At 58.3% G+C, this 43,862-nt stretch carries 42 protein-coding genes, 4 tRNA genes and 1 pseudogene; 21 read left to right on the top strand and 26 right to left on the bottom strand.

What is annotated here, in order from left to right; translation table 11 throughout:
* Nucleotides 1-167: 167 nt before the first annotated feature.
* The 6 genes from clpP to ACIOZM_RS24340 form a co-directional block, all read right to left on the bottom strand.
* Nucleotides 168-803, bottom strand: a complete 636-nt coding sequence (clpP, locus tag ACIOZM_RS24365; protein ID WP_017339698.1) for an ATP-dependent Clp endopeptidase proteolytic subunit ClpP — start codon at nucleotides 801-803, stop codon at nucleotides 168-170.
* Nucleotides 804-895: 92 nt separating this feature from the next.
* Nucleotides 896-2,206: a trigger factor gene (gene tig, locus ACIOZM_RS24360; protein ID WP_401218294.1), complete on the bottom strand. Its 1,311-nt coding sequence runs from the start codon at nucleotides 2,204-2,206 to the stop codon at nucleotides 896-898.
* 401 nt (nucleotides 2,207-2,607) lie between these two features.
* A tRNA-His gene (locus ACIOZM_RS24355) sits at nucleotides 2,608-2,683 on the bottom strand.
* Between the two features lie 76 nt (nucleotides 2,684-2,759).
* Nucleotides 2,760-2,844, bottom strand: a tRNA-Leu gene (locus tag ACIOZM_RS24350).
* Nucleotides 2,845-2,902: 58 nt separating this feature from the next.
* Nucleotides 2,903-2,978: transfer RNA gene (locus ACIOZM_RS24345), tRNA-His, on the bottom strand.
* A gap of 32 nt (nucleotides 2,979-3,010) precedes the next feature.
* Nucleotides 3,011-3,087 (bottom strand) — tRNA-Arg (locus ACIOZM_RS24340).
* Between the two features lie 275 nt (nucleotides 3,088-3,362).
* Here ACIOZM_RS24340 and folD point away from each other — a divergent pair.
* Nucleotides 3,363-4,217 (top strand): bifunctional methylenetetrahydrofolate dehydrogenase/methenyltetrahydrofolate cyclohydrolase FolD, encoded by an 855-nt coding sequence (gene folD / locus ACIOZM_RS24335; RefSeq protein ID WP_401218291.1) that lies wholly within the window; start codon nucleotides 3,363-3,365, stop codon nucleotides 4,215-4,217.
* Between the two features lie 228 nt (nucleotides 4,218-4,445).
* On the top strand, nucleotides 4,446-5,384 hold the full coding sequence (pbpG, locus tag ACIOZM_RS24330; protein ID WP_401218288.1) for a D-alanyl-D-alanine endopeptidase: 939 nt from the start codon (nucleotides 4,446-4,448) through the stop codon (nucleotides 5,382-5,384).
* Between the two features lie 79 nt (nucleotides 5,385-5,463).
* Here the strand turns inward: pbpG and ACIOZM_RS24325 are convergent, their stop codons facing one another.
* The 3 genes from ACIOZM_RS24325 to ACIOZM_RS24315 form a co-directional block, all read right to left on the bottom strand.
* Nucleotides 5,464-5,670 (bottom strand): hypothetical protein, encoded by a 207-nt coding sequence (locus ACIOZM_RS24325; protein WP_401218285.1) that lies wholly within the window; start codon nucleotides 5,668-5,670, stop codon nucleotides 5,464-5,466.
* A gap of 12 nt (nucleotides 5,671-5,682) precedes the next feature.
* Nucleotides 5,683-5,889 carry a DUF6021 family protein gene (locus tag ACIOZM_RS24320; protein WP_401218282.1) on the bottom strand — a complete coding sequence of 69 codons (207 nt, stop codon included), beginning with the start codon at nucleotides 5,887-5,889 and terminating at the stop codon, nucleotides 5,683-5,685.
* 90 nt (nucleotides 5,890-5,979) lie between these two features.
* The gene (locus ACIOZM_RS24315) at nucleotides 5,980-6,648 is read right to left on the bottom strand and encodes a peptidase C39 family protein (RefSeq protein WP_401218303.1); all 669 of its coding nucleotides are present in this window, start codon (nucleotides 6,646-6,648) and stop codon (nucleotides 5,980-5,982) included.
* Between the two features lie 235 nt (nucleotides 6,649-6,883).
* On the opposite strand from ACIOZM_RS24315, the gene ACIOZM_RS24310 reads away from it, so the two are divergent.
* Complete coding sequence (locus tag ACIOZM_RS24310; protein ID WP_401218279.1) at nucleotides 6,884-7,051, top strand: hypothetical protein; 168 nt, start codon at nucleotides 6,884-6,886, stop codon at nucleotides 7,049-7,051.
* Nucleotides 7,052-7,124: 73 nt separating this feature from the next.
* Here ACIOZM_RS24310 and ACIOZM_RS24305 read toward each other — a convergent pair whose 3' ends face one another.
* Nucleotides 7,125-7,868, bottom strand: coding sequence for a TerC family protein (locus ACIOZM_RS24305; protein WP_401218276.1), 744 nt, complete (start codon nucleotides 7,866-7,868; stop codon nucleotides 7,125-7,127).
* Nucleotides 7,869-7,896: 28 nt separating this feature from the next.
* Nucleotides 7,897-8,139: a hypothetical protein gene (locus tag ACIOZM_RS24300; protein ID WP_401218273.1), complete on the bottom strand. Its 243-nt coding sequence runs from the start codon at nucleotides 8,137-8,139 to the stop codon at nucleotides 7,897-7,899.
* Between the two features lie 134 nt (nucleotides 8,140-8,273).
* Between ACIOZM_RS24300 and nhaR the strand changes: the two genes are divergently transcribed.
* Nucleotides 8,274-9,173 carry a transcriptional activator NhaR gene (nhaR, locus tag ACIOZM_RS24295; RefSeq protein ID WP_401218270.1) on the top strand — a complete coding sequence of 300 codons (900 nt, stop codon included), beginning with the start codon at nucleotides 8,274-8,276 and terminating at the stop codon, nucleotides 9,171-9,173.
* Here the strand turns inward: nhaR and ACIOZM_RS24290 are convergent.
* Nucleotides 9,168-10,331, bottom strand: a complete 1,164-nt coding sequence (locus ACIOZM_RS24290; RefSeq protein WP_401218267.1) for an MFS transporter — start codon at nucleotides 10,329-10,331, stop codon at nucleotides 9,168-9,170. The two genes, nhaR and ACIOZM_RS24290, sit on opposite strands and share 6 nt — an antisense overlap.
* Nucleotides 10,332-10,668: 337 nt before the next feature.
* On the opposite strand from ACIOZM_RS24290, the gene sstT reads away from it, so the two are divergent.
* The gene (gene sstT / locus ACIOZM_RS24285) at nucleotides 10,669-11,901 is read left to right on the top strand and encodes a serine/threonine transporter SstT (RefSeq protein WP_401218264.1); all 1,233 of its coding nucleotides are present in this window, start codon (nucleotides 10,669-10,671) and stop codon (nucleotides 11,899-11,901) included.
* 145 nt (nucleotides 11,902-12,046) lie between these two features.
* Here sstT and ACIOZM_RS24280 read toward each other — a convergent pair whose 3' ends face one another.
* A complete protein-coding gene (locus ACIOZM_RS24280) occupies nucleotides 12,047-12,556 on the bottom strand; it encodes a DUF1993 family protein (RefSeq protein ID WP_401218262.1) in 510 nt (169 codons plus the stop codon).
* Nucleotides 12,557-12,681: 125 nt separating this feature from the next.
* Here ACIOZM_RS24280 and ACIOZM_RS24275 point away from each other — a divergent pair, with 125 nt between their 5' ends.
* Nucleotides 12,682-13,329 carry a YceH family protein gene (locus tag ACIOZM_RS24275; protein ID WP_401218259.1) on the top strand — a complete coding sequence of 216 codons (648 nt, stop codon included), beginning with the start codon at nucleotides 12,682-12,684 and terminating at the stop codon, nucleotides 13,327-13,329.
* Between the two features lie 139 nt (nucleotides 13,330-13,468).
* Here the strand turns inward: ACIOZM_RS24275 and ACIOZM_RS24270 are convergent, their stop codons facing one another.
* The gene (locus ACIOZM_RS24270; protein ID WP_401218257.1) at nucleotides 13,469-13,987 is read right to left on the bottom strand and encodes a cupin domain-containing protein; all 519 of its coding nucleotides are present in this window, start codon (nucleotides 13,985-13,987) and stop codon (nucleotides 13,469-13,471) included.
* Nucleotides 13,988-14,194: 207 nt separating this feature from the next.
* Nucleotides 14,195-15,013, bottom strand: coding sequence for a shikimate 5-dehydrogenase (locus ACIOZM_RS24265; protein WP_401218254.1), 819 nt, complete (start codon nucleotides 15,011-15,013; stop codon nucleotides 14,195-14,197).
* A gap of 247 nt (nucleotides 15,014-15,260) precedes the next feature.
* Here ACIOZM_RS24265 and ACIOZM_RS24260 point away from each other — a divergent pair, with 247 nt between their 5' ends.
* The 3 genes from ACIOZM_RS24260 to ACIOZM_RS24250 all read left to right on the top strand — a co-directional run bounded on the left by ACIOZM_RS24260 (nucleotide 15,261) and on the right by ACIOZM_RS24250 (nucleotide 16,337).
* Complete coding sequence (locus ACIOZM_RS24260) at nucleotides 15,261-15,605, top strand: hypothetical protein (protein WP_401218251.1); 345 nt, start codon at nucleotides 15,261-15,263, stop codon at nucleotides 15,603-15,605.
* A 251-nt stretch (nucleotides 15,606-15,856) separates the two neighbouring features.
* Nucleotides 15,857-16,051, top strand: coding sequence for a hypothetical protein (locus ACIOZM_RS24255; protein WP_129391949.1), 195 nt, complete (start codon nucleotides 15,857-15,859; stop codon nucleotides 16,049-16,051).
* A 103-nt stretch (nucleotides 16,052-16,154) separates the two neighbouring features.
* Complete coding sequence (locus ACIOZM_RS24250) at nucleotides 16,155-16,337, top strand: hypothetical protein (protein WP_401218248.1); 183 nt, start codon at nucleotides 16,155-16,157, stop codon at nucleotides 16,335-16,337.
* Here the strand turns inward: ACIOZM_RS24250 and ACIOZM_RS24245 are convergent.
* Together ACIOZM_RS24245 and ACIOZM_RS24240 are read right to left on the bottom strand one after the other, a co-directional pair.
* Nucleotides 16,334-17,395 carry an AI-2E family transporter gene (locus ACIOZM_RS24245; protein WP_401218245.1) on the bottom strand — a complete coding sequence of 354 codons (1,062 nt, stop codon included), beginning with the start codon at nucleotides 17,393-17,395 and terminating at the stop codon, nucleotides 16,334-16,336. The two genes, ACIOZM_RS24250 and ACIOZM_RS24245, sit on opposite strands and share 4 nt — an antisense overlap.
* 101 nt (nucleotides 17,396-17,496) lie before the next feature.
* Entirely contained in the window at nucleotides 17,497-18,186 is a 690-nt protein-coding gene (locus tag ACIOZM_RS24240) for a cysteine hydrolase family protein (protein WP_401218242.1), read from the bottom strand.
* 194 nt (nucleotides 18,187-18,380) lie between these two features.
* Here ACIOZM_RS24240 and yegQ point away from each other — a divergent pair, with 194 nt between their 5' ends.
* Entirely contained in the window at nucleotides 18,381-19,718 is a 1,338-nt protein-coding gene (gene yegQ / locus ACIOZM_RS24235) for a tRNA 5-hydroxyuridine modification protein YegQ (RefSeq protein ID WP_401218240.1), read from the top strand.
* Between the two features lie 100 nt (nucleotides 19,719-19,818).
* Here the strand turns inward: yegQ and ACIOZM_RS24230 are convergent, their stop codons facing one another.
* Nucleotides 19,819-20,682 (bottom strand): LysR family transcriptional regulator, encoded by an 864-nt coding sequence (locus ACIOZM_RS24230; RefSeq protein WP_401218300.1) that lies wholly within the window; start codon nucleotides 20,680-20,682, stop codon nucleotides 19,819-19,821.
* A 98-nt stretch (nucleotides 20,683-20,780) separates the two neighbouring features.
* Between ACIOZM_RS24230 and ACIOZM_RS24225 the strand changes: the two are divergent.
* Nucleotides 20,781-21,682, top strand: a pseudogene (locus ACIOZM_RS24225) (DMT family transporter).
* Between the two features lie 199 nt (nucleotides 21,683-21,881).
* Here the strand turns inward: ACIOZM_RS24225 and ACIOZM_RS24220 are convergent.
* A complete protein-coding gene (locus tag ACIOZM_RS24220; protein ID WP_401218237.1) occupies nucleotides 21,882-22,115 on the bottom strand; it encodes a hypothetical protein in 234 nt (77 codons plus the stop codon).
* A 92-nt stretch (nucleotides 22,116-22,207) separates the two neighbouring features.
* A complete protein-coding gene (locus ACIOZM_RS24215; protein WP_401218235.1) occupies nucleotides 22,208-22,921 on the bottom strand; it encodes a FadR/GntR family transcriptional regulator in 714 nt (237 codons plus the stop codon).
* 358 nt (nucleotides 22,922-23,279) lie between these two features.
* On the opposite strand from ACIOZM_RS24215, the gene ACIOZM_RS24210 reads away from it, so the two are divergent.
* Both ACIOZM_RS24210 and gudD read left to right on the top strand, forming a co-directional pair.
* On the top strand, nucleotides 23,280-24,626 hold the full coding sequence (locus ACIOZM_RS24210) for an MFS transporter (RefSeq protein ID WP_401218232.1): 1,347 nt from the start codon (nucleotides 23,280-23,282) through the stop codon (nucleotides 24,624-24,626).
* Between the two features lie 24 nt (nucleotides 24,627-24,650).
* Nucleotides 24,651-25,994 (top strand): glucarate dehydratase, encoded by a 1,344-nt coding sequence (gene gudD / locus ACIOZM_RS24205; protein WP_401218230.1) that lies wholly within the window; start codon nucleotides 24,651-24,653, stop codon nucleotides 25,992-25,994.
* A gap of 28 nt (nucleotides 25,995-26,022) precedes the next feature.
* Here the strand turns inward: gudD and ACIOZM_RS24200 are convergent, their stop codons facing one another.
* Nucleotides 26,023-26,895: a LysR family transcriptional regulator gene (locus ACIOZM_RS24200; protein WP_401218227.1), complete on the bottom strand. Its 873-nt coding sequence runs from the start codon at nucleotides 26,893-26,895 to the stop codon at nucleotides 26,023-26,025.
* 161 nt (nucleotides 26,896-27,056) lie between these two features.
* On the opposite strand from ACIOZM_RS24200, the gene ampC reads away from it, so the two are divergent.
* On the top strand, nucleotides 27,057-28,223 hold the full coding sequence (ampC, locus tag ACIOZM_RS24195) for a class C beta-lactamase (RefSeq protein ID WP_401218224.1): 1,167 nt from the start codon (nucleotides 27,057-27,059) through the stop codon (nucleotides 28,221-28,223).
* 77 nt (nucleotides 28,224-28,300) lie between these two features.
* On the opposite strand, the gene ACIOZM_RS24190 is transcribed toward ampC, so the two are convergent.
* The gene (locus tag ACIOZM_RS24190; RefSeq protein ID WP_401218297.1) at nucleotides 28,301-28,570 is read right to left on the bottom strand and encodes a hypothetical protein; all 270 of its coding nucleotides are present in this window, start codon (nucleotides 28,568-28,570) and stop codon (nucleotides 28,301-28,303) included.
* A 559-nt stretch (nucleotides 28,571-29,129) separates the two neighbouring features.
* On the opposite strand from ACIOZM_RS24190, the gene ACIOZM_RS24185 reads away from it, so the two are divergent.
* From ACIOZM_RS24185 to ACIOZM_RS24165, 5 genes are all read left to right on the top strand, one after another.
* Complete coding sequence (locus ACIOZM_RS24185; RefSeq protein WP_401218222.1) at nucleotides 29,130-30,491, top strand: AAA family ATPase; 1,362 nt, start codon at nucleotides 29,130-29,132, stop codon at nucleotides 30,489-30,491.
* A complete protein-coding gene (locus tag ACIOZM_RS24180) occupies nucleotides 30,484-31,104 on the top strand; it encodes a retron system putative HNH endonuclease (RefSeq protein ID WP_401218219.1) in 621 nt (206 codons plus the stop codon). The genes ACIOZM_RS24185 and ACIOZM_RS24180 overlap by 8 nt, the downstream gene beginning before the upstream one ends.
* 176 nt (nucleotides 31,105-31,280) lie before the next feature.
* Nucleotides 31,281-31,904, top strand: a complete 624-nt coding sequence (locus ACIOZM_RS24175; RefSeq protein ID WP_401218216.1) for a response regulator — start codon at nucleotides 31,281-31,283, stop codon at nucleotides 31,902-31,904.
* 3 nt (nucleotides 31,905-31,907) lie between these two features.
* On the top strand, nucleotides 31,908-35,498 hold the full coding sequence (locus ACIOZM_RS24170; RefSeq protein WP_401218213.1) for a transporter substrate-binding domain-containing protein: 3,591 nt from the start codon (nucleotides 31,908-31,910) through the stop codon (nucleotides 35,496-35,498).
* A 133-nt stretch (nucleotides 35,499-35,631) separates the two neighbouring features.
* Complete coding sequence (locus ACIOZM_RS24165) at nucleotides 35,632-37,722, top strand: autotransporter outer membrane beta-barrel domain-containing protein (protein ID WP_401218210.1); 2,091 nt, start codon at nucleotides 35,632-35,634, stop codon at nucleotides 37,720-37,722.
* A 109-nt stretch (nucleotides 37,723-37,831) separates the two neighbouring features.
* Here the strand turns inward: ACIOZM_RS24165 and ACIOZM_RS24160 are convergent, their stop codons facing one another.
* Nucleotides 37,832-38,398 (bottom strand): DUF4174 domain-containing protein, encoded by a 567-nt coding sequence (locus ACIOZM_RS24160; protein WP_401218207.1) that lies wholly within the window; start codon nucleotides 38,396-38,398, stop codon nucleotides 37,832-37,834.
* 211 nt (nucleotides 38,399-38,609) lie between these two features.
* On the opposite strand from ACIOZM_RS24160, the gene ACIOZM_RS24155 reads away from it, so the two are divergent.
* A complete protein-coding gene (locus ACIOZM_RS24155) occupies nucleotides 38,610-39,074 on the top strand; it encodes a GNAT family N-acetyltransferase (RefSeq protein ID WP_401218204.1) in 465 nt (154 codons plus the stop codon).
* A gap of 82 nt (nucleotides 39,075-39,156) precedes the next feature.
* On the opposite strand, the gene ACIOZM_RS24150 is transcribed toward ACIOZM_RS24155, so the two are convergent.
* The 3 genes from ACIOZM_RS24150 to ACIOZM_RS24140 form a co-directional block, all read right to left on the bottom strand.
* A complete protein-coding gene (locus ACIOZM_RS24150) occupies nucleotides 39,157-39,942 on the bottom strand; it encodes a sulfite exporter TauE/SafE family protein (RefSeq protein ID WP_401218201.1) in 786 nt (261 codons plus the stop codon).
* 198 nt (nucleotides 39,943-40,140) lie between these two features.
* Complete coding sequence (locus ACIOZM_RS24145) at nucleotides 40,141-41,355, bottom strand: MFS transporter (RefSeq protein WP_401218198.1); 1,215 nt, start codon at nucleotides 41,353-41,355, stop codon at nucleotides 40,141-40,143.
* A gap of 162 nt (nucleotides 41,356-41,517) precedes the next feature.
* A complete protein-coding gene (locus ACIOZM_RS24140; RefSeq protein WP_401218195.1) occupies nucleotides 41,518-42,267 on the bottom strand; it encodes a hypothetical protein in 750 nt (249 codons plus the stop codon).
* A gap of 246 nt (nucleotides 42,268-42,513) precedes the next feature.
* Between ACIOZM_RS24140 and ACIOZM_RS24135 the strand changes: the two genes are divergently transcribed.
* A complete protein-coding gene (locus ACIOZM_RS24135; protein ID WP_401218192.1) occupies nucleotides 42,514-43,662 on the top strand; it encodes an aldose epimerase family protein in 1,149 nt (382 codons plus the stop codon).
* The last annotated feature ends 200 nt before the right edge of the window (nucleotides 43,663-43,862 follow it).

Genomic DNA, 43,862 nt, shown 5'->3' with positions numbered 1-43,862 from the left:
AAAAATACCAATACAACAGATATCATATGAACAAGCAAAACACTTTCACAAAAATACGATCTAACCAAATACAATAGGCTTGCAACACAAGATGAAGGCTATTGCGGGCTTTTTCAAGCCCGCCGCTGATCAGACGAGCCGACCAAGCCTATTTTGAGCTGCTTATTTTAAGCTGGGCGCTGGGTGATCACTTCATCGATCAGGCCGTACTCGCGTGCGGCTTCTGCACTCATGAAGTTATCGCGGTTGGTATCACGCTCGATTTCTTCGAGGGTGCGCCCGCTATGCTTGGCCATCAGCGTGTTGAGACGCTCGCGGATGAAGAGGATTTCCTTGGCATGGATTTCGATATCCGAAGCCTGGCCCTGGAAACCGCCCAGTGGCTGGTGAATCATCACACGCGAGTTTGGCAGGCAGAAACGCTTGCCAGGAGCACCGGCCGTCAGCAGGAATGCACCCATGCTGCACGCTTGACCGATACAGGTAGTCGATACGTTGGGTTTGATGAACTGCATGGTGTCGTAGATCGACATGCCCGCTGTCACCGAACCGCCCGGGGAGTTGATATAGAGATGGATGTCCTTGTCCGGGTTTTCCGCTTCAAGGAACAGCAGTTGCGCACAGATCAGGTTGGCCATGTAGTCCTCTACCGGACCAACCAGAAAGATCACACGCTCCTTGAGCAGGCGCGAGTAAATGTCGTAAGCGCGCTCGCCACGAGCAGACTGCTCGACAACCATCGGGACCAGGCCGCCTGCGGCCTGGATATCAGAGTTCTGCTGAATATACGAATTACGGAACATGCTCTGCAGTCACTCCCAAATAGTTATGTCTTGAATACGCATAAGCCAGCTCGAAAGCTGGCTTATGGTGTGTACGTCTAACGCAGAAACGATCAGTCGGCTTGTGGAGCTTCTACCGGCTTGACTGCTTCTTCGTAAGAGACCGACTTGTCGGTCACACTGGCTTTCTGCAGAACAGTATCCACAACTTGTTCTTCAAGCACAACCGAACGCACTTCGTTCAGTTGCTGCTCGTTCTTGTAGTACCAGGACACAACCTGCTCAGGCTCTTGGTAAGCCGAAGCCATTTCCTGAATCATTTCGCGAACGCGAGCGTCGTCAGGCTTGAGGTCGAATTGCTTGACCACTTCAGCAACGATCAGACCCAGCACAACGCGGCGCTTGGCTTGCTCTTCGAACAGCTCGGCCGGCAGTTGATCAGGCTTGATGTTGCCACCGAATTGCTGAACAGCCTGCACGCGCAGACGATCAACTTCGTTGGACAGCAGAGCCTTAGGCACTTCGATCGGGTTGGTGGCCAGCAGACCGTCCATAACCTGATTTTTTACCTTGGATTTGATCGCCTGACGCAGTTCACGCTCCATGTTCTTGCGAACTTCGGTGCGGAAGCCGTCGATGCCGCTTTCCTTGATGCCGAATTGAGCGAAAAACTCTTCGTTCAGCTCTGGCAGTTTTGGCTCGGAAACGGTGTTGACAGTCACGGTGAACTCGGCGGTTTTGCCAGCCAGGTCCAGGTTCTGATAGTCCTCAGGGAAGGTCAGGTTCAGAACGCGCTCTTCGCCAGCTTTAGCGCCAACCAGGCCTTCTTCGAAGCCAGGGATCATGCGGCCGGAACCGATAACCAGCTGAGTACCCTTGGCGGAACCGCCAGCGAACACTTCGCCGTCAACCTTGCCAACGAAATCGATGTTCAGCTGATCGTCGTTCTGAGCGGCACGCTCGGTCACTTCAAAACGGGTGTTCTGCTTGCGCAGCACGTCCAGCATTTTGTCCAGATCAGCGTCAGCCACTTCGGCGCTCAGGCGCTCGACAGTGATGCCGTCGAAGCCGGCAACGGTGAACTCAGGGAACACTTCGAATACGGCTACGTATTCCAGGTCCTTGCCAGCTTCGAGCGACTTAGGCTCGATCGAAGGCGAACCAGCCGGGTTCAGCTTCTGCTCAACCACGGCTTCGTAGAAGGAGGACTGGATCACGTCGCCTACAGCTTCCTGGCGCGCATCAGCACCGAAACGGCGCTTGATTTCGCTCATTGGCACTTTGCCTGGACGGAAGCCAGCAATCTTGTCCTTTTGGGCAGTCTGCTGCAGACGCTTGTTGACCTGGCTCTCAATGCGCTCAGCCGGCACGGTGACGCTCATGCGGCGCTCAAGAGCAGTAGTATTTTCAACAGAAACTTGCATGGATATTCCTCGTTGCACAGACGTTAGCCGGCCGTTTCCGACCCCAGAATCAAGGGCATGCATTCTAGTGGGTCAAACTCAAGAAGTCACCCTACTGAAAACGGGTAAAAACGCAGCAGGCAATTTATAGGTGCGAATGCACGAGTGCACTTCACCCCGAAGACGAATACAGACAATCACGCCAGGGCTCTGCGCCAACCCCTTCTATATATAGAAGGCACTGCAATCATCTCCCTGACGGCCGATCCTGCAAGCAGGACCGACGGGCAGCGCGGCATCATCGAGAAACATGAATACGACGAAACGCCCTGCCCTGCGACCCAAAACCGGCTATCGCCGAGTTTTGAAACCGCTAAAACAAAAAAGGCGCCAGACTGTTAAATCTGGCGCCTTTCGAAATATGGGGTGGACGATGGGGATCGAACCCACGACAACGGGAGTCACAATCCCGTGCTCTACCAACTGAGCTACGCCCACCATATTGCGTAACAAAAAAGCCAATTAACTTCTTTGTTGAACTCCGCTCAAGCCAAAGGCATGAATGAAGCTTGTTTGGTGCGGATGAAGAGACTCGAACTCTTACGCCTCGCGGCGCTGGAACCTAAATCCAGTGTGTCTACCAATTCCACCACATCCGCGGATGAAGCTCTTTAAAACAAAAGCGTCAGACTGTTAGATCTGACGCTTTTCGAAATATGGGGTGGACGATGGGGATCGAACCCACGACAACGGGAGTCACAATCCCGTGCTCTACCAACTGAGCTACGCCCACCATATCGCGTTACTTGTGCCAAAGCTGCCTAATGGCGCACCCGGCAGGACTCGAACCTGCGACCATCCGCTTAGAAGGCGGATGCTCTATCCAGCTGAGCTACGGGCGCCTTGTTAATCTGTACTCTTAAAGGACTACAAACTAAGTGCTTTCCAGTCTCGCAGAATCGTAATCCCGCTCAACCTTCTTAACCAGTGCTAGGCTGTGCCCGACAAGTGCGACGAATAGTATAGAGCGCCCCGAAGGTCGTCAAATCCTTTTTGAAAAAAATTCATTTAATTAAAGGAGTTAGGGGAATTTGCTGACCAAGCGCCTTTGCCCTCACCGCCCGACATGCGAGAATGCGTTCTCTTTTTTTCACCTCTCGATGGTTAATCACGCGCAATGACTGCACAACTAATCGACGGCAAATCGATCGCCGCCAGCCTGCGCCAGCAGATCGCCAAACGAGTTGCCGAGCGTCGCCAGCAAGGCCTGCGCACTCCCGGCCTCGCGGTGATCCTGGTCGGCAGCGATCCTGCCTCTCAGGTTTATGTCTCGCACAAGCGTAAAGACTGTGAAGAGGTCGGCTTCCTCTCTCAAGCCTACGACCTGCCTAGCGAAACCACGCAAGAAGCGCTGACCGATCTGATCGATCGCCTGAATGACGATCCGGCAATCGACGGCATTCTGCTTCAGCTTCCGCTGCCCGAGCATCTGGATTCCTCTCCACTGCTGGAGCGTATTCGTCCGGATAAGGACGTCGACGGTTTCCACCCTTATAACGTCGGCCGCCTCGCCCAGCGCATCCCGCTGCTGCGTCCGTGCACCCCTAAAGGCATCATGGCTTTGCTGGAAAGCACTGGCGTTGACCTTTATGGCATGGACGCAGTGATCGTCGGCGCTTCCAACATCGTTGGTCGCCCGATGGCGATGGAACTGCTGCTGGCCGGTTGCACCGTGACCGTCACCCACCGCTTCACCAAGGATCTGGCCGGCCACGTCGGTCGTGCCGATCTGGTGGTAGTGGCCGCCGGCAAGCCGGGTCTGGTCAAAGGCGAGTGGATCAAGGAAGGCGCGATCGTGATCGACGTCGGCATCAACCGTCAGGACGACGGCAAACTGGTCGGCGACGTGGTTTATGAAACCGCCCTGCCCCGCGCTGGCTGGATCACGCCAGTACCGGGCGGTGTTGGCCCGATGACCCGTGCCTGCCTGCTGGAAAACACTCTGTATGCAGCGGAAACCCTGCATAGCTGAATCAGTTTTCCCGCTCTGAAGAACCCCGCCTTGTGCGGGGTTTTTCGTATTCGAGAAAAAACTGTAACCGTTCGACGGAAACCTCTCTTTTTACAGGGCTTTTCACGAGATTTTCAGGCTATTCAAACAACCATCGACAGTTCTTCAACCATAATCCTAGAATGCGACGTTTTAAAGAAATAACCCGTTACAAATAACGGAATATCCAACCTTTATGAGTTCGCCCGCGTGAAAATTCGTCTTTCGATTCTGAGCCTGTTTTTTGCATTTTCAGGCACATTCATCACGCCAACGATCAACGCTGCGGAAACCACCGCTGCCCCTCGTGACGCTTCGCAACTGAAGATCGCCTCCGGCAGCGCCCTGCTCATGGATATGCAGACCAACAAAGTCATTTATTCCAGCAACCCTGACGTGATCGTGCCGATCGCTTCCGTCAGCAAACTGATGACTGGCCTGGTTGTGGTTGAAGCCCGACAGAACATGGACGAATGGATCAGCGTAGACATCAGCAACACGCCAGAAATGAAAGGCGTGTTCTCCCGAGTCAAACTCAAGAGTGAACTGCCGCGTCGCGAGATGCTGTTGATCGCCCTGATGTCCTCGGAAAACCGTGCAGCTGCCAGCCTCGCGCACCACTACCCGGGCGGTTATGCAGCCTTTATCGCGGCGATGAACGCCAAGGCCAAGGCGCTGGGCATGACCAACACCCATTACGTCGAACCGACCGGTTTGTCGGAACGTAACGTTTCCACCGCGCGTGACCTGAGCAAACTGCTGGTGGCCGCGAGCAAGCATCCAATCCTCAGCGAACTTACGACCACCAAGGAAAAAACCGTGTCATTCCGTAAACCCAATTACACCTTGGGTTTCCGCAATACCGATCATTTGGTTAACAAGGCCGACTGGGACATCAAGATCACTAAAACCGGCTTTACCAATCCTGCCGGTCACTGCCTGGTATTGGTCACGCGCATGGGCAATCGTCCGGTGACGCTGGTGATTCTCGACGCGTTTGGCAAGTTCACACATTTTGCCGATGCCAGCCGGATTCGCAGTTGGGTCGAGACAGGGCGCAGCGCCAGTGTTCCGGCGGTGGCTCAACAGTACAAGGCTGAGAAGAACCTGAAGAATCGCCAGACTGGCGTGGTTGAGGCTTCGAAGTAACGGCTTCACTGCTATCTGGGACATGCGGCGAGGGAGCAACTCCCTCGCCACATTGAGATCTCACTAACCCCCAGAGATCTCAATCATTCGGCAACGGCATCTGATCATCATCAGGAATGCCATCCCCCTTGTTCGGGTCCCGCACCGGGTCCGGCGTCAGCACATTCGGCCGGGCCAGCGGATCGCGCAGCGGACTGTCCGGGTCCAGCACTGGATCAACCTCAGGTTCAGGCGTCGTCGGTACGTTCTCGGGTTTTTGATCATCGAAGCTTGAATCGGTACTCATACGCACCTCGCATCAAGGTTTCAGATTGGCTAACGGGTCGTAGGGCTTGGCCGGCTTTTTATCCTCGCCGTCCGGTTTCACGTCTTTCGGAGCTTTGGCGGGGCCGACGGGATCGACTTGTGGATCATCGAGATCCGGTGAATCCGGATCGAATCCCAGATCATGGCCCGAGGAATGCTCGGACGAGTGCGGGCCTTTCGGGGATGGGGAATCTGCCATGTTCGCCTCCTGGGTTCAGCCGCAAAATCGGGCTCTATTCCTAAGAGGCTTGCCGGGCCTGGCAGTGCCCGGCAGATGACGAACGGAGACTCAGTGTGCGTCCAGGGCCTTCTTCGCCTGCGCCGCTTCCCGCTCCTGACCGGCCTGAGCCAGCTCATCGGCAGCCTTGAGCCAGCGTTGGCGGTCGACTGCCGCTGGAATCTGCGTCGGTTTCTGGATCAACACTGCCCAGCCACCGGATTTTTCGAAGGCTGATTCAAAGGAGCTGAAACTCATCAACTCACGACGATTCATTCCGGCGCGCAGCAGCACTTTCTGTTTTTTCCGGTCGTATCCGGAAAGGATCGCGTAACGCGGTTCACTCCAGAACGAGCCTTCGCTGAAACGCACCATCACCGGATATCCCGCTGCAACCTGAGTCAGCAGCGCCGGCAAATTGCTGTCCAGCGGATACACCACCATCCCGTACTCACGAGCCAGATCTTGCAGATTCTGCTGCAACTTGTCTTCAGCGCCCGGCAAATGCAGCGGCTTTTCCAAGAGTCCCGGCGTGATCATGATGCCCTGCTGCGCCAACAGGCTGGCCAGCACCTGCGGCCCACTCTGGTTGGCGTCACCCCGATAGAACGTGCCGCTAAGCTCGACCCGCTCCGGCAGACGCTGAATCTGCGGCGCCACACTGCCCGCACACCCGACCAGCACCGCCGCACAACCGACCACCAGCAACGCCGCACGAATTCGAGAAATTACCTGCACCATCATCACTCTCTATTCAGACGCCGGTCATCGTGTTCCGGCTTGGGCGATGATCATAGGACGAGGATCGGCTGCGGTATAGCCTTAAACCGCAGACATATCGACTGCATAGAGCAAACTGATTGGTCACCAACGACCTTTGGTCAATAGCCTGAAACACCCCAGTGACTAGACTGTCACTGAAAAGGACTGATTCGAAGAATGTGCGAGCCCGACGCAGGGCAAAGAGGAGGCACTGATGAGCCTGACCATGACCATCGTAATGTTGATTGCCGGCTGGCTGGCCGTTGCCAGCGCCATGCTGTGGGGCGTGCTGCGTATTGCCCGGCGCCACCATCATCCAGTTCAGCCCGCTGCGGTCGAAAAGACTGAAAAGCACGACAGCCGTCACGCGACCGCGCACTGATTACTGAACGCCACACAAACAAAAAGGCCGCCTGGACTCTAAGAGTTCAGGCGGCCTTTTGGCTTATTGCCGATTACACAGTCAGCTTTTTCTGCCTGGCCCGACGCGACATCATGTTCAACACTTCAATCGCAGCCGAGAACGCCATGGCGGCATACACGTAACCTTTCGGCACGTGGGCGCCGAAGCCTTCGGCGATCAGCGTCATGCCGATCATGATCAGGAAGCCCAGAGCCAGCATCACCACCGTCGGGTTGTCGTTGATGAATTTGGCCAGCGGATCAGCCGCAAACAACATCACCAGTACCGAAGCCACGACCGCGATGATCATGATCGGCAAGTGTTCGGTCATGCCGACAGCGGTAATGATGCTGTCGATCGAGAACACCATGTCCAGCATCAGGATCTGCCCGATAGCGGCGGCGAAACCCAGGGTCACTTTGGAAGTCACCGAGGTTGGATCTTCCGGCGCCGGGTCCATGCTGTGATGAATCTCGGTAGTGGCTTTCCACAACAGGAACAGGCCGCCGGCGATCAGGATCATGTCCTTCCACGAGAACGCATGGCCCATGATTTCGATGACCGGAGCGGTCAACTGCACGATGAAGGCGATGGTGCTCAGCAAGCCCAGACGCAGGATCAGCGCCATGCCGATACCGATACGGCGGGCCTTCTGCCGGTGCTCTTCAGGCAATTTGTTGGTCAGGATCGAGATAAAGATCAGGTTATCGATGCCGAGCACGATCTCCATCACCACCAGTGTGGCCAAGGCAACCCATGCGGTCGGGCTGGCGGCAAGTTCTAACAGATATTCCATGGGTCAGTCCTGACTCTTGTAAGACGGATTAGATGGTCTTGGAGGAAGATTCGGTTGTTTCCGCTTCTTTTTCCGGTGCTTGTTTTTTCTCGATCAGGCCGCCAGTGGCGTCGCTGAGCGCTTGTTCAGCGGCTTTATGAGTGTCGTCAATGGCTTGCTTGGCGGTTTCGGCAGCCTTGCCCATCAACTGTTGGGCACTCTTTTCGGCCTGGTCGCAACCGGCCAGCACCACGAAAGAGGTCAGCAGCAACGCGGTAATTTTCAGTTTCATCATGCTTCCTTCGAATGAACAGACAGGGCCTACAGGCCGGCCGTCGATGGATGAGCATTCTAGGGAGGCAAACACTTCAGGAAAATTCGTATTTTTAGCGTCTATACTTCGGTTTTAACGAACTGTAGACGACCATGCTCAATTATCGACAACTGCATTACTTCTGGGTGGTGGCCAAGACCGGCAGCATTGTCCGCGCCTGCGAGCAACTGAACCTGACCCCACAAACCATCAGCGGGCAGATTTCCCTGCTGGAACACACCTACGGCATAGAGTTGTTTCGACGGGTTGGCCGACAACTTGAACTCACCGAAGCCGGGCGTCAGGCCCTGCCCTACGCCGAGCAGATGTTTCAGCTGGGCGGCGAGCTGGAGCTGATGCTGCGCGCGCAACCCAATGAACAGCAGATTCTGTTTCGCGTCGGCGTGGCGGACGTGGTGCCCAAGTCCATCGTCTATCGGCTGATCGCACCGACCATGGAACTGAGCGAACCGCTGCGCATCACCTGCCGCGAAGACAAACTCGAACGATTGCTCGCGGATCTGGCGATTCAGCGTCTGGACCTGGTGATTTCCGACAGCCCGATGCCCTCGCACCTGGACATTAAAGGCTATAGCCAGAAACTCGGCGAATGTGGGATCAGCTTTTTCGCCACTGCCGAACTCGCAGCCCGATACGGTCAGGACTTCCCGCGCAGCCTGCATGGCGCACCATTGCTGATTCCCGGCGCCGAAACCGTGGTGCGCAGCCGTTTGCAGCGCTGGTTTGCCGAGCAGCAGATCCAGCCGAAAATCGTTGGCGAGTTCGATGACAGCGCCTTGATGCAGGCATTTGGTCAGTCAGGGAGCGGGATTTTTATCGGCCCGAGCGTGATTGCCGAAGAGGTGACACGCCAGTACGGCGTCGAGCTGATTGGCCAGACCGACGCGGTGACCGAGTCGTTTTATGCCATTTCGGTGGAGCGCAAGGTCAAGCACCCCGGCATCGTTGCGATTACCGAAGGTGCCCGACGCGAGCTGTTTACCGCTTTATGAAGCTTCTGCGCAGACGTCACGCGGCTTGAGCGTCATCAGCACCATGGCGAGGAACACCGACAGCAGGATGAACCCGGCAGCGGCGAAACCGAGGAAGCCCAGGCCCGCGCTGTCGATGACTCGGCCGCCGACCATCGCGCCCAGGCCGATCCCGAGGTTGGCCCCGGCGATGTTCAGCGAGGCGGCGAAGGCCGGCGCTTCCGGCGCGGCTTTCATCAGGCGCACATGGCTGACCAGGAACAACGCAGCCTGAGTCACGCCCCAGATCCCCATCGCCACTGCCAGCCCTACCGGCGAATGAATGTTCGGCACCAGCGACACCATGCCGGCAATCATGAACGCACAGAACAACACCGACGCCCCCAGTGGATGCCGGTCAACTGCGCGACCACCCAAAGAGTTGCCGATCAAGCCGACCGCGCCGAAGCCCATCAGGCACCAGCCGACCACAGTGCCGTTGAAACCGGCGAGGCGCTCAAGAATGTCCGCCAGATAGGTGTAAGCGGTGAACATGCCGCTGAACACCAGAATCGACAGCAGTATATGGCCGAGCATCAGCGGGCTGCGCAGGATCTTGAATTGCGAGCGGAAGCTGACCTGATGCTGGTGCAGATCGGTTTTCGGCAGATAAACAAACAGCAACAGTGCCTTGGCGAACGCGATGACCGCGAGAATGCCAAAGGCGCTGCGCCAGCCGAACGCATCGGAAATCAGCGTGCCGACCGGGATGCCGAATACCGTGGCGCAGACGATGCCGAAGCCGATCTTGGCGATGGCGCGCCCGGCGTAGTCCGGGCCGACGATGTCCACGGCAGTCTCACTGGCCAAGGCCCAGAACACCGGCAGACCAAGCGCTGGAATCAACCGGGCGATGGCCATCACCCAGATATTCGGCGCCAGCATCGCCACCGTGTTGGCCAGGCCAAACATGATCAGGATGCTGATAAACAGTTTGCGGCGCTCGAAGCGGGCGAAATATGCGGTCAAGAATGGGCCGAACATCGCCACGGTGAAAGCGAATAGAGTCACCAGCAGGCCAGCCTGCGGGATGGTCACTTCAAGATCACGGGCAATCGCCGGCAACAGGCCGACGATAACGAATTCCGTGGTCAGCACCGTAAATCCGGCGGCAGACAACAGAAGAATGGGCAACAGCATGGGGAACTCCAGCAAAACGACGACACCAGCGTTGACCCGAAGGCCCGCCGGCAGAACTTGAAAATGAGGATGGAGAATCTTAACAGAGTGTTTCCGAGCTGACTTGCACAAAGCTGTCTATCTTGAAGACCAATCAGGTGGCAGATCGTCACATGCCTGAAGGACAAGGCCTACGCTGTGCTAAAGTCCGCGCCCTGAAAAACGTACAGCCTATTCAACGGCCTGTTCACTGGCGTTGATGTCGCGCCAGCCCCTTGGGTTCGTAGCTGTGGTCTGCCCTCGATTTACCACAAGCTTTACGCAACCTTGCACCTTATAAAAAATCAGAGATGCCGTCATGACTGCTTCATCCCCTTCTCTATTGCAACGCCTGAAAAGCCTGAGCCTGGTCACGCAGATCGTGATCGGCCTGATTGCCGGTATCGTACTGGCCCTGGTGGCCCCCGAGCTGGCCAAGTCCACCGCGTTCATCGGCAAGGTCTTCGTTTCGGCGTTGAAAGCCGTGGCACCGATTCTGGTGTTCGTGTTGGTGATGGCTTCGATTGCCAACCACAAGCACGGTCAGGAAACCCACATCCGCCCGATTCTGTTCCTGTACCTGCTGGGCACTTTCAGTGCCGCGGCAGTGGCGGTGGTTGCCAGCATGATGTTCCCGTCTGTGTTGGTGCTGTCCACCGACAACGTCGCGGTGACGGCGCCCGGCGGTATCGGTGAAGTCCTGCAGAGTCTGCTGTTGAGCGTGGTTGATAACCCGGTCAGCGCGCTGATGAACGCCAACTTCATCGGCATTCTCGCCTGGGCGATCGGCATGGGCGTTGCGATTCGCCATGCTGGCGACACCACTCGCGAAGTGCTTGGCGACCTGTCCAACGGTGTGACCGTGATCGTGCGTCTGGTGATTCGGTTTGCGCCGTTGGGGATTTTCGGTCTGGTCGCCTCGACCCTCGCCACCTCCGGTTTCGGCGCGCTGATCGGTTATGCACACCTGCTGATGGTGCTGCTCGGTTGCATGCTGTTCGTGGCGCTGGTGATGAACCCGCTGATCGTGTTCTGGAAGCTGCGTCGCAACCCGTACCCGCTGACCCTCCAGTGCCTGCGTGAAAGCGGCATCACGGCATTCTTCACCCGCAGCTCGGCAGCGAACATTCCGGTCAACCTGGAACTGAGCAAGCGTCTGGGCCTGCATGAAGACACGTATTCGGTGTCGATCCCGCTGGGTGCGACGATCAACATGGCCGGCGCGGCGATCACCATCACCGTACTGACCCTGGCTGCCGTGCATACCTTGGGTATTGCCGTAGACATTCCGACCGCCATTCTGCTGAGTCTGGTAGCGGCGATCTGCGCTTGCGGCGCCTCGGGCGTGGCCGGTGGCTCGCTGCTGCTGATTCCACTGGCGTGCAGCCTGTTTGGCATTCCTAGTGAGATCGCCATGCAAGTGGTTGCGGTGGGTTTCATCATTGGCGTGTTGCAGGATTCGGCGGAGACGGCGCTGAACTCGTCGACCGACGTACTGTTTACTGCGGCGGCTTGCCTGGGTGAAGAAGAAAAGGCTCAGCGTACGGCCTGAAGATCAAAAGATCGCAGCGTTCCGCAGCTCCTACATTTGGAAAGCGTTCTCCTGTAGGAGCTGCCGCAGGCTGCGATCTTTTAAAGCGACAAATAAAAAGCCCGCCAAGGCGCAAACCTTGGCGGGCTTTTTTGTGGCCGGGTGTTTAGAACGCGCCCATGTAATCGCGCTTGCCCACTTCAACGCCGTTATGACGCAGCAGATCGTAAGCAGTGGTGACGTGGAAGAAGAACTGCGGCAGACCGTAGGTCAGCAGGTAAGCCTGGCCGGTGAAGCGCTTCTCTTTCGGCGTGCCCTGACGGGTGATGATTTCGATGCCTTCCTTGCCATCGATCTGCTCTGGCTTGATCTCGCCGATGAACGCCAGAACCTTGGCGATCAGGGCTTGCAGCTCGGCGAAGGTGGTTTCGGTGTCGTCATACTTCGGCAGTTCGACTTCGGCCAGACGCGCGGAAACGCCTTTGGCGAAGTCCACGGCGATCTGCACCTGACGCACCAGCGGGAACATGTCCGGGTACAGGCGGGCTTGCAGGAAAGCGTTCGGGTCGATGTTTTTGTCGGTGGCGTGGGCTTCAGCCTTTTTCAGCACGTTGCTCAAAGCGTTGAGCATTTGCTGGAAAACCGGAACAGATGCAGCGTGCAGGGAAATGGTCATGGCAGTCTCGTGTGGTGGCGGGATTGAATCGTGGGGCGATTATAGCCGTGCCCGCGCGCGCTGCGGCTTGTCTTTTATCCAGCAAGGATTAGGCTAGGCGCCTTCGACTGCAAAGGGAACGCGCGATGACCACCGAACAAGAAACCAGCTTTGACGAACCACGGCTCAATGCCACGGAAATCCGCATTCTGGGTTCGCTGATCGAAAAACAGGCCACCAGCCCCGAATCCTATCCGTTGACCCTCAACGCACTGGTGCTGGCCTGCAACCAGAAAACCAGCCGAGAACCGGTGATGAACCTGACCCAAGGCCAGGTCGGCCAGAGCCTGCGGGCGCTTGAAGGTCGCGGTTTCGCCAAACTGGTAATGGGGAGTCGTGCCGACCGCTGGGAGCACAAGGTCGACAAGGCGCTCGAACTGGTGCCGGCGCAGGTGATTCTTTCAGGCTTGATGTTTCTGCGCGGTCCGCAAACCGTCAATGAACTGCTGACCCGCAGCGGGCGCATGCACGAGTTTGAAGACGCCGAGCAGGTGGTGCATCAGCTCGAACGCCTGATTGCTCGAGGCCTGGCGGTGCTGATTCCGCGTCAGGCTGGTCAACGTGAAGATCGCTACACCCATGCGCTGGGCGATCCGGCGGATATCGAGGTGATTATGGCCGCGCGGCAAAACCCTCAGGAACGCAGTGCGGGCGGCGCGGTGTCGGTCGAGCGGATCGAAGAGCTGGAAGCACGGATTGCGGCACTGGAAGAGCGCTTGTCGCGCCTCGAATAATCAGGCACACGCGATAACTGTGGGAGCGGGCTTGCCCGCGATTGCGATGGTTTACCGCTAAATATGTGTCGGGTGTACCGGCCTCATCGCGGGCAAGCCCGCTCCCACAGGGTCTGCGGCAGCTTGGGAGTTTCCAAGACTATTCCCCATCCCAGTAATCCACGCCATTCGCTTGCCGTGCCACAGCAACGAAGCCTGAGGCATTGCCCTCGGCGTCGATCTTGAAGTTATCCATCACCGCATACTTGTTCGAGTCCGGATATTCACAGATGTCCGGCTGCTGCTGGGTGCTGACCGCCAGATAGCGCAACTCGGCGTCACTGGTATTGATGATCTGATGCGCAGTTTCCGGGCCACCCGGCGGGCAGGCGATCACATCGCCAGCACGGATCGGGAAACGCTCGGCGCCCAGGCGAACCTCGCCCTCCCCGGCCACCACGAAAAACATCTCTTCATTGACCCGATGACTGTGAAACGGGCTGCCGCGCATGCCCGGTGGCAGCGCATATAAACGGTAGCCGAGCTTCTGCGCGCCCAGTTGCTGGCCGATTCGGGCCATGCTCTGCTGATATCGTCCGGCGGTTTCGCCTTCGGGGGCGAGGGCTTCGGGCAGCGGTTCGAGTTCGACCTGGTGCAGGTTGAGAATGGGCGGATGCATGCAAACCTCGGCTTTTTTGTGATGGGCAAGTCTGTGCTTGCTGGGGATTCAGTATAGGCAACCCGAAAACCGCAGTGTCTTCATCGCTGGCAAGCCAGCTCCCACAGGCTTTTGTGCTGGATTCATATTATGTGAACGACACAAAACCTTGTGGGAGCTGGCTTGCCAGCGATGAGGCCAGTTCAGCCAGCACAAAAGCCACGGTAATCAGCTACGGGCAAAGCCCACCGCCGCCTCGAACTGCTCAACCGTCGGGCGCACCCCGGTGTACAACACAAACTGCTCCAGCGCCTGAATCGCAATCACCTCAAGCCCGGTAATCACTCGTTTGCCTTCAGCCCGACCGCGCACGATCAAGGGCGTTTCCGAGGGAATCGCCACCACATCGAACACGGTCTCAGCCGATTTGATAACCTCAGGCTCAAACGCCAGTTGCCCCGCCTCCGGCCCGCCGTCCATCCCGACCGGCGTGACGTTGATCAACATCTGCGGACGCTCGTCGCCCATCTCGGCCTGCCAGCGATAACCCAGCGAATCCGCCAGCGCCCGCCCTGCACGCTCGTTTCGGGCAACGATCAAACCGTTTTTATAGCCACCATCCCGCAAGGCACTGGCCACCGCTTTGGCCATGCCGCCGCTGCCACGCAGGGCGAACGTCGATTCCTTGGGCACCGCGTGGGTTTCCAGCAATTGGGCGATGGCGATGTAATCGGTGTTGTAGGCCTTGAGGTGGCCGTCGGTGTTGACGATGGTATTGATCGACTGAATCGCCGCCGCCGACGCATCCAGTTCATCGACCAGCGCAATACTTGCTTCCTTGAACGGCATCGACACGCCGCACCCGCGAATGCCGAGTGCGCGAATCCCGCCCACGGCGCCCGGCAAGTCCTGGCTGCTGAAAGCCTTGTAGTAGAAATTCAGCCCCAACTGCTCGTACAAATGGTTATGAAACCGCAGACCGAAGTTCCCGGGACGCCCGGACAGGGACATACACAATTGGGTGTCTTTATTGGGGTTCATCTGCATGAAACTTTCTCCTTCAAACGCACTTTCAGATGGACGGAATGACGCACGGCACCCGTTCTGTTCGATCATATCGAGGTGTCTGCAACAGGCGTTAGGTGACTGTAAGCAAACGGGTACAGACCCTTACACAAACTTTACCTAACGGCTGTGCTGATTTTCAAAACGACGCTGTCTTAGAAGTATCCCCGCGATAATCCTTGGGTCTATTTGCAGATTCAAGCGCTGGGTTGAACAACGAGGAATTATCATGATCCGTAAACTTCCTGGCTTAGCTTTGCTGATCGGTGCATTGGCTGTTGCCGGACAGGCGCAAGCCGGTGGTTACTATTATCACGGTGGTGGCTATGGCCATGGCGGCGGTTGCTGCTGGGGCGGCGGTCACGCTGGATGGGTAGGCCCTGCCGCGGTCGGCGCCGTGTTGGGCGCAGTGGTAGCGGGTTCGGTGATGTCCTCACCGCGCACGGTTTACGTGCAGCAACCGGTCTATGTGCAACCCCAACCGGTCTACGCTCCGCCACCGGTCTACTACCAGCCACCACCTCCACCGGTTTATTACCAGCCACCTGGCTACTACGTTCAGCCTCGTTACTAAGGCCGACGTCCAGAGCTTTCGGGCTGTAAATGAAACAGGCTCCGCCGCAAGGCGGGGCCTGTTTTCGTTTCAGGGTGTCTGAATAAATCTCGCCGAGGTCGCTATCGGGACTACGCTGGCGGCTAGAATCGTCATGATTGACGTAAACCCTTCCGTCTTTTTTTGCGGAATACGGTCATATTTATGTCATCTCGGGCCCGCAAGCTTGGGCCGTCCGCAAACAACAGGTCGATAACAACAAGGACGAATGTATGCCAACACAAAACCCGCACCGCATCGTCGGTCTGTGCACCTCAAGCAAGGTGTACAGCGCTTTGACTGAACTCAAGCACCTTGAGGGCCACCGCTGCGCCAAGCTTCTTTCGCTGCTGGCGGAAAATCTGGTGCACAAAGGGCTGCTCAATGAGCGCGAAGTGATGCACATGCTCGATCAAGTGGTGGATTGAGGCCTGACCTCACTGGCGTCAATGACCACTATCGAAAGCGTTGATTGTCGGTAAAACCGTCGAGCCCCTAAGGTACCCCCATAGATTGATGGAGGTACGTGTCATGGCTCAGGTTCAAATCATGTCGGTAATCGGCAGCGCTGTTCCCGCTTCACTCAGAGCATCGGGCTTGCTCGCCTGCTGGTATCTGATGCGCGATGGCGAGCCGATCAGCGGCCCGCTGACTTCGTTGCCTGCCGCTCAGGCCCTGTCGGAAAAAATCGTCAGCAACCCTTTCCGCGCTTAAGGCAGTTGCACTTTCGGCTTGTTCTCGATGAACAACGCCCAGCTCGACATGAACAAGGCCGCGATCAGTGGCCCGATGACGAAGCCGTTCAGGCCAAACACCGCCAGACCGCCGAGGGTCGAGATCAGAATCATGTAATCCGGCATCCGCGTGTCCTTGCCGACCAGAATCGGTCGCAGCACGTTATCCACCAGGCCGATCACAAATACCCCGAACAACCCCAGCACCACGCCCTGCCAGATCATCCCGCTGAGCAGGAAGTACGCCGCCACCGGTGCCCAGACAATCCCCGCCCCCACCGCCGGCAACAGCGACAGAAACGCCATCGCTACCGCCCAGAGCAACGCGCTCGGAATATCCAGAAACCAGAAAATCGCCCCGCCCAGCGCGCCCTGCGTGATCGCAACCACGAGATTGCCTTTCACCGTGGCGCGTACCACCCGGTTGAATTTCAGCTGCAAGCGTCGTTTGTGATTCTCCTGCAAGGGCACCGCGGTGCGGATCTTGCGCACCAGCTCAGGGCCATCGCGCAGAAAGAAAAACAGCAGGTAAAGCATGATGCCGAAGCTGACGACAAACTCGAACGTGCCCTGGCCGAAACTGAACGCCTGACTCGCCAGCACCTGACTGCCCTGCATTGACGCCTTGACGATTTTCTCGCGCAGACCGTTGAGTTCGCCCATACCGAAGCGGTCGAGCAGGTGTTGAAAGTACGGCGGCAGGCTGTGTTTGAACTGCGCCACGTAGGCGGCAATGTCCAGATCACCGCTTTCGATGTTCTTGTACAGCGTCGCGCCTTCCTGCACTAACAGCACGCTGATGATGATCACCGGCAAAATCGCGATCACCAGACAGATGAACAACGTGCACAGCGACGTCAGGTTGCGCTGCCAGCCAAATCGCTGCTGCAACTGGCGCTGCATCGGCGCAAACAGAATGCCCAGAATGACCGCCCAGAACACCGCGCCGTAGAACGGCAGCAGAATCCAGATAAAGGCTACCGTCACCAGCAGCAACAGCACGGCGAGGGATTTGTTTTGCAGATTCTTTTCGTTCATGTCCGGTCCATGTCAGTCAGGCGTCGTGCACGCCCCGGTGCTTAGTCAACCGGGGCGTGCACGAGTGCCATCTTTATTCATGGAGCATAGTTGCCGATGACTCAGCGCACTGGCAGCTTGATGATCTGCGCGGTGGTCATCACGTCGCCGAAGGTATCTTCGACTTCAGCCAGAGCGGACTGATGCAGCGAATCCTTGTCGACGGAAACACCGTTGGCGCGGGTGATGGCGCGGGTTGCCGAGGCGTCGGACGCCACGATCACGTTGTATCCCAGTGGCGCTGCATCACGCGCGGCACCAGCCACGCAAGCGTGAGTCATCAGGCCCGAGATGATCACCGTCTCGATACCGGACTTCTTCAGACGTTCGTTCAAATCAGTGCTGCCAAATACGCTGACAGTGGTCTTTTGCAGCACTACGTCCTTGGCTCGCGGCTGCATGTCCGGGTGGAATTTCACCGTTTCGCCATCAATCGCGAACACCGCAGAGCCGGCCGGCGCGACATGTTGTACGTGATACACCGGGATTTTGTGGCTGTCGGCAAAAGCCATCAGCTCGCGGGTTTTCGCCAGTGCAGCCGCACCGTCCGGGATCGGCATTTTGCCGGTGAAGTATTCATTCTGGAAATCGATCACCAACAGCGCGGATTTGCCGGCCGGCAGTTGCTGGGTTGGCGTCGCCCCCGACATCGCCCGAATGGTTGGGTGGCTGTTGTCGGCCATCGCGCCAGTGCTGGCCAATACGCCGGAAATTGCACAAGCGGAGAGAAAACGACGAGTAAAACGCTGCATGGGAATTTCCTTTCTTCAGTTGAGTAGATGGAGGAAATCTTAAGCAGGCGTCGCCCAATCGAACACAGTGCCGGCAGCACATGATCTGTGCTGTTTCTGCACAGATCGAACGCCTGAACCCAAACATAGATTCAGATCAATGACCCCCGCTTGCAACCGGTCTACCCTGCCGCACTTTTGCGACCGACGCTGCCATGACTCTCACACCTTCCCTTGCCGCACCGGAGCTGCTCGCCCCCGCCGGCACCCTGAAAAACATGCGCTACGCCTTCGCCTACGGCGCCGATGCGGTCTATGCCGGCCAGCCGCGATACAGCCTGCGAGTGCGCAACAACGAGTTCGATCATGCCAACCTGGCGCTCGGCATTCGCGAGGCGCAGATGCAGGGCAAACGTTTCTACGTGGTAGTCAACATCGCCCCGCACAACGCCAAGCTGAAGACCTTTCTCAAGGATCTGGAACCGGTGATCGAGATGGCACCGGACGCGCTGATCATGTCCGACCCGGGCCTGATCATGCTGGTGCGCCGGCATTTTCCGCAGATGCCGATTCATCTGTCGGTGCAGGCGAATACGGTCAACTGGGCGAGCGTCGAGTTCTGGCAGCAACAGGGTCTGAACCGGATCATCCTCTCGCGTGAACTGTCGCTGGAAGAAATCGCCGAGATTCGCCGGCAAGTGCCGGAGATGGAGCTGGAGGTGTTCGTCCACGGTGCGCTGTGCATGGCGTATTCCGGGCGCTGCCTGCTGTCGGGTTACATGAACAAACGTGATGCCAATCAGGGCAGCTGCACCAACGCCTGCCGCTGGAAATACTCGGCGCAACCGGCCACGGAAAACCAGCTCGGCGACATCGTGCAGACCTGTGAGCCGACGCCGACCCTTGGCCTCGGTACACCAACCGACCAGGTGTTTCTGTTGCAGGAAGCCAATCGCCCGGACGAGTTGATGCCGGCCTTCGAAGACGAGCACGGCACGTACATCATGAACGCCAAGGACCTGCGCGCTGTGCAGCACGTCGAGCGACTGACGCGGATGGGCGTGCATTCATTGAAGATCGAGGGGCGCACCAAATCGCACTTCTATTGCGCACGCACCACTCAGGTGTATCGGCGGGCGATTGACGATGCGGTGGCCGGACGGGAGTTTGATCGCAGCCTGATGACGGATCTCGAGTCCCTGGCCCAGCGGGGTTATACCGAAGGTTTTCTGCGGCGCCATGTGCATGACGAGTACCAGAATTACCAGCACGGCAGCTCGGTGTCGGAGCGTCAGCAGTTTGTTGGCGAATTGACCGGGGAACGCCGTGATCGGCTGGCGGAGGTCAAGGTGAAGAACCGCTTTGGTTTGGGGGATCATCTGGAGCTGATGACGCCCAAGGGTAACTTTCACTTCGATCTGCATCAGTTGCAGAACCTCAAGGGCGAGGCAATCGAAGTGGCCCCGGGGGATGGGCATACCGTTTACCTGCCAATCCCGGATGCGGTGGACCTTCGCTTCGGCCTACTGATGCGCGACCTGACAAACACATAACCCTGTAGGAGCTGCGGCACGCTGCGATCTGTTGACTTTGGCTTTTAAAAACAGGATCAAAAGATCGCAGCGTGCCGCAGCTCCTACAAGTGCCGGGCGGTCAGGCGAACTCCTCACGCAACATCGCCACAAACGCCTCACGCGCCGGGTGCACCCCGGCGTTTTCATGCCAGTAAAACAAATTGTCGACCGCCGTCAGTTCCGGGAATTCATACCCCACACACCCGGCCCCTTTGGCGTACTGCTCATACACGCCTTTGGGTACCAGCGCGACGCCAGCCCCGGCACTCACGCAGCCGACAATCGCCCCGTAACTGGCCAGACTGACAATCGGCAGCGCCTGCCCCTGACGCAATAACCAATGCTCCAACGCCGCCCGATACGGACAGCCCTGCGGCCACATGAACACGGTTTTGTCCTGCAGATCATTGATATCGCGCACCGGCCCGAACGAGGTCGATGCGATCAGCAGCAACTCTTCGCGATACATCGGCGTGCGCTTGAGTTGTGAACGTTCGACATCCACGGCAACGATGGCGCCGTCGAGTCGATGACTGACCGTGTCATCAAGCAACTGCCCCCAGGTGCCCGTGGTCAGCTCCAGCGCGACACGCGGATAGCGCTTGTGAAACTTCGCCAGCAAGCGTGGCAAACGCCCGGTGGCCGAAGACTCGATGGCACCGATGCGCAGCGGGCCGGACGGTTCTGCGGCCGGATCGACTGCGCGTTTGGCTTCGGCCGTCAGCGCCAGAATTTTCTCGGCATACGCCAGAAAGGTTTGCCCCGCCGGACTGATGCGCAATCCGCGCCCCTCGCGTAGAAACAACGCCACGCCCAGTTCGGCCTCCAGCGCCTTGATGCGCGCGGTGATATTCGACGGCACGCAAAACAGCTTTTCGGCGGCCTTGGCGATGCTGCCAAGGTCGGCCACGGTCTTGAACATGCGGATCTGCGCCAGCTCCATACTCATCACTCAAAGTGAACATTCAGCGCAGTATAAGTCAGTTGTGGAGACCTATACCGCTGTCGATACTCGGCGCATCAAGCCTCAGGTGCCCGATCATGCCGCCGCTCTCTGCATCACCAACCAGAATCGTTTTAGCCATGATGTTCGTCGTTGGCTGCTGGGCGTACTCGCCGACCGGTATTCATATCGGCCTGCAAGCGTATGAACCCGGCCATCTGGCGTTGTTGCGGTTTCTCCTGGCGTCGTTGTTCATGGCGGTGATCGCCGCGTTCAACGGCATTCGCCTGCCACGACTGCGTGATGTGCCGCTGCTGTTCGCGCTGGGATTCTTTGCGGTCAGCCTGCACCACGTTGCGCTGAACATCGGCCAGCAAAGCGTGAGCGCCGGGGCGTCCAGTGTGTTGGCGCAATCGACGCCGTTGTTCAGCACATTACTCGCACGTTTCCTGTTCAAGGATCAGGTCAGCGCCTGGCGCTGGGGCTGTGTGCTACTGGGGTTGGTTGGTGTAGTGATTGTTGTCAGCGGCGACCGTGGGCTCGGTCATCTCGATGCGCATGCGCTGCTGATCCTGCTGGCGGCAGTGTCGTGGAGCATTTACTTCGCGCTGCAAAAACATCATGCCCAGCGCTACGACGGCTTGAGCCTGGTGTGTTATGCGGTGTGGTCGGGGACGTTGTTGCTGCTGATTTATTTGCCGGGGCTGGGTGAAGCGGTTGTAAAAGCGCCGTTGCGAGTGCAATGGGCGGTGCTGGCGCTGGGCGTGTTTCCCAGCGCCCTCGCCTATCTGGCGTGGGGATTTGTGCTCAAGCATGTGGATCTGAGCCGGGCGACGATGACGCTGTATCTGATTCCGCCGACGGCGATGGGGATTGCTTCGGGGGACTGGGTGAGCGGCCTAACCTTATGGTTTTGGTGGGGGCGGCGGTGGTGTTGATCAGTGTGCTGGCGCTGAATCTGGAGCGACGGGTTTTGCTGGTTCGGGCGGCTGGGGTTTGATCCGGATATTCAGTGATGCTGATGCCGTCATCGCCAGCAGGCTGGCTCCCACATTTGAAATGCATTCCCCTGTGGGAGCCAGCCTGCAGTGATGCTGATGCCGTCATCGCCAGCAGGCTGGCTCCCACATTTGAAACGCATTCCCCTGTGGGAGCCAGCCTGCTGGCGATGACGGCGTCAGGAACGACATCAATCAACCTCAGCGTCGATCATCCGACAACGGCGTCGGCTCATCCGCCGGCGGCACATCATCATCCGCCGCCGGGTCCTTCCAGTCTTCCGGCCGATCCGCATCACTCAACGGATCGCGCCCGGGCGACATCCCCGGAGGCGCATCGTGGTCCGCCAGACTGGGCTCATCCGTGCCGGGCATTGTCGTGTGGGTTGGATCGGTTGGAATCGCGCCACCCTGAAACAGCGAATCATCAGCCATGACACACCTCTTGAAAAAGGCCCGGAAAGCCCAGGTCGTACAGGTTGGAAATCTTGCCCTGTACGACGTGCCATCGAACAGACCAGCGGCACTCAACCCTGCGCGGAAAACCGGTCGCGACTGTTGGTCAGGTGCAACCACATCGCTGCCCGCGCTGCATCCGGGTCCTGACGTTTGATCGCGTTGAGGATCGCCTCATGCTCCAGGTTCGCCAACTGCCCCAGCTTGCTCAAATCCGCCGCCCCGCGTTCAACGGCATTGACCCGGGTTCGCGGAATCATCGCACTGCCCAGATGCTGCATGATCTCGCTGAAACAAACGTTGCCGGTGGCTTCGGCGATCAATAGGTGAAAGCGCCGGTCGGCTTCGACGCAACTGTCGTTGTTCGCCAGCAGACTTTGATAATCGTCGAGTGCCTGCCGCATCTGTAGCAGTTGCTGTTCACTGCGCCGCAGTGCCGCCAATGCCGCTGCCTGCGTTTCCAGCCCCATGCGCAACTCCAGAATGCTGCGCACCCCCAATGCCGTATCGACGTTCAGCCGCAGGCCCTGCTCCGGCGCCCGTTCAATGACGAAAGTACCGATGCCATGGCGGGTCTCCACCAGGCCCGAGGCCTGCAATTTGGATATCGCCTCGCGCACCACCGTGCGACTGACGCCGTGCTCCTGAACGATAGCGTTTTCCGACGGCAACTTGTCCCCAGGCAGCATCTGGCCGAGCAGGATGCTCTGGGTCAGTTTCTCCACCAGGTCATGGGCCAGATTATGGGCGCGCTTGCGGGCGGGGGCGTCGAGGTCTTCTTGCATGGTCAATGTCCGGCGATCGGGGGCAGTCGGATCGTAGCACTGCCCGTCTCGACACAGATTGAAATTTTGCCACCAACTTGTATGACAACACTCAAGAAAACGGTGGCTAAACGTGTAAAAACGACCTTCATGTGCGTTTAGAAAGACTGATTTTCAACGCAAAACCAGAATCACCAACCGAGCAAAACCTTAGCAATCATTAGCCTAAAAAACTATAAATGCATAAAAACCCACTTCGATCGCCAAAAATAATTGGTCTTCTCTACTTGTAGGACAAAAAATTCAAGTTGTATGATGTCTATCAACATCGCAGCATCAGCAACGCCCCGCATAAAAATAATCAGTGGGAGAAAACCAAGTGAAATCATCCATCGCCGGGATGAATGAAGGCGTCGATTCGACGCTGACATCCGCCATCTCGAAAGTGAAACGCCACATCCTGCCGCTCTTCGTGATCATGTTCATCGTCAATTACATTGACCGGGTGAACATCGGTTTCGTCCGCACACACATGGAACACGACCTTGGCATCGGTGCTGCCGCCTATGGTTTCGGCGCCGGTCTGTTCTTCATCGGTTATGCATTATTCGAAGTTCCTTCCAATATCCTTTTGCAAAAAGTCGGTGCACGTATCTGGCTGACCCGGATCATGCTGACCTGGGGTCTGGTGGCGGCCAGCATGGCGTTTATCCAGAACGAAACGCATTTTTATGTGCTGCGGTTTCTGCTCGGTGTCGCCGAGGCGGGCTTCTTTCCAGGCGTGATCTACTACTTCACTCGCTGGCTGCCCGGCGCCGAGCGCGGCAAGGCCATTGCGATTTTCCTCAGTGGTTCAGCCGTGGCTTCACTGATCTCCGGCCCGCTGTCCGGCCTGCTTCTGCAAATAGAAGGACTGGGGCTGCATGGCTGGCAGTGGATGTACTTCATCGAGGGCATGTTTTCGGTGAGCCTGTGCGTGTTCGTGTGGTTCTGGCTCGACGCCAAACCGCATGACGCCAAGTGGCTGACCCGCGCCGAACAGGATGCGCTGGTCAATGCCATCGACGCCGAACAACTGGCCCGCGAAGCCGCGACACCGATCAAGCCGTCACTGGGCAAACTGCTCAAGGATCGCCAGATCATTCTGTTCTGCCTGATCTACTTCTTCATCCAGTTGACCATCTATGCCGCGACGTTCTGGCTGCCGAGCATCATCAAGAAAATGGGTGACATGAGCGACTTCCAGGTCGGCTTGTTCAACTCGATTCCCTGGCTGCTGTCGATCATCGGTATGTATGCCTTCGCGACGTTCTCGGCGAAATGGAAGCACCAGCAGGCGTGGGTGGCCACCGCATTGTTGATTGCTGCAGCGGGGATGTTCATGTCCACCACGGGCGGACCGATCTTCGCCTTCGTCGCGATCTGCTTCGCGGCGCTGGGCTTCAAGTCGGCGTCGTCGCTGTTCTGGCCGATTCCACAGGCGTATCTGGATGCGCGCATCGCTGCGGCGGTCATCGCGCTGATCAATTCGGTGGGCAACCTCGGCGGTTTCGTTGCGCCGACCACGTTCGGCTTGCTTGAACAGAACACCGGTTCGATTCAGGGCGGCTTATATGGTCTGGCCGCTACGTCGATCATCGCCGCGATCATCGTGTTCTTCGCCCGCACCACGCCAAAAACCACCCCTGATGTCGCCGTGGCCGATGCCGCGCCGAAACACGCCTGAATTCCGTTTGAAAGGATCATGACAATGACTGCACACGACACTGCCAAAGCTCCGATCATCACCGACATGCAAGTGATCCCGGTCGCCGGTCACGACGGCATGCTGCTTAACCTGAGCGGCGCTCACGGGCCTTTTTTCACCCGAAACATCGTCATCCTCAAGGACAATGCCGGCCACACCGGCGTCGGTGAAGTGCCCGGTGGCGAGCGCATCCGCCAAACGATCGAAGATGCGCGCAGCCTGGTGGTCGGCAGCCCGATTGGCACCTATCAGAAGATCCTCAATCAGGTCCGCCAAACCTTTGCCGACCGCGATGCCGGTGGCCGTGGTCTGCAAACCTTCGATCTGCGCATCACCATCCACGCCGTGACCGGACTGGAAGCCGCCCTGCTCGATCTGCTCGGCCAACACCTCGACGTACCGGTAGCGGCGCTGCTCGGTGAAGGTCAGCAACGCGATGAAGTGAAGATGCTCGGGTATCTGTTCTACGTCGGCGACCAACGCGAAACCGACCTCGCCTATCGCAGCGAGCCGGACGCCGACAACGACTGGTTCCGCGTGCGCCATGAGCGAGCGATGAGCGCCGACGCCGTAGTTCGTCTGGCCGAAGCCGCCCATGCGCGCTACGGCTTCAAGGATTTCAAACTCAAGGGCGGCGTGCTCAGCGGTGACGCGGAAATCGAAGCGGTGACCGCGCTGGCCGAACGCTTTCCCGATGCGCGGATCACCCTTGATCCGAACGGTGCGTGGTCACTCAAAGAAGCGATTCGGCTATGCCGCGACCAGCATCATGTGCTGGCTTACGCCGAAGACCCGTGCGGTGCGGAAAATGGTTATTCGGGGCGCGAAGTGATGGCCGAGTTTCGCCGCGCCACCGGACTGAAAACCGCCACCAACATGATTGCCACCGACTGGCGGGAAATGGGCCATGCGATCCAGTTGCAATCGGTGGACATTCCGCTGGCGGACCCGCACTTCTGGACCATGCAGGGCTCGGTCCGCGTCGCGCAGATGTGCCACGAATGGGGCCTGACCTGGGGCTCGCACTCCAATAACCACTTCGACATTTCGCTGGCAATGTTCACCCATGTGGCCGCCGCCGCGCCGGGCGAAATCACCGCCATCGACACCCACTGGATCTGGCAGGACGGTCAGCGCCTGACCAAAGCGCCATTGCAGATTGTCGGCGGCTGCGTGCAGGTGCCGAAAAAGTCGGGATTGGGCGTCGAACTGGATCTGGATCAGGTGGCCAAGGCGCACGAGTTGTACAAAGGCATGGGACTTGGCGCCCGGGATGACAGCGTGGCGATGCAGTTCCTGATCCCGGGCTGGAAGTTCGACAACAAGCGGCCCTGCCTGGTGCGCTGAACCGGAACTGGCGACCGATTCGGCCGGATCAGTTCGAGGCTTGCAGCAGCCAGGCCTTGAACGCAGCCATCGCCGAGGATTCCGGGCGGGACTGCAACCGCGTCAGCCAATAGCTGCCGGTGGTGATTTCAATCGCAAACGGCTGGCGGATGCTGTCCGCCGCCAGTTGCCGGGCGAACATCAGCGGTGGCGCGAGGGCCACGCCACCGCCCTGCAACGCGGCTTCCATCATCGCCAGTGACGAGTCAAAGACGATGCTTTGCGGTGGCGCGGCATGGGTCGCCAGACCAGCAGCGTGAAACCACTCCGGCCATTCGTCGGTGCGATACGAACGCAGCAACGTCTGTTGCAGCAAATCCCCCGGACTGTGCAATTGCCGGGCGATTTCCGGCACACACAACACCGACAGCGGTGCTTCGAGCAAACGGGTCGCCTCGATGCCATGCCACGCCCCGGCGCCAAAGCGGATGGCGTAATCCAGCCCCTCAGCGGCGACATCCACCCGGTTGTTGTTGGTCGACAGCCGCAAATCTATGAGCGGATGTTTCGCCCGGAACTCCGCCAGCCTCGGCAACAGCCAACCCACGGCGAACGTGCCCACCGCGCCGACCGTTAACATCTCGCGATACTGCCCACCCGCGAGGCGCTCCAGAATTTGCGCGATATGATCGAATGATGTGCTCAGCACCGGCAACAGGGTTTCGCCCTCGCTGGTCAGCATCAGCCCACGAGGCAGGCGTTTGAACAGGGTTACGCTGAGTTGCGCTTCGAGGCTTTTGACCTGATGGCTGACGGCAGCCTGGGTCACACACAGCTCCACCGCTGCGCGGGTAAAACTCAGATGACGCGCCGAGGCTTCGAAAGCGCGCAGCGCGTTGAGTGGCAATTGTGGTCGAATCATGCCAAGCCCCAAATTTTTCTAATGGCTGGTCCGAGATATCGTCGTTTGTCGAACCACAGCGGACTGCCTAAATTGGCCGCGCTGATCAGCCGGCCAAGTGGAAAGAACGCCCGCAGTGTAGCGGGATATCACTATCAACACTCATGGAGAGTGGTTCATTTATGTATTCATCCAACCCGACCAGACTCATTTCCTATAGTGCTTTCGGGCTTCTGTTCGGCGCTGCTGCCTGCGTCGCCGCTCCGCAAACCGATGCGCAACTGCAAACGCTGGTAAAGGACGCCGTGACACCGGTCATGCAGCAGCAGAACATTCCTGGCTTGGCCGTCGCCGTCACCATCAATGGCCAACCGCATTACTTTAACTACGGCGTCGCCAGCAAGGACACCAGGCAAAAAGTCAGCGAAGACACCCTGTTCGAGATCGGTTCGGTGAGTAAAACCTTCACCGCGACCCTCACCGGTTACGCCCTCGCTACCGGCAAGCTGAATCTGTCGGACAAGGCCAGCGAGATCTGGCCCGAACTGCGTGGCAGCGCATTCGACGGTATCACCGTGATGCAATTGGCTACCTACAGCGCCGGCGGATTGCCGCTGCAATTCCCGTCCGATGCGGATTCTTCCGACAAGATGCTCGGCTATTTCCAGCACTGGAAACCGGTTTATCCGGCGGGCAGCCATCGTCAGTATTCCAACCCGAGTATCGGTTTGGCCGGGTATCTGGCAGCAAAAAGCCTGGGCCAGCCGTTTGACCAAATAATGAGCGAAACCCTGCTACCGAAACTCGGTCTGCAACACACCTACCTCCAGGTGCCGAGCACGCAGATGGGCCTTTATGCCATGGGCTATAACAAGGACAACCAGCCAGTTCGGGTCAGCCCCGGCGCACTGGATTCGCAAGCCTATGGTGTGAAAACCAGCGCAGCGGACCTGCTGCGTTTCGTCCAGGCCAACCTGAAACCCGGCACGCTCGAAGCGCCACTGCAAAAAGCCATTGCCGCCACCCAATCTGATTACTACAACGTCGGTGACATGACTCAGGGCCTGGGATGGGAAATGTATCGCTACCCGATCAGCCTTGACCGATTGCTGGCCGGCAACAGCACAGAGATGGCCATGCAGGCGCACAAAGTAGAGTGGCTCAAACCGCAACCACCACACCTGGACAACGTGCTGATCAATAAAACCGGCTCGACGGGCGGCTTTGGCAGTTACGTGGCGTTCGTACCGTCGAAAGATGTTGGCGTGGTAATACTGGCCAACAAGAATTTCCCGATCCCGGAACGGATCAAGATTGCCCACACAATTCTCAGCGCCGTTACCGACTAACTGCCTGACTCACCACCAGGGTGATGTGCACAAAAAAAATGGGGGACCTGTGAGGTCGCCCATTTTTGTTTCTGTGCTTAAAGTTGTGCCTGCAACCGCCATCCGACGATATCCATCAGATCACAACTGTCGCGCAAAGGAATCGCCAACACCCGGGCGAAATCCTGCAGCAACAAAGCGTCGTGTCCTTTGCCCTCATCGAGCGCAAGGGTTTCCAACAATTGCGTCACACATCGCAAGCGATATGCCGCCGTGCCGTGCAGCACATCCACCGGGGCTTCACTGTCGATCAACAGGCAGGGAATCTTGCAGTCGATTCCGGTAATGGGGATATATCGCGGTCGCAGGCGTGGATTGCTGGAATCGAATGACCCTGACCCTGTGGGGGGTTCGGGAGGATTTGGAGTTGGCTTTTTCATGGTGAAGTTCCATCGTGGATTGTAGGAAAACTACCGATCTCACTTCCACATGAGGGTGGCAGCTGTACGCAGGTGTGGAAGACCGGGTAAACCCACCAACCCCGGCGCACTCGAAAGTGCTCCCGCGTACAGCCACCAAAACGCGGCAATGTTGACATAAATATCGCCGACATACGTTTTGGAGACGTTGATGGGTGTAACCGATCTCCGGACTTCCACATCCGACCACTGTTTTTTGCAGCGGTCCAAGAAGGTTATTCCTGTGCTCCACAACGCACCAGTTCACCAACGCCGCCGCGCCTTGCAGGAAATTTCCGACGCAGAAGAAGGCAGTCGCGCCGTCGTTTTTTGTTGGCACATGCTGCAACGACTTTTGATTAGCGACGGGATTCGTTGTATCTACACTGGAGCGAACCAATTAGCGGGCGGGGAATGACATAATGCGCGGCAAAGTTTTTAAACCGTCTGACCCTCGAAGGGCGTTGTAATGGAAATTTTCAGCTTTAGCCTAAAGGATGTCGGCCGGTTCACCGATTTGACCGTTTATCTGGCCCCTACCGCAAAGAACCCATCGAACGTGACGGTGCTTGTCGGAAACAACGGCGCGGGTAAAACCACACTTTTAAAATCGTTGGCTACTTCATTGAGCTGGTTGGTTGCTCGAATTCGCACTGAAAAAGGCAGCGGCAGCCATCTAGCGGAAGAGCACATCCGGAACGGCGCCTCTGTCGCAGTAATTTTGATTGCGGCGGCTGATCTATCACTGGCGCGCTCGACCCCTCCAGTTGGAGAGGACGTTCTCTTCTCTTGGGGCATAGCTCGTGGCAAGCAAGGACGAAAAACAGATGTGCATAGTGAGTTAGCAGAAGCTAGCCTGCTGGCAGATCACTACCGAGCACGGCTTACCGCTGATGACAACGCTTCACTGCCGTTAATCGCTTATTACCCAGTAGAGCGTTCGGTCCTTGAGATCCCGCTCAAAATAAAAACCAAACACACCTTCGACCAACTCGACGGCTACGACAACTCGCTCAACCGGGGCGTAGATTTCCGCCGTTTCTTCGAATGGTTCCGCGAACGCGAAGACAGCGAGAACGAAACCGGCATTTCCGACACTGCACTGGCCGAAATCGCCAAAAAATTTGGTACAGACAATGACATCTGGAAAACTCTTTCCAAGCTAAAAGCCTCGTCTCGCGACCGCCAACTGACCGCCGTCCGCTCCGCCATCGCTGCATTCATGCCCGGCTTCAGCAACCTGCGCGTCCAGCGTAAACCGCGCCTGCACATGGCCATCGACAAGGACGGCGTAACCCTCAACGTCGCCCAACTCTCCCAAGGCGAGAAATCGATGATGGCGCTGGTCGGCGATATCGCCCGTCGCCTGGCAATGATGAATCAATCGCTCGACAACCCGCTGCACGGTGACGGCATCGTCCTGATCGACGAAGTAGACCTGCACCTGCATCCGAGATGGCAGCGCAGTCTGATCCGGCAATTGAGCGAAACCTTTCCCAACTGCCAGTTTGTCCTGACCACTCACTCGCCACTGGTCATCAGCGATGCGAAAGACGTGCTGGTTTACGTGCTCAACGACGGTGAAATCCACGAGCACAATGGGCTTTATGGGCTGGACGCCAATCAGGTTCTGCTCGAAGTAATGGACACCGACATCCGTAACAGCGACGTGCAGAAGCGCCTGAATCGGTTGATGGAGCGTTTGCAGGACAATGACCTGAAAGCGGCGAAGTCTCTTTTCGCCGAACTTTCCGATGAGTTGCCGCAGGGTCATATCGAATTGGCAAAAGCCACGCTGCTGATCCGCAAACTGGAGCTACGTCGTGCGTAAGATCGACAAAGGAACTGAACCTGCGGTAATGGCTCAATGGAAGCGAGCAAACAGCACCTCGACTTACCAGGATTTACCACCCGAAGAACGTCAAACCGTGCGCACGGCCTGTATCACTGAACAATTTGGACTTTGCGCGTATTGCTGCCAGTCGATCACTGTCGATACGGCGCACAACGAACATGTCGAAGCTCAGAACCGCAATCGCGCCCGCACTCTGGATTTCAGCAATATCGTCGCAAGTTGCCAAAGTCATCAGCACTGCGGACATGCTCGTGGAACCCAGCTTTTGGGGCTGACGCCATTCATGGCTGAATGTGAGTCCGAGCTCAGGTTCTACTTGTCAGGGCGGGTAATCGGTACCACCGACCGAGCGGCTGACTCAGTCAGAACCTTGAAACTTGGCGATACCGAAGAAAGTAACCGCGGGCTTATCGGGAAACGAAAAAAAATGGTCGACGACCTTATTTTTACCGGTGGACTGCAGCCTGGTGAGCTAGAGGACGAGGAGCTTCTGGGTATTCTTCTTGTAGACATGCTGAGACCCGACAACGGCTTGCTTCAGCCCTTCTCCCCTGTCCTCGTAAACGTCCTGCGTCAATTCCTGCTGTAATCATTGCCGCAACCCCATCCACGACATCATCCTCCTCTACACGACACCCACCATTGCATCACCCCGCAAACAACGTAGGATCGCGCTCTTTTTTCACACGCCCCTGCCACGCATCCCCCGCGCCGCGCTCTTCGCGCTGGCGCGGCTATGCTGAAACAGGGCATGAGGGCTGATTGATGAAAGTGCTGTTGGTCGATGATCACGCGGTTGTACGCATGGCGATCGGGATGATTCTGACCCGCGAAGGCCATGAGATTGTCGGTGAATGCGACAACGGCGTGGATGCGTTGAGCAAAGCTTTCGAGCTCAAGCCCGATGCGATTGTGCTGGACCTCGATATCCCGCAACTCGACGGTATGGCGGTGATTGACCGCTTGCGCAGCGGCGGCAGCAGCGCCCACGTGTTGGTGCATACCGGGTTGAAAAGTCCGACGTATGCCGCGCAATGTCTGCGCGCCGGGGCTTCGGCGTTTTTGTCGAAGGTCGATGATCCAGTGGAGATTGCCACGGCGCTGAAAGCCGTGGCCAGCGGCAAGACCTGGTTTCCAGTGGGCGCGCTGAATTCGGTGCGGCACAGCGATTTTGCGCAGAACGATGCGCAACTGCTCGACGGCATCACCCGCCGTGAGCTCAAGGTGTTGCACGGTCTGGCCGAAGGTAAAAGCAACAAGCAGATCGCCGACGACATGTTGCTCAGCAACAAGACCGTCAGTACCTACAAGACCCGCCTGATGCAAAAGCTCAACGCCAACACCCTGCTTGAGCTGATCGAATTCGCCAAACGCAATCATCTGGTCTGAACCATGAACCGCAGCGTACGTCTGCTCAGCGTGTTGATTCTGGCGCTGTTGGCGCTGGCCGCACACGCCGAACCGCTGACCCTGCTCAGCCGCGCCGCCGACAATCGAATCACGCCGGTCTTGAGCAGCGCCCAGCATGAATGGCTGATACACAAGGCTGTATTGCGTGCCGGGGTGTATCTGCCTGATCGACCGCCGCTGGATGTCACCGCCAATCAACGGGACTACGAAGGACTGTCGGCGGACTACCTCGATATTCTCGCCCGTGCCTTGGGCTTGCGCGTGCAGGTCGAGCGTTTTGCCAGCCAGGCCGAGGCGCTGGCGGCATTGCAACGTGGTGAAGTCGATCTGGTGCCGCGCATCAATCACCTCGAAGCGTCCTACAGCGACCTGCGCATGAGCGCGCCGTATGCCTACGACCAGGCCGTGCTGGTGAGCCGCTTCGGCACGCATTGGGCGAACAATGAGTTGCCGGCAGGTTTCACCGTGCTGTTCGATCCGGACTGGATCGTCGAAAGCCGAGTGACCGCGCTGTTTCCCGATCATCCGCACCAAGCCGTCGCCTCGACCCCGGATGGCCTGGGGCTGGTGGCGTACGGCGAAAATCGGGTGCTGCTGAGCGATGCGATTTCCGCGCAATACCTGCTCGCACGCAGTTACCAACAAAGCCTGAAACAGACCATTCAACGTGACTCCGAAGGTCTGGGCTTCAGCTTCGCCGTGCACCACGACGCCGCGCAGTTGTTGAATCTGCTCAATGGCGTACTGGCGAAAATCACCCCGCAGGAACGGCAGGAAATCGCCGGGCGCTGGGGGATCGGCACCAATCCGAAACTCGGTTATAGCCGTCTGCAACTGACACCGGACGAACAGCAGTGGATCAAGGACCACCCGCAAATCGAAGTGCTGGCCAACGATCTGTATCCGCCGTTCAGCTTTTTCGATGCCCAAGGCCAGATGCGTGGCATGGCGGCCGACCTGCTGGAGCTGATCAACGACCGCACCGGGCTGGTGTTCCGACCGGCGCAGATGTCTTCGATCGACGCGCTGACCAGCCGTGCGCAACGCTATCCGCCGGCGCTGATCGGCGCCATGACCTACAGCGCCCAGCGCGAAGCGCAATTGGCATTTTCCCGGGCCTACGTGACCAATCCGTTTGTGCTGGTGACCCGCACGCAGAGCGGGCATCCGGGCATGGATGGACTGGAAGGCCAGCGGGTCGCGATCATCAAGGATTCGGCCGCCGCCAATTGGCTGCAACGCGAATGGCCCGACGTGCGCAAAGTGGAAGTCGATACGCCGATTGAAACCTACGAGTTGCTCGCCGAAGGCCAGGTCGAAGGGGTGATTCAGCCGCAAATGGGCGCTGCGTATCTGATCGACCGCTACTTCCGTGGCCGCCTGCAAATCGACTCGGTACTCGGTTCGCAGCCGGCGCTGATCGCCTTCGCAACCGGCAAAAACAACCCGACGCTGGTGTCGATCCTCAACAAGGCCTTGCTCGACATCCCGCCCGATGTCTTCAACGAACTGGCCAACCGTTGGCAAAATCCGCAGGACAGTCAGGATGGCTGGGGCGCTTACAAAAACTGGATTCTGCGTGCGGGTTTGGTACTGGTGATGGCGCTGCTGGCAATCGTCGCGTGGAATCTTGGCCTGCGCGCGCAGATCGCTCAGCGGCTCAAAGCGCAAAAAGCCTTGAGCGATCAGTTGCTGTTCATGCAAGTGCTGGTGGACGGCACGCCGCACCCGATTTACGTGCGCGACCGCAAAGGTGTGCTGCTGAGTTGCAACCGCGCCTATTTGCAGGTCATGGACGTCGAACTCGATCAAGTGCTGAACAAGGGACTGATCGAGGCGAACATTCTGCCGCTCGACACCGCCCACAGTTACAAGCGCATTCACCGCGCCACGCTGGAAAGCGGTCTGCCGTCGTTCGACAACTTCGCCATGACGGTCAAGGGCACCACCTACCACATCTATCACTGGGCGCTGCCCTACCGCGATTCCGATGGCAGCATGACCGGGGTGATCGGCGGCTGGATCGACCTCACCGAACAGCAACATCTGCAACACGCGCTGTTGCAAGCCAAGCATCAGGCCGAGGCTGCCAACCGGGGCAAAAGTCATTTTCTGGCGGTGATGAGTCATGAAATCCGCACGCCGATGAGTGCGCTGATCGGCGTGCTTGAGTTGCTGCGCAACCGCCACTCGCAGCCCTCGGAAGACGCCGAACTGATCGACATCGCCGAAAAGTCCGCCGGCGGCATGATGGAGCTGATCGGCGAGATTCTCGACCTGAGCAAAATCGAGTCCGCGCAATTTGAACTGCGCAGCAGTCGCTGCTATCCGCAACGGCTGGCGCGCACCGTGGTGCAGGGTTTTGCCAGCCTCGCGCAACAGAAAAACGTTGAGCTGACGTTCAGCGCGCAGGATGCCGACCTCGCGGTGGAACTCGACTCGCTGCGCTTTCGGCAAATTCTCTCCAATCTGTTGAGCAACGCGATCAAGTTCACGCCACAAGGTTTGGTCAGCGTCGAGCTGAGTCTGATCCCGGATGGCACAACGGCGCAGTTGCGCGTCAGCGTGCGGGACACTGGCATCGGCATGGATGAGCAGCAGCGTCTGCGCCTGTTTCAGCCATACACCCAGTTCGAAACCGGCGACAGCGAAGTGCAGATCGGCAGCGGTCTTGGGCTGTCGATCTGCCGACAACTGACCGAGCGCATGGGCGGCCAACTGACCTGTACCAGCCTGCCTGGACAGGGTTCGTGTTTTACGTTGAGTCTGGACGTGACATTGCTCGCCGACGAACAACCGCCGCCGACTCTTGCCATCGAACAGCTGCCGCCGCTGCCCGTGCGCCATGTGCTGATCGTCGAGGATCACGAGTTCAATCGCGTGGTGTTGCAGCGGCAGCTAGAGTCGCTGGGGATGCGTGTGACCAGCGCCGAGAATGGCCTCGAAGGTCTGCGTCTGTGGGGCGAAGATGCCTTTGATTATCTGATCACCGACTGCAACATGCCGCTGCTCAATGGCGACAAGATGACCCGTCGCTTGCGTGCCATCGAAGCCGCCGAGGGGCGCAGGCCCACTCACGTAATCGGCCTGACGGCCAACGCCCAGCCGCAGGAAATCCAGCGTTGCCTCGATGCCGGAATGAACGATTGCCTGTTCAAACCGCTGACCCGCTGCGTGCTGGAACGCTATCTGCGTGAAGCCGAACAAACTCGTCAGGCTAACGCACCCTGCTTCGACCTGTCGAAAGTCAGCGCCATTACTGCCGGCGACAATGCCCTGACCCGGCAACTGCTCGCCACCGTACTGCGCACCAATCAAGAGGACTTCGACGCCATGCAGGCGTTGTTCACTGCCGGCGATGTTTCCGGGATGAACCGCTGCTGCCACAAGATTCTCGGCAGTGCACGGATCATTCATGCCGCGGGACTGATTGCCGCCTGCGAGCAACTGGAGTCGGCCTGCGAAACAACTGCGACACGCCAGGAGTTGTATCGCCTGTTCGAAAACTTCGTGCAGCAGATGAAGCGTTTGCAGTCACACCTGCAAACGGCGCTGAGCAGCCAACCTGTGTAGGACGCTTCCTACAAAAACTTGGGAAGTGCCTGCCTGATCCCTCTCCCTCACCTACGCAGAATTCGCCGCTTCTTCTCCCTGTTGTCGGCGGATCATTATGTTTGCGTTGGGTGTGCGGTTTTCTCGGATATCGATGTCGGGTGCATTGCTGCTAGCGGGTGCGCCGCTGTCGGTGAATGCTGCCGATTGTAATGCGCTGCATTGTCTGACGACGCCGCTGGCGAACATGACTGTGGACAACGGCGATATATTCGCCGTCGGCACTGGCGGCGACCTCAGCGACAGCAGTGTCAGCTTCGGTGAGATTCTCATCCTCGAAGAAGGTGTGACCAGCGGCACCACGGTCAGCAATAGCGGACGCTTGACGGTGCTGGACGATGGCAAGGCATTCGACAGCCTGGTCGAAAACGGCGTGATGGTGGTGGCTGGATCGGCCTCGGCGCTGACCACGCACATACTGGATGGCGATTTTGAAGTAACGCAAAACGCAGTGGTCAGCGATACGGCCATCGACGGCGGAACGATGTACGTGTTCGGCAACGCCACGGCGAAAGACACCCGCATCGCCAACAGTGCGGTGACGGTGTATGAGTCCGGCAACATGCAGCGCACGGTCATCAATGACGGCGGCACGATGTCACTCAGTGATCGCGCCACGGCCAGCGACACGCAGGTCAATCAGGGCGGTGTGCTCGACAGTGTGGCCGGCACCGGAGTGTTCAACACCACGGTCAATCGCGGCGGACTGATGGTGTTGGGTGATCGAGCCAGTGCCAGCGATACCACGCTTAATGACGGCGGTATGTTGAAGCTCAAGGGTGACGCAATTCTCGGCGGCAGCAACCGCATCGATGGTCATGTTGCCTTTGCCGATCCGGCGGTCACCGGCACCTTCCATACGTTGAATATCAATGGCTCGTTGAGCGGCAACGGGACGTTCTTGATTAACACTGATCTGGCTGCTTCACGTGGTGACCGGATCAACGTGCAGGGCCCGATCAGTGATCTGCACACGCTGGTAGTGGCCGATTCCGGCACCGCGCCAAGCGGTGCTCAGCAGTCGTTGATGCTGGTGAACGGCCATGGTGGCAGCGGCGATTTCCAGCTCTACGGCAGCACGGTCGATGCCGGGGCTTATCGTTACTCGCTGCAAAAACAGGGTGATGACTGGTATCTGGCGAAACCGTCGATCAACACCCCGGACGTCAGCATTGAGGAGCCGCAGACTCCGCTGCCAGCAGGCAAACCTGATCCGGTTGCCGAGCCGGTCCTGCCGCCGTCCATCAATCCTCCAGCGAAACAGGCTGACAGCCTGAGCAAAGGCGCCAATGCTGCCGTTGCCGGCCAAGCGGCCGCCGCTGCATTGCTCGGGGCACAAGCCGGCAGCCTGCAACAGCACTTTTCAAGTTTGCGCTCGGGCAAGGATCAGGGTGGTTTGTGGAGCCATGGCTACGGCGCCGAACAACGGATCGACACCGATAGCAGCCGTGCTTTTCAACAGCAGGTCAACGGTGTGGAAATCGGTGCCGATCAGGCGTTTGCCGTGGCCAATGGCACCCTGTATGTCGGCGGCCTGGTCGGCCAGGGTCGGGGACAACAGGATTTCGGCGAACGCAGCAACGGCACCATCGACAGCGTCACGCTGGGTGGTTACGCGAGTTATCAGGATCACGACGGCCTCTACATCGACACCACGCTGAAATACTCGCGACTGAACAACGACATCAAGATCACCAGCAACCTCGGCGACCCGGTCAAGGCGCATTATCAGAACCATGCGCTGAGTGCCGATGCGCAGGCCGGCAAGGTGATTGAGCTTGATCGCGGCTGGTTTGTCGAACCGCAAGTTGGCGTGCAAGTGGCGCGGGTCAGCGGTGGCAGCTACACCGCCAGCAATGGCCTTGCTGTGGAACAGGAGGCAATGGTTTCGCTGCAAAGCCGGGTTGGCGCGCAGTTCGGTCGCCAATTGCAACTGGACAGCGGCTTGCGGTTGAAGCCTTACGTGAAAGCAACGTGGGTGACCGAACATGCCGGTGACAGCACGGTGAAGGTCAACGGTTCAAGTCTGGACAGCCGGTTGCCGGGTTCACGAGTAGAACTGGCGGGCGGGTTGATGCTGGCGGCAGGGCAAAACCATCATGTCTATGTTGAAGGGCAATATGTAGAAGGCAGCGATATCAAACAGCCGTGGGCGGCGACGGTCGGATATCGCTATAGCTGGTAACCCCCGCAAAAAACTGTAGGAGTGAGCCTGCTCGCGATGGCGGTGTGTCAATCAACATAAGTGTTGGCTGGATAACCGCTATCGCGAGCAGGCTCACTCCTACAGGGGTTCAGTCATCCGGCATTTCTGCTGGCTTGGCTGGTTTCGCGGGCTTGGTCGGTTTTGCGCCCTTCGCGCCTTTGGTTGCTGGCTCGGTGGCGGCAGCAGGTGTCGTGACGCTCGGTGGCGCGATGTCCTTCTCGGTCGCAGGCAACGCATCAACCGTGTCGAAGACCTTCTTCAGATCGACAGACTTCGCTTCATCCCCCGATGCCGAGAGTTTGGTTTCGCCGTCCTTGCCCACCAGGAAAACTTTCGGATACGCCCCGGCACCGAGTTTCAGCGAACGCAGCAGCGCCATGGTGTCTTGCTGGCCAAGGTCCTTGCCGTCGAGTTGACCGGACATGTTGAGAATGGTGTAGACCTTGATGTTGCGGTCGGCGATGCCCTTTTTATTCGCCGGGTCCTCCAGTGACTTTTTCAAGCCGACCCACACCGGGTCAACGGTGCTCGACGCAATGACGATCAGCGGTCGGGCTCTGCCCATGTCCCCGGCTATCGGCGAATCGTTGTCAGCGGCGAACGAGGGGCCGGCAATCGCCAGCAAGAGTGTCAGGGTCAGTGACCTGATGAGCATGCGCATCTCCTTTTGATATCCACGCTCTAATGATTGCGCATCGCGGCGATTGTTCCGGGGTCGTGCCCGGCTAATTTGTTTCGCCTTGTCAGAAGCTTAGGTCAGCGTGCTCATTGCGCAACCGGATACGGTCGATCCTGACGCAGATTTGATTACCTTTTATGACCGCATTAGGGTGGTCGTTCTGCCAACGAAACGGAGTTCACCGCGCATGCATATCGACTACCTGTGCAACCACCCCAATCTGATTGGGGAGCTGGCCGAACTCAACTTCAAGGAATGGGGCGAGTTCCGCCCCGGCGACACACTTGAGGCGCGCACCGAACGCATGCGTGCAGCCTGTGGCAAAGGCGCGATTCCCAGCGTGGTGGTGGCGATTGAGGATTCACAATTGCTCGGCGGTGCGCTGCTGATCGACAGCGACATGAAGATTCGTCCGCAACTGACGCCATGGCTGGCCGGGGTCTACGTGAAGGCCGAACAGCGTGGTCGCGGGGTTGCCTCGCAACTGGTCAAGCGGATCGTTGACGAAGCTGCGGCCCTAGATGTGCGGGAGTTGTATCTGTACACCGACGCGGCACAGTCGCTGTATGCGCGACTGGGTTGGGAGGTGGTGGAGGATCTGGTTTACGAAGAGTTGCCGGTGACGGTGATGAAATTCACCATCCCACGCTGAATGTGGTGAATGAGAAACCCTGTGGCAAGGAGATTTATCCCCTCACCACAGGTCTGTATCGCCACCACGCTGGTGCCATGACTCAAAACGCCAGCTTATAGCCGATCAACACCAGCATCGTCGCCAGGCATGGGCGCAGCACTTCGTCGGAGATGCGTCCGGTCAGGTGGCTGCCGAGCCAGATGCCCGGAAGCGAACCGATCAGCAAGAAGCCCAGCACGCCCCAATCCATGTTGCCCATGCTCGCGTGGCCGAGGCCTGCGACCAGGGTCAGCGGTACGGCGTGGGCGATTTCAGTGCCGACCAGACGACGGGTCGGCAACAGCGGATAAAGGATAAACAACGCCACGGTGCCGAGGGCGCCAGCGCCAATCGAGGTCAGGGCGACCATGGTGCCGAGGATCAGACCGGTGATCACGGTCAGCACATTCAGCCGCGAACCGCTCGGGTTGTAGTTGCCGCCCGCACGTTTATGGGCGAAGGCCAGCAAGCGCTTCTTGAAGAAGATCGCCAGTGCGGTCGCAAACAGGACGAAGCCCAGGGCTTGCTTGATGATCGCGTTCATCGCGTCGGGCGCGGTGTGCAGGGAGCTGAGGAACCACAACGTCATCGCCACCGCCGGCACGCTGCCGAGGGTCAGCCAACCGGTAATCGCCCAGTCGATGTTGTCGTTCTTTTTGTGCACCAGCACGCCGCTGGATTTGGTAATGGCTGCGTACAGCAGGTCGGTGCCGACCGCCGTTGCCGGGTTGATGCCGAACCACAGCAGGATCGGCGTCATCAACGAACCACCGCCGACACCGGTCATGCCGACAATAAAACCCACCACCAGCCCGGCAATCACCAGGCCGAAATTTGCCAATTCCATTAAGACGTCCAGAAAACGACAGGGAAAATCTGGCCCGCAGCATAGCGATTTTTCTTATAACCACATATATCGATGCGGTCTATCGTTATGCCTTGGAGGAGTGAGCCTGCTCGCGATGGCTATGTACCAGTCAACGTTAACGTCAGCTGACAGGGCCTCATCGCGAGCAGGCTCACTCCTACAATGGAACGCGGTGAGTCAGTGAATTCGCCGTCCCGGCTTGAAGCTGTGGTTGCTGTTGATCCATACCGTAGCCAGTGCGATCAGCGACAGGATCAGCAGCGCCCACGGAAACGACATTGCCCCCGCCTGATCCAGCAGCAATCCGCCGAACAGACCGCCACCGGCAATCGCCACGTTCCACGAGGTGGTGAGCATTGCCTGCACCACATCGACATGGTCACCGGCCGAATCCGCCGCCGCAGTCAGCAGCAACGTCGCCGAGCCGCCAAACGACAGGCCCCAAACGGCCATGCATGCATAAACCAGCCATGGCGACGGAGCGGCGAGCGCCAACACCAGCGCAGTCACGGCAAACACTGCGAGGCTGATCAGCGTCAGCCAGCGCAGCCAGCGATCCACCAGCATGCCGATGATCCAGATCCCCAGCAGCGAGCACAGGCCGAACACCAGCAGCACCAGATCCACCCGTTCGGCGAGTCCGGCCTGCATCAGGAAAGGCGAGATGTAGGTGTAAAGAATGTTGTGGCCGAGCATCCACGTCAGCACCACAAACAGCACCGGCCGCACGCCCGGCAGACGCAGGGATTCAAGCAGCGGCAAACGTTCGGCGCTGGCCTGTCCCGGACGATCCGGCACCGCCATGACAATCCACGCCGCCAGCACCAGCGCCAGTGCAGACATGATGCCGAAAGACGCGCGCCAACCAATCAGATTGCCCAGCCACGTGCCTGCCGGCGTACCCAGCGACAGCGCCACCGGCGTGCCGAGCATGGCAATTGCCAGCGCCCGTCCCTGCTGATGCACCGGCACGATCCCGCGTGCGTAACCGGCCATGATCCCCCACGACAGCCCCGCCGCCATGCCGGCCAGAAAACGCGAGGCCAGGGTCAAACCGTAATGAGTGGAAAACGTGGTGATGGTGTTGAACACGAGGAACCCGCCCACCGTCATCAGCAACACCTTGCGCCGAGGCCAGCCGCGCGTGGCGACGGTCAGCGGAATCGCCGCGACAATCGAACCCAGCGCATACAGCGTCACCAGTTGCCCGGCCAGCACTTCACTGACATCCAGCCCCGCGCCGATCTGCGGCAGCAACCCGGCTGGCAAGGTCTCGGTGAGGATCGCGATGAACCCGGTCATGGCGAACGCCAGCAACGCGGCGTAAGGCAGTTTTTCTGAACGAGTGACGTGTTGCAGGTCGGCGTATTCGGCGCTGGCGGGGTCGGTCATGACGGGTAGTGCTCCCTTTGAGTCAAATTGCACGAGGGATTGTATACAACCATTCTTTCCCTCACACCACCCCTTGTAGGAGCTGCGGCACGCTGCGATCTTTTGACTTTAGTTTTTAGAGCAAGATCAAAAGATCGCAGCGTGCCGCAGCTCCTACGGGGGTTATTGCACTGGCAGGAAATTCAGGAACAGCAGGCTTTGTGCGTAATTCAGACCGATGCGCCGGTAGCGTTCATCGAGCATCTGCGTGATCAGATCCAGTCGCGCCACGATCTTGCCGAACTCCACAGCAAAACTCAGATTACTGCCCTCCTCCGAAATCTCGTTGGAGAACAGCAGCGGCTGGCCTTCCTTGTTCTGCCGCTGGGACAGAATCCATGTGGCTTTTTCGATATTGCGCGCCGCGTTATGCACGAACGTCGGGTTGATCGCATCGGTCATGTAGAACTCGAGGCGATTACCGTGCGCCGTGACCAGCATGCTGCCGATCGCATAGATGAAGGCGCCGACCCGGTCGCCGAGAAACTCCGGGCTCATGGCGTAACTGAGCGCCGCCAGATCCTTTCTGCCACCCAGCACTGGCAACGGCTGTTGCTGCTCGATGGCCAGCCGCACTTGTTTCACCGCTGTCTTGATGTCGAGAAATCCTGATTTGCGCAGCTCCTCGGGGTTGCGCATGTACAGCTTGCCCATCAACCGGTAAAGACTGTTGAGGTTATCGCGCATCGCCAGTGTGGCCATGCGGTCGACGCTGGTTTGCAGAAACTCCTGAGGCTGGCCATTGCGAACCTGGGTGAAGAAGTCATTGCCGTCCTGATGACTGCAACCGCTGAGCAACAGCGATGTCAGACAAGCAAGCAGCAGGCATGGGCGGCGCACAGACGCGGCGATCAGATAAAAAACTCTCGGCATGAATTCTCGAACAGGCACATTCCTGTGCGGCGGGAGTCACCGCATCCTGGCAAGGGATAGAGCCGCCGATAGCGAAAAAGTGCAGTACGCGATGGCATGACCCGACCTTCGGCATTTGACACCCGGCAAATTTAGTCGGACTTTATCTTTGCAATAAACGATTAATCCGCTATAAATTTTTATCTTTACCGCAATTAGTATGACTACTTGAACCTATTCCAAAACAACAAAAAGGAAGGTCAAACCATGCTTCAATCCCGTCACTTGCTCTCCGGCCTCGGACTGTCCCTGATGATTGCCACCCTCTCCGCCAACGCCGCCGGCCTCGCCAGCGAACACAAAGCCTTCGGCAAAACCAATGACGGCACGCCCGTCGAGCAGTACATCCTGCGCAACAGCCACGGCATGCAAGCCACTGTCATCACCTACGGCGCGACCTTGCAATCGCTGCGCGTCGCCGACAAACACGGCAAGGTCGACGACGTGGTGCTCGGTTTCGATGATGTGCAGGGTTACCAGAAAGGCACCGCGTACTTCGGCGCAACCATCGGCCGTTACGGCAATCGCCTGGCCGACGGCGCTTTCGAACTCGACGGCAAGCGCTATCAAGTGCCGCAGAACGACAAGTCCAACGCCTTGCACGGCGGCACTGTCGGCTTCGACAAGAAGGTCTGGAAGGCGCAGGAAACCAAGGACAAGGATTCCGTCGGCGTAACCCTGACCTACGTTTCGGCGGACGGCGAAATGGGCTTCCCCGGCAACCTCACCACCGAAGTCACCTATCGCCTGACCGACAACAATGAGTTGCGCATCGACTACAAGGCCAACACCGACAAACCGACGGTGCTGAACCTGACCAACCACAGTTATTTCAACCTCGCCGGTGCCGGCAATGGCGACGTGCTCAAGCAACTCGCCACCCTGCATGCCAGCCATTACACCCCGGTCACGGCCAAGCTGATCCCGACCGGCGAACTGGCGCCTGTGGCCGGCACGCCGATGGATTTCACCAAACCGACGGCCATCGGTACGCACATCAAGGCTGATCACCCACAACTGAAATTCGCCGAACCGAAACAGGGTGGCTTCGATTTCAACTGGGTGCTGGACACCAAGGGCGATGTGAACAAACTGGCGGTCGAGGTCAGCGACCCGCAGTCCGGCCGGCATTTGCAGATGTACACCAGCGAACCGGGCGTGCAGTTCTACACCAGCAACTTCCTCGACGGTTCGATGCAGGGCAAGGCCGGCAAGGCTTACCCGCACTGGGGCGCGTTCACCCTGGAAACGCAACACTACCCAGACTCGCCGAATCAGCCGAACTTCCCGAGCACCCGACTTGATCCGGGACAGACTTACAGCCACAGCGTGATCTACAAGTTTTCAGCGAAGTAAGATCAAAAGATCGCAGCCTTCGGCAGCTCCTACAGGGTGTACATCAATCCCATGTAGATACTCTGTTCACGGTCAAGCTTTTGCGAGGTGTTTGTCGCTAAAAAGCTTGGCCGTATCAAAATCTTCACCCGCTTGCATGCAGGCCCACAGTCCGGTCAGGTATTTGCGCATGACCGCAACGATGGCCTGCATCTTTCTTT

Origin of the sequence: Pseudomonas sp. NPDC087346 (assembly GCF_044744235.1) — a bacterium.
Classification (GTDB): Bacteria; Pseudomonadota; Gammaproteobacteria; order Pseudomonadales; family Pseudomonadaceae; genus Aquipseudomonas.
Note: the sequence above shows the minus strand (reverse complement) of the source record. Positions and strands in the feature narration are given on the sequence as shown.

What these genes read in the sequence shown, in the direction of transcription:
- clpP (WP_017339698.1), bottom strand. Translation starts at nt 803, where the DNA reads ATGTTCCGTAATTCGTATATTCAGCAGAACTCTGATATCCAGGCCGCA.
- tig (WP_401218294.1), bottom strand. Translation starts at nt 2,206, where the DNA reads ATGCAAGTTTCTGTTGAAAATACTACTGCTCTTGAGCGCCGCATGAGC.
- folD (WP_401218291.1), top strand. Translation starts at nt 3,363, where the DNA reads ATGACTGCACAACTAATCGACGGCAAATCGATCGCCGCCAGCCTGCGC.
- ACIOZM_RS24325 (WP_401218285.1), bottom strand. Translation starts at nt 5,670, where the DNA reads ATGAGTACCGATTCAAGCTTCGATGATCAAAAACCCGAGAACGTACCG.
- ACIOZM_RS24320 (WP_401218282.1), bottom strand. Translation starts at nt 5,889, where the DNA reads ATGGCAGATTCCCCATCCCCGAAAGGCCCGCACTCGTCCGAGCATTCC.
- ACIOZM_RS24315 (WP_401218303.1), bottom strand. Translation starts at nt 6,648, where the DNA reads ATGGTGCAGGTAATTTCTCGAATTCGTGCGGCGTTGCTGGTGGTCGGT.
- ACIOZM_RS24310 (WP_401218279.1), top strand. Translation starts at nt 6,884, where the DNA reads ATGAGCCTGACCATGACCATCGTAATGTTGATTGCCGGCTGGCTGGCC.
- ACIOZM_RS24305 (WP_401218276.1), bottom strand. Translation starts at nt 7,868, where the DNA reads ATGGAATATCTGTTAGAACTTGCCGCCAGCCCGACCGCATGGGTTGCC.
- ACIOZM_RS24300 (WP_401218273.1), bottom strand. Translation starts at nt 8,139, where the DNA reads ATGAAACTGAAAATTACCGCGTTGCTGCTGACCTCTTTCGTGGTGCTG.
- nhaR (WP_401218270.1), top strand. Translation starts at nt 8,274, where the DNA reads ATGCTCAATTATCGACAACTGCATTACTTCTGGGTGGTGGCCAAGACC.
- ACIOZM_RS24290 (WP_401218267.1), bottom strand. Translation starts at nt 10,331, where the DNA reads ATGCTGTTGCCCATTCTTCTGTTGTCTGCCGCCGGATTTACGGTGCTG.
- sstT (WP_401218264.1), top strand. Translation starts at nt 10,669, where the DNA reads ATGACTGCTTCATCCCCTTCTCTATTGCAACGCCTGAAAAGCCTGAGC.
- ACIOZM_RS24280 (WP_401218262.1), bottom strand. Translation starts at nt 12,556, where the DNA reads ATGACCATTTCCCTGCACGCTGCATCTGTTCCGGTTTTCCAGCAAATG.
- ACIOZM_RS24275 (WP_401218259.1), top strand. Translation starts at nt 12,682, where the DNA reads ATGACCACCGAACAAGAAACCAGCTTTGACGAACCACGGCTCAATGCC.
- ACIOZM_RS24270 (WP_401218257.1), bottom strand. Translation starts at nt 13,987, where the DNA reads ATGCATCCGCCCATTCTCAACCTGCACCAGGTCGAACTCGAACCGCTG.
- ACIOZM_RS24265 (WP_401218254.1), bottom strand. Translation starts at nt 15,013, where the DNA reads ATGCAGATGAACCCCAATAAAGACACCCAATTGTGTATGTCCCTGTCC.
- ACIOZM_RS24260 (WP_401218251.1), top strand. Translation starts at nt 15,261, where the DNA reads ATGATCCGTAAACTTCCTGGCTTAGCTTTGCTGATCGGTGCATTGGCT.
- ACIOZM_RS24255 (WP_129391949.1), top strand. Translation starts at nt 15,857, where the DNA reads ATGCCAACACAAAACCCGCACCGCATCGTCGGTCTGTGCACCTCAAGC.
- ACIOZM_RS24250 (WP_401218248.1), top strand. Translation starts at nt 16,155, where the DNA reads ATGGCTCAGGTTCAAATCATGTCGGTAATCGGCAGCGCTGTTCCCGCT.
- ACIOZM_RS24245 (WP_401218245.1), bottom strand. Translation starts at nt 17,395, where the DNA reads ATGAACGAAAAGAATCTGCAAAACAAATCCCTCGCCGTGCTGTTGCTG.
- ACIOZM_RS24240 (WP_401218242.1), bottom strand. Translation starts at nt 18,186, where the DNA reads ATGCAGCGTTTTACTCGTCGTTTTCTCTCCGCTTGTGCAATTTCCGGC.
- yegQ (WP_401218240.1), top strand. Translation starts at nt 18,381, where the DNA reads ATGACTCTCACACCTTCCCTTGCCGCACCGGAGCTGCTCGCCCCCGCC.
- ACIOZM_RS24230 (WP_401218300.1), bottom strand. Translation starts at nt 20,682, where the DNA reads ATGGAGCTGGCGCAGATCCGCATGTTCAAGACCGTGGCCGACCTTGGC.
- ACIOZM_RS24220 (WP_401218237.1), bottom strand. Translation starts at nt 22,115, where the DNA reads ATGGCTGATGATTCGCTGTTTCAGGGTGGCGCGATTCCAACCGATCCA.
- ACIOZM_RS24215 (WP_401218235.1), bottom strand. Translation starts at nt 22,921, where the DNA reads ATGCAAGAAGACCTCGACGCCCCCGCCCGCAAGCGCGCCCATAATCTG.
- gudD (WP_401218230.1), top strand. Translation starts at nt 24,651, where the DNA reads ATGACTGCACACGACACTGCCAAAGCTCCGATCATCACCGACATGCAA.
- ACIOZM_RS24200 (WP_401218227.1), bottom strand. Translation starts at nt 26,895, where the DNA reads ATGATTCGACCACAATTGCCACTCAACGCGCTGCGCGCTTTCGAAGCC.
- ampC (WP_401218224.1), top strand. Translation starts at nt 27,057, where the DNA reads ATGTATTCATCCAACCCGACCAGACTCATTTCCTATAGTGCTTTCGGG.
- ACIOZM_RS24185 (WP_401218222.1), top strand. Translation starts at nt 29,130, where the DNA reads ATGGAAATTTTCAGCTTTAGCCTAAAGGATGTCGGCCGGTTCACCGAT.
- ACIOZM_RS24175 (WP_401218216.1), top strand. Translation starts at nt 31,281, where the DNA reads ATGAAAGTGCTGTTGGTCGATGATCACGCGGTTGTACGCATGGCGATC.
- ACIOZM_RS24170 (WP_401218213.1), top strand. Translation starts at nt 31,908, where the DNA reads ATGAACCGCAGCGTACGTCTGCTCAGCGTGTTGATTCTGGCGCTGTTG.
- ACIOZM_RS24165 (WP_401218210.1), top strand. Translation starts at nt 35,632, where the DNA reads ATGTCGGGTGCATTGCTGCTAGCGGGTGCGCCGCTGTCGGTGAATGCT.
- ACIOZM_RS24160 (WP_401218207.1), bottom strand. Translation starts at nt 38,398, where the DNA reads ATGCTCATCAGGTCACTGACCCTGACACTCTTGCTGGCGATTGCCGGC.
- ACIOZM_RS24155 (WP_401218204.1), top strand. Translation starts at nt 38,610, where the DNA reads ATGCATATCGACTACCTGTGCAACCACCCCAATCTGATTGGGGAGCTG.
- ACIOZM_RS24150 (WP_401218201.1), bottom strand. Translation starts at nt 39,942, where the DNA reads ATGGAATTGGCAAATTTCGGCCTGGTGATTGCCGGGCTGGTGGTGGGT.
- ACIOZM_RS24145 (WP_401218198.1), bottom strand. Translation starts at nt 41,355, where the DNA reads ATGACCGACCCCGCCAGCGCCGAATACGCCGACCTGCAACACGTCACT.
- ACIOZM_RS24140 (WP_401218195.1), bottom strand. Translation starts at nt 42,267, where the DNA reads ATGCCGAGAGTTTTTTATCTGATCGCCGCGTCTGTGCGCCGCCCATGC.
- ACIOZM_RS24135 (WP_401218192.1), top strand. Translation starts at nt 42,514, where the DNA reads ATGCTTCAATCCCGTCACTTGCTCTCCGGCCTCGGACTGTCCCTGATG.